The sequence below is a fragment of the Rhodanobacter sp. Soil_C_14 genome (assembly GCF_057657335.1).
The window spans coordinates 112,598-165,721 of sequence record NZ_JBDGIQ010000004.1 but is presented as its reverse complement, the minus strand read 5'-3'; the positions used below and the strand labels follow the sequence as shown (position 1 = coordinate 165,721).

Genomic DNA, 53,124 nt, shown 5'->3' with positions numbered 1-53,124 from the left:
GTGCAGTTCGCTGTCGCCGGCCGACAACGCCGGGTTGGCGATCGACTCGAAGCGCAGCTTGTCGCAGGCGTCGGAGGCGTTGGAGATCAGCTCGCGCAGGAAGATTTCCTTGTGCGAGTACAGCGAGTGCGTGACCAGGTGCAGGACCTGGGCGACTTCGGCTTCGAACTTGCGGGTTTCGGCGGGTGCGTTCATGCGTGGATGTTCCAGAGTTGCGTTGACGAAATGATTCCTCCCCCTGCTAGCAGGGGGAGGTTGGGGGGGGTTCGCTTTTGACCTTGGCTTCCAAAGACAAGCTCAAGAGCACCCCACCCCAGCCCTCCCCTGCAAGCAGGGGAGGGAGTAAAGCTGCAATCAGCCGGCCTTCTGCAGCGCGGCGATGCGCTCGTCCAGCGGCGGGTGGCTCATGAACAGTTTTCTGAAGCCTTCCGCCAGCGGGCCGGAGATGCCGAACGCGGCGATAGTGTTCGGCAGCGTGCTTTCGCCATGGTTGACCTTGAGCCGCTGCAAGGCGGAGATCATCGCGCCGCGGCCGGCGAACTGCGCACCGGCCTGGTCCGCGCGGAACTCGCGCCAGCGCGAGAACGCGGCCACGATCATCGAGGCGAACAGGCCGAACACCACCTGCAGCACCATCACCACCACGAAGTAGCCGATGCCACCGCCGCCACGATTCTCGTCGCGACCACCGCTCATCCAGCTGTCGACGGCGCGACCGACGATGCGGGCGGCCAGGATCACCAGCGTGTTCAGCACGCCCTGGATCAGGGTCAGCGTGACCATGTCACCGTTCGCGACGTGGCCGATCTCGTGGCCGAGCACGGCGCCGACCTGTTCGCGATCCATCTGCTGCAGCAGGCCGGAGCTCACCGCCACCAGCGAGCTGTTCTTCGTCATGCCGGTGGCGAACGCGTTCATTTCCGGCGCGTCGTAGATCGCCACCTCGGGCATGCCGATGCCGGCGTTCTGCGCGTGGCGACGCACGGTGTCGACCAGCCAGCGCTCGGTCTTGTTCTGCGGCTGCTCGATCACCCGGGCGCCGGTGGACCACTTGGCGATCATCTTCGACATCGCCAGCGAGATGAAGGCGCCGCCCATGCCGAACACGGCGGCGAAGGCCAGCAGGCCGCCCATGCCGCCGTAGCCGCGGGCGGCGGCCATCTGGTCGATGCCGAACAGGCGGCAGACGATGCTCAGCAGGAGCAGGACGGCAAGGTTGGTGGCGATGAATAGCGCGATGCGGCGCATGGCTGTCTCTCTTGTGGCAGTCATGAAGGGGAATGGTGGATGGTCGAAGATTCGGGGCGGCAAGGCGCGCTTTCAAGGGTCCGGAGCGGCATTTAAGATGCGCCGATGACTTATCGCGGCCGCTTTGCCCCCTCGCCCACCGGACAACTGCACTTCGGCTCGCTGGTCGCCGCGCTGGGCAGCTGGCTGTGCGCGCGGCATGCCGGCGGCGAATGGCTGGTCCGGGTGGAGGACATCGATCCGCCGCGCGAGGTTGCCGGTTCGGCGGCGGGCATCCTGGCGGCGCTGCCCGCGTTCGGCCTGGTCGCCGACGGGCCGGCGCTGTTCCAGTCGACGCGAACGGGAGCGTACGCGGCGGCGATCGGGCAACTGCGTGCCGCCAATGCGCTGTTTCCCTGCTGGTGCAGCCGCAGTGAACTGGCGCGCGGCGACGGCCTTCATCGCGATGCCTGCTGCGTTGCTTCACCGCAGGCCGATCATCCGCCGGCCTGGCGCTTGCGCGCGCCGGACCTCGACGTCGCGTTCGAGGATGCCTTGCAGGGCCCGCAGCGGCAGAACCTGCGCAACGAGGTGGGCGACTTCGTGCTGCGCCGGGCCGACGGCCTGTACAGCTATCAGCTGGCCTGCGTGGTGGACGACGCCTTCCAGGGCATCACCGAAGTGGTGCGCGGACTGGACCTGCTCGATTCCACGCCGCGCCAGATCTGGCTGCAGCGCTGCCTGGGCCTGCCGACACCGGCGTATCGCCACCTGCCGCTGGTGCTGGACAGGGACGGCACCAAGCTGTCGAAGTCCGCACAGGCGTTCCCGGTCGACCCGGCCGACCCCGTGCCGGCACTGCGACGCGCCCTCGTCTTCCTGCAGTTGCCGCTGCCGCACGCCGCGTGCGGGGTGGACGATTTGCTGCAGCATGCACTGGCGCATTTCGATCCGGCGCATTTGCCGCATTGCAGCGGTCACTCTGTCGGCTGAACGGCTATAACTACGCAACGCGTCGAGGCAACCAGGGGACGGCTGAAACATGCGCCTGCCATGCTTCGGCGCGATCGCATTCGCGCCTAACCGAACAGGAGATTCAGGGAAATGACTCAGCGTACGGCATTGGTCACAGGCGGCACCGGCGGCATCGGCAGCGCAATCGTCCGCTACCTGGCCAGGCAGGGGCATCGGGTGGCCAGCAATTATCGTGACCCGGACAAGGCCGAGGCCTGGCGCCAGGCGATGGCGGCCGAGGGCATCGATGTCTGCCTGGTCGCTGGCGATGTCACCGACCCGGACGCCTGCACGGCGATGGTGCGTGCGATCGAGGAGAAGTGCGGCCCGGTCGAGATCCTGGTCAACAACGCCGGCATCACCCGCGACACCACCTTCCACAAGATGAATTACCAGCAGTGGACGGACGTGATCAACACCAACCTCAACGCCTGCTTCAATGTCACCCGCGCGGTGATCGACGGCATGCGTGCGCGCAAGTGGGGCCGCATCGTGCAGATCAGCTCGATCAACGGCCAGAAGGGCCAGTACGGCCAGGCCAACTACGCCGCCGCCAAGGCCGGCATGCACGGCTTCACCATCTCGCTGGCGCAGGAGAACGCGAAGTTCGGCATCACCGTCAACACGGTATCGCCCGGCTACGTCGCCACCGACATGGTGATGGCCGTGCCGGAAGAAGTGCGCGCCAAGATCGAGGCACAGATCCCGCTGGGCCGCCTGGGCAAGCCCGAAGAAATCGCCCACGCCGTGGCCTTTCTCACCGGCGAGGAAACCTGCTGGATGACCGGCGCCAACCTGGCGATCAACGGCGGGCAGTACATGGGCTGGTGACGGAGCAGGAGTGAGTGGAGAGGAGTGAGAAAAGAGAGAAAGCAGGCTCTTCACTCACTTCTCGCCCATCTTCACTCACTTCTCGCTTTTCCCCAGCAGCTTCTCGATCACCTTGCCTACCGCCGCGAAGGCGAATGCGCCGGTGATGTGGGTGGCCGCGCCCAGGCCGCCGCCGCAGGCCAGGTTCAGCGAATCGCCGCCCGGCGGGCGGGTGCCGCACACGGTGCCGTCCGGCTGCGGGTATTGCACGTTCTGCAGCGAATAGACGGCTGAAACGCCGAAGTAGCGGCTGGCGTTGCGGGGGAAGTTGAAGTCGGCGCGGAGCTTCTTGCGGATCAGGCTGAACATCGCGTCGTGCTCGGTGCGCGACAGGTCGCGCACGCGGATCTGGGTGGGGTCGGTGCGCCCGCCGGCCGAGCCCACGCTGACGATCGGCAGCTTGCGCCTGCGACACCAGGCGATGGTTTCCAGCTTCACCCGGAACGCATCGCAGGCATCCAGCACCACGTCGTAGCCGCGATCGAGCAGTTCGTCCAGGGTCGAGGTGGTGAGGAAACGCTCGACCGCCTCCAGCCGGATGGTCGGGTTGATCGCATGGGCGCGGGCAGCCATCACGCCCACCTTGGTCTTGCCGTACTCGCCATCCAGCGCGTGCAGTTGGCGGTTGGTGTTGGATACGCACACCTCGTCGGCGTCGATCAGGGTGAGCCGGCCCACGCCGCTGCGCGCCAGCGCCTCGACCGCCCACGAACCGACGCCGCCGATGCCGATCACGCACACATGCGCCTGCGCCAGCGTGGCCACGCTGCCGTTGCCGTACAGGCGCTCGACGCCGGCAAAGCGTTCGGCCGGGAAGTTCGGCTCGCTCATCGCGGGTCGCCGTTGCGGCATCGGGTCATCGTTGGATGGATCACGGGCGGGCCTTGCTGTGGGGAGCGGACATTTTATCGTGGACGGTGGCTACGGGTGCGTCGGCGCAGGGTATCCTTCGCGTTCTCTTCATGATCGGAACCTCATCCATGCGCGCAGCCCTGATGATCCTGCTTGGCCTGGTGATCGGCGTGATCGGCACCGTCAACGTGATGAACGCGCTGAGCGCACGCAATCCCATGCCGAAGGCGGTCATGGATACCATGGGTTATCACGTGGGCGAACTGAAGAACGCGATCAAGGCGAAGCAGTGCGAGCCGGCCAGGGTGCAGCACCACCTGGAACGCCTCGCCTCCACCGCCAGCGACATCACGCCGGTGTTCGGCATCAGCGAGAAGACCTTCACCGACGACGCCAGCAAACTGCAGACCCAGCTGCAGCAGGCGGTGCAGGCCGCGCCAGCCAGTTGCGAGGCGCTGGTGGCCGCGATCAAGCCTGTGGGCGAAACCTGCAAGAGCTGCCATCAGCAGTACCGCTGAGGTGAAGAGCGACCCCACCCCGGACCTCCCTGCGACCGAAGGAAGTCCCTTTAGGGGCACGCAGGGAGAGGGCGAAAATCAAAACGGAATCTTGCCGCGCAGCATCTGGGCGTACATCACCCAGTCGCCGGCCAGGCTGTACAGCGGATGCCTGAAGGTCGCCGGGCGGTTCTTCTCGAACACGTAGTGGCCGATCCAGGCGAAGCCGTAGCCGCACAATGGTGCCAGCCACAACCAGCGCCACTGCCCGCTGGACACGGCAAGCACGACCACCGCGATCACCAGGCTGCTGCCGATGAAATGCATCCGGCGGCAGCGGCGGTTGCCGTGCTCGCCGAGGTAGAACGGATAGAACTCGGCAAAACTGCTGTAGCCGGACATGGTGAGGCTCCGCGGTGTGGACGGCCCGATTCTGCCGCATCCTTGCGGGATACGGGCCTTACGCCGGAAGGGGAATGAATTCGTCCTCGTCGCCGGGCACGGTGGGAAAGCGTCCTTCGCTCCAGTCCGCCTTGGCCTGCTCGATGCGCTCGCGGCTGCTGGCCACGAAGTTCCACCACAGGTGGCGCTCGCCATCCAGCGGCGCACCGCCGAACAGGATCAACCGGCTTGGTTCGCTGGCACGCAACGGAGGCGGCTGGTCGCCGGCCTGCACCGCCATCTGGTGTTTGGCGATCTTCAGTTCGCCCCAGCTCACGGAGCCTTCGATCACATGCACGCCGCGCTCGGCGTGCCCGGCCGGCAAGGCCAGCTCGGCGCCGGCCTGCAGGCTTGCTTCCAGCATGAACATCGGCGCGAACACCTTCACCGGTGAACGCTGACCGTAGGCATTTCCCGCGATCAGCACGCCTTCCACGCCCGGCTCGCTGATCCGCGGCAAGGCCTCGCGATCGTGGTGGTGGAACTCCGGCGACACCTCGGCATCGGCCTGCGGCAGGGCGACCCAGACCTGGATGCCGTGCAGCTTCTGGCCTGCGGCACGCTCATCTGGCGGCGTGCGCTCGGAGTGGGTGATGCCGCGGCCGGAGGTCATCCAGTTGACCTCGCCGGGGCGGATGTCGGCCAGGCTTCCCAGGCTGTCGCGATGGCGGATCGCCCCGTCGAACAGCCAGGTCACCGTGGCCAGGCCGATGTGCGGGTGCGGGCGCACGTCCATGCCCTTGCCCGCCGGGAAACTCACCGGCCCCATGTGATCGAAGAACACGAACGGACCGACGTGGCGCGCCTGCAGCACCGGCAGCATGCGACGCACGACGAAGCCGTCGCCGAGGTCGTGCTCACGGGCGTCGGCGATCAACTGGGGACGACTTTCCATCATGTGCTCCTTACCAGGCCCGCTGATATTGCGCCGGCGCGACGATTTTTGCGCCCAGTTGCTGTGCCGCCCGCCGCGGGAAGTAGGGGTCGCGCAGGCTTTCGCGGGCGATCAGCACCAGGTCCGCCTCGCCATCGGCGATGATCCGGTCGGCCTGTTCGGCTTCGGTGATCAGGCCCACGGCGCCGGTGGCGATGTCGGCCTCGCGGCGGATCTGCGCGGCGAACGGCACCTGGTAGCCCGGCCCCAGCGGGATCTTCACGTGCGGCAGCAGGCCGCCGCTGGAAACGTCGATCAGGTCGACGCCCAGGGGCTTCACCATGCGCGCCAGTTCCACGCTCTGCGCCGCGTCCCAGCCGCCTTCGTCGGCCCAGTCGGTCGCCGACACGCGCAGCCACAACGGCAACTCGTCCGGCCACACCTCGCGCACGGCGGCCACGACTTCACGGGTCAGCCGGGTGCGGTTTTCGAAGCTGCCGCCGTAACGGTCGTCGCGCCGGTTGCTCAGCGGCGACAGGAACTGGTGCAGCAGGTAACCGTGCGCCGCATGCACCTCGACCAGCTGGAAACCGGCCTCCAGCGCGCGTGCCGCCGCGGCGCGGAAATCGGCGATCACCGCCTGGATGCCGGCCTCGTCCAAGGCCAGCGGCACGTTCCAGCCGGTGTCGAACGGCAGCGCCGAGGGCGCCACGACGGGCCAGTCACCCTGCCCGGCCGGCACCGGACCATGCCCGTCCCAGGGACGCAAGGTGCTGGCCTTGCGCCCGGCGTGGGCCAGCTGGATGCCGGCGATCGCCCCGTGTGCACCGATGAAGCGGGTGATCGGTTGCCACGCCTGCAACTGGGCCTGGTTCCACAGGCCGGCGTCCTGCGGCGAGATGCGTCCCTGCGCCGAAACCGCCGATGCCTCGGCGATCACCACGGCGGCGCCGCCCACCGCGCGACTGCCCAGGTGCACCAGGTGCCAGTCGTTCGGCACGCCATCGGTGGCCGAGTATTCGCACATCGGCGAAACCACCAGCCGGTTGCGCAAGGTCAGGCTGCGTTGCTGGAACGGATCGAACAGGTTCATCGGGGCATCCATCGGATCGAAAGGGGCGACATCCGGGCGACGGCGCCGGGAATCAAGCCGTCGACTGGGCGTGTTCGGCGAACAGCGCATCTTCCACGGCGAACCATTCGGCCATGCGCGCCGCGATCGGCGCCGGCGTTTTCATCCAGCCGAAGTGGTCGGCCGGCTTGCCACCCAGATCGTCACGGCTGATCACCTCGATCTGCCGGATGCCCGCACCCAGCTTGCCCAGCAGCCATTCCAGCGAAGCCTGCGGACCGAGCCAGTCCTCCTTCAGGCGCAGCGCCAGCACCGGCAGTTGCAGGGCGGCAAGTTGCGCCTCGAAGTCCTGCGACATGCCCGTGGCGGCATAGCGACCGCTGCGGCCGCTGCGCGCCCAGTCGTCGATCACGCCACGTGCCTCGTTGCCGCCGAAGCCGATGCGCCGACCCGGCAGATGGCCCATCAGTCGTGCCAGCCACGGCGCCAACGCATAGGCCGCGGCGATCAGCCAGCCATGCCGGAAGCGCCGCCAGTACGGCGAGCCGCTGGCCACCAGCAACAGCCCGGCGAACGTCGACGGATGCAGGCTCGCGTAAAGCAGCGCCAGCTGACCACCCAGGCTGTGGCCGCCCAGCCACGTGCGCGTGTGCGGCCAGCGCGCCTCCAGCAGCGCCATGCCGGCAGGCAGGTCATCCTGCAGTAGCTGGCGATAGGCCCAGTCGCAGCGGCGACCGGCGCGGCGATCGCTGGAACCGATGCCGCGCCATTCGTGCAACACCACGGCGACACCGTGTTCGGCCAGCGCCTGGGCCAGCGGCAGATAGTGGCGGGCCGGAATACCCATCGCCGGCAGCCAGTACAGCAGCCGCTGCCAGGGACCGGACGGCAACACCGCCAGCAATTCGAAGTGCGCGCCGTCGGCGGCAGTGACCGGGATCACCAGCGGGGTGGCGGCGGAAGCGTCGTCAAAAGAAGGATTGGACATTCCCACAGGCTAACCAATCGCCGCGTCGACCACAAAAAAGGGCCGGCTTGCGCCGGCCCTTCATACAGGTTCCGCTACCGCGATCAAACGGGGGTAACGTCTTCGGCCTGCAAGCCCTTCTGCCCGTCCACGACATTGAAGCTCACTTTCTGACCTTCCTGCAGGCTCTTGAAACCCGAGCCGGTGATGGCGCGAAAATGCACGAACACGTCAGGGCCATTATCGCGGCTGATAAAGCCGAAACCCTTGGCGTCATTGAACCACTTCACAGTACCTACTTCACGATCCGCCATGACTCACTCCGATCCTAATCCGAACGCTGAGACAAACCGGCCCCAACGGGCCGACGGTTTTACTGAGCATGCAGGGTCCGGTGCAACAGTCGGATTCAGGAAATCCCTACCGGGCACTCTTGTAGCCAAGCAGACGCAGCGCGCCAAGCATAACGGATTTTTTGCCGGCAAGTGATTTGTCAAGCGGCGCCGCAGGAGGATATTTCCTGAAGGGAAAACCGGACATCCCTGCGCGGTTTTCCTGTCATGGCCAGCATTAGTACCGACAGGTTCCCCGGCCCGACGATTCGTTTCGCCGGGTCGGATCGACAAATCAATCTGCCCGCCCTGTTGCACGTCGTGGAAACCCCTGTCCGGCATGGAGCAGGAAAGTGCCAACTCCCCGTCACGAACCAACCGGACCGCAAGCCGCCGGATTGCCCATCCGATGGCGCCATGCATGGCACCATCGGGTGCGCTAATCACGTCCGCATGCATGGGTGCCGATGCGATGGCAGCTGGAAATTCAGGTTTTCTTGACTGGCCACGCGGTCTAGTAGCCGGAGCCGGCCGGAGCCCTGCATGCATGGATCCGCCCACGACCCAGACACCCGAGGAGACCGACATGCCCAATCTGCCCCGCCCGATCCTGGTTGGCGCGCTTGCCGGCCTGTTGCTGGCCGGCTGCGCCGAACACCCGACCACCCGGGCCACCGGCACCACCGGCACGAGCGCCGTCACGCCCGCGCCGGCCAGCCGCGCCCGGCACCAGAACACGTCCGGAACCTCCAGCGCGGGCAGCGATCAGGCAGAGTCGACGGGCGAGACCGGGATTCCCGCCTGCGACGATTACCTGTCGAGTTATCTTGCCTGCCATCGCGCCGCGGACATCTATGCGCCGGACCAGTTGCAGTCGCGTTACGAAGCGATGCGCAGCAGCCTGCTGCGCGATTCGAGGAACCCGTCCATCCGGCCGCAACTCGCGGCGCGCTGCAATTCGCTATCCACTCAACTGCGCCAGGCACTGGACGGGAAGTCCTGCGCGGAAAATCCCGCACCTGCGGCCAGCACACCGTAAGAACCGCTCAGCCCGGATCGGCAAGCTTCACCTGGGCGGCTCGCCACTGCGCACGCAGCAGCCGGGCCAGCGACGCGGGTTGGGTGGTTCCCAGCCTGATCCTTTCCGTGCCATGCCATGCCGCGGTGGCCGCGATGGCCCTGGCCACGGCACTCACCAGCGTCGGTTCGGCCTTTGCGTCCGGCTCGAGGAACAAGGCCTTGACCTCGAACACGCCGGTGGCGCGATGCGCCTTGGCGTCCAGCCGGCCGACCAGGCGTCCCCGATGCAGGATCGGCAGCACGAAGTAGCCATAGCGACGCTTCGCGGCCGGCGTGTAGCACTCGATCGTGTATTCGAAGCCGAACATCGCCAGCGCGCGGCTGCGATCCCAGACCAGTGGATCGAACGGCGACAACAGCGTGGTAAGGGTGGCGCGCAGCTTCCCGGCCAGCGCCTTGTCCAGCCATTGGGCATGTTCGCGGTGCACATAACCGGGCGTGCTCCAGCCTTCGACCGGCACCGCCAGCAATTCGCCGCTTTCCACCAGCGGAGCCAGTTCACGATCGCTGACCCGGGGCTTGAGCCGAAAGTAATCGGCAATCCACCCCGCCGGCGTCACGCCCAGCGCCCGCACGGTTTCGAGGATGAAATGCCGGCGCTGTTGCGCCGCCGAGAAGGCGAGCGCGGCGTCGAACGGCGGGTCGAGCCCGGCCAGCACCCTTTCGGCGAGATCGTAGACGCGCTGGAACCTGTCGCGCCGGGCCACCATCAGTTCGCCCAGGGCAAACCATGCCTCCAGCCAGCGCTTCTCCGGCTTCCACTCCCACCACCCCGACGGGGCGGCGCCGCCGCGGCGCTCGAAATCCGCGGCGCGAACCGGGCCGGAGGCGCGGATGCCCGAGAGCAATGCATCCATGTCCTTGCGGTGCTCGCGATGAACGCGCTGCGCATTGCGATGCGCCCAATGATGGCTGCGATGATCCTGCCCGCCCCGATGCCAGGCGATGTCGGCGGCGCTGACGAAACACGCCTCATGCGCCCAGCACTCGGCCAGTTGTCCCTGTGCCAGCGCCTCGTCCAGCCACGCCATCGGGTAATCGCCCAGACGCGAATGCAGGACGAAGTACGGGCTGCGCGCCACCACGTGGATGGTATCGATCTGCAGCATCCGCATGCGCTCGATGGCAGCCACCAGGTCTGCCCGTCGCGGCCGCCGCTTCGGCGGCTGCAACAGGCCCTGGGCGGCCAGCTGCATGGCTCTGGCCTGGGCCAGCTTCAACATGTGGCGGCTTGCTGAAGCTCCGCCCAACGGCCCCGATTCTTCACGCCTTCGTGACCGAAACCTTGAGACGGCATTTACAAATCCCCTGCTAGCGTGGACTTCGTTCGATCGCTGCGGGCGCTTTCCGGCACCCGCCAACTTCACCCGATCATTTTGGCATGGAGTTCCGATGATGAAATATCGCAAACCACTGTTGACCGCCCTTGCCGCCTCGGCCCTGATGCTGGCGGGCCAGGTGATCGCCCAGGACACGACGCCCCAGAGCACGCCGACTCAAGACACGATGCCCCAGAGCACGACGCCCCAGAACACGACACCTCAGAGCACGACTCCCCAGGACACGACAACCCAGGGCACGATGCCCCAGAACACCGCGCCCATGCCCGCCGACCAGACCACCGCCACCATGAATACGCCGAGCGGCGAGCTGACCGTGCATTCGAGCATGCCGACGCCCCCACCGGCCGGTCCGGCGCCCTCGTTCGAGCAGTTGTCCGGCGGCGCGCGCTACATCACCGAGGATCAGGCGTCAGCCTATCCCCTGCTGGCCAACGACTTCATCTACGCCGACCACAACCGCAACGGCCGCATCAGCAAGGACGAGTACCAGCGCTGGACGGCGCAGAAGTAATTTGCAGTAAAGCGCCGGCCATCCGGGCCGGCGCCGGTTCGTGGCCGCTCCACCCTCATCCACAGTCGACACCAGCTCCGCTAGACTGCTGCGCCCCATCCAGGAATCCGCTCCACATGAAGCCATTGATGGCGGCCGCGGCCGTAACCCTGGGCAGCCTCTGCGCCGCCGCTTCCGTGCATGCGCAGAATCCGGACCCCACCGACATCCGTGGCTGCACGGCGATCGAGAGCGATGCGCAACGCCTCGCCTGTTACGACCACGCCACCGGACGCGTCAACCTGCCGATGGCCCGCAAGCGCGTGGATGCAAGCACCCGGACGCCGGAGATATTCGGCCGCGACGACAAGCGGGCATCCGCCGACGAGCCGGGCAACAGCGAGGTGGCGCAGCCGTTGTCATTGCTGGACAGCCGCTGGGAGCTGTCGCCGGAGAGCAAGCTGGGCACCTTCAACATCCGCGGCTACAACCCGGTCTACGTGATGCCTGCGTTCATGACCAGCCACCAGAACAACCAGCCGCACAGCCCGAGCCCCGACAACACGGTCAGTGGCACCAGCGAGCAATTGCAGAACGTCGAGGCGAAATTCCAGCTCAGCCTGAAGGCGAAGGTATGGCAAGGCGTGTTCGGTGACGCCGGCGACCTGTGGGTGGGTTATACCCAGTCGTCGCGCTGGCAGGTCTACAACTCGACCTTGTCGCGCCCGTTCCGCGAGACCGATTACGAACCCGAGGCGATGCTGGTGTTCGACACCCATTACCAGGTATTCGGCTGGACGGGCCGCCTGCTGGGCATTGGCGTGGACCACCAGTCGAACGGCCGCGGCGACCCGCTGTCGCGCAGCTGGAACCGGGTGATTGCCGATGTCGGTTTCGAACGCGACGGCTGGACGGTGATGCTGCGTCCGTGGTGGCGCATCCCGGAATCGCGCAGCGACGACGACAACCCCGACATCAGCGATTACATGGGGCGCGGCGAAGTGCAGATCGTGCATGAATGGCGCGGCCAGGAATTCGGCATGATGCTGCGCCACTCGATGCGTGGCGGCAGCCGCAGCCATGGCGCGGCGCGTTTCAGCTGGAGCTTCCCGATGGCCGGCAACCTGCGCGGCTACATGGAAGTGTTCAAGGGCTATGGCGAAAGCCTGATCGACTACAACCACAACGCCACCTACCTCGGCGTGGGCATTTCGCTGCTCGACTGGTACTGAATACGACAAAGGCCCGGCAAGCTGCCGGGCCTTCGTTCATCGGTGCCGCGTCGCGCCTGGCGCAAACTCAGTGGTGATGGCCACCGGCGCCGTGCACGTGACCATGCTGCAGCTCTTCGGCGGTGGCGTCGCGCACGTCGGTCACCTCGATCGCGAAGTGCAGGGTCTTGCCCGCCAGCGGATGGTTCGCATCGATGAACACCACGCCGTTCTCGACCTTGCTCACGGTGACGTTGATCTGGCCTTCCGGACCGTTGCCCTGGAACTGCATGCCGGGCTGGATGTCCTCGACGCCCTGGAACGCCTCGCGCGGAACCTGCTGCATCAGCTCGGCATGATGCACGCCGTAGCCTTCCTCGGGCGCCACGTGGGCGTCGAACTTGTCGCCCACCGAACGGCCTTCCATCTGCTTTTCCAGGCCCGGCACGATATGGCCCTGGCCATGCAGGTAGGTCAGCGGCTCGCGACCGGCGGAGCTGTCGATGACCTGGCCTTCGTCGTCGGTCAGCGTGTAATGGAAGGCGGCTACGGAGTTCTGGGCAATCTGCATGGTCATCTCGCGATCGGGTTCGGGTTCGCCGGCCACATCGCCGACATGAACCACGCAGTTTAGCAGAGGCTGCCAAGGCGCCTGCGGCAGACCGGAAGGCGGGTCACGCGGGACCCGCGAATCCCGCCTTCCGTGGCCGCGGGCGGCCACTTCCGCCCATCAGCCGCCGAGTCGCGCCAGGGTGTCCTTGCCGATCTTCTCCGGCGTGTCGGTGGAGGCGTAGCGCCTGACCACCTGGCCTTCCGCATCGACCAGGAACTTGGTGAAGTTCCACTTGATCGATTCGCTGCCCAGGATGCCCTTGCCTTCGCTCTTCAGCCACTTGTACAGCGGATCGGCGTGCTCGCCGTTCACCTCGATCTTGGCGAACATCGGAAAGGTCACGTCGTACTGGGTGCTGCAGAAGTTGCGGATCTCGGCCTCGTCACCGGGTTCCTGGTGACCGAACTGGTCGCACGGAAAGCCCAGCACCACCAGTCCCCGGTCGCGCTGGTCCTGCCACAGCGTCTCCAGTCCCTTGTACTGCGGAGTGAAGCCGCACTTGGAGGCCACGTTGACGATCAGCAGCGCCTTGCCGCGCCACTCGGCCAGTGAGCGCGGCTGGCCCTCGATATCGCGAACGGTGAAATCGTAGACGCTGGACATGGCCGGACTCCGTGTTGATGGGTCAATCCGTCAGCATACGCCATCGGTGGCCGGGCCCGTGGCATAGAATGCCGCATCCACCCGCTGGCCAGGCCCACGCCGTGATCCGTTTCGTCGATGTCCACAAGTCCTACCGCGTCGACGGCAGGGACATCCCTGCATTGCAGCCGTTCGATCTCGACATTGCCGATGGCGAGGTGTTCGGCATCATCGGCCTTTCCGGCGCCGGTAAATCGACGCTTATACGGCTGATCAACCTGCTCGAACGACCCAGCGGCGGGCACATCTTCGTGAACGACACCGAGATGACCGCGCTGGCCGAACCGGCACTGCGTGCGCAGCGACGCCGGATCGGCATGATCTTCCAGCACTTCAACCTGCTCGCCTCGCAGACGGTGGCCGACAACGTGGCGTTCCCGCTGCAACTGGCCGGAGAACGCGACGCGGCCGCATTGCAGGCCCGCGTGGACGAGCTGCTGGCGCGGGTGGGCCTGAGCGACCACGCGGACAAATACCCGTCGCAGCTTTCCGGTGGCCAGAAGCAGCGCGTGGGCATCGCCCGCGCACTGGCCAACCGACCGTCCATCCTGCTCTGTGACGAGGCCACCAGCGCGCTCGATCCGCAGACCACCGCCTCGGTGCTGGAGTTGCTGGCCGAGATCAACCGCGAGCTGAAACTCACCATCGTGCTGATCACCCACGAGATGGACGTGGTGCGCCGCGTGTGCGATCGCGTGGCGGTGCTCGACGCCGGCGTGATCGTCGAGCACGGCCCGGTGGCCGACGTGTTCCTGCACCCGCAGCACCCGACGACCCGGCGCTTCGTCAACGAGGCCCTGCCCGAGGAAGCGGCCAGCGAACACACGCCATTCGCCCAGGTGCCCGGCCGCATCGTGCGCCTGAGCTTCCGCGGCGACGCCACGCTGACCCCGTCGCTGAGCCGTGTGGCGCGGGAAACCAGCGTGGAATTCAACATCCTGGCCGGGCGCATCGACCGCATCAAGGATCTGCCCTACGGTCAGCTCACCCTGGCGATGCGGGGCGAACAGGTGGACATCGCACTGGCCGCGCTGCGGGATGCCGGCATCGAGATCGAGGAGCTGCCACGATGAATCCGCTGCAGAAACTTTTCCCCAACATCGACGACTGGGGCGAGATCGGCCGCGCCTGCATCGACACCTTGCTGATGCTGGGCGGCTCGCTGGCGCTCACCGTGCTGATCGGCCTGCCGCTGGGCGTGCTGCTGTACCTCACCGGCAAGGGCCAGCTGCGGCCGATGCCCAAGCTCTACGCGGTGACCTCGCTGCTGGTGAACGTCCTGCGCTCGGTGCCGTTCATCATCCTGATGATCGTGCTGATGCCGGTCACCTACGCCCTGGTCGGCACCAAACTGGGCATCCGCGGCGCGATCCCGCCACTGGTGATCGGCGCCGCGCCGTTCTTCGCGCGGCTGGTGGAAACCGCGCTGCGCGAAGTGCAGCAAGGCGTGATCGAGGCCAGCCAGGCGATGGGCGCCAGCCTGTGGCAGATCGTGCGCCACGTGCTATTGCCCGAGGCCCGCGGCGGCCTGTTCGCCGGCATCACGGTCACCGCGATCGCCCTGGTCGGCTACACCGCCATGGGTGGCGCGATCGGCTCCGGCGGCCTCGGCGACCTGGCCTACCGCTACGGCTACCTCAGCTACAAGTCCGACTACATGCTGGTCACCGTGGTGCTGCTGATCGTGCTGGTGCAGGTGCTGCAGATGATCGGCGACCGCATCGTGCAGCGTTATAAGCAACGCTGACTTGATCATTTGTGCCTGGCGCCATGGGCGGCCTACCTTCGTGGGCCGCTCATGGGAATCGCCGCCTTGGAATTGCTGCTCGCCGCCCTCGCCGCCACCCTGGCCCTGCTCCTGCTGGCCGGCTACTGCTCCCGACCCAAGGTCTGACGCGTCATCGTCGGCGCCCTCGCACGATTTGTGTTTGGCGGTATAGACGTCTATTATTGTGCATTGCACAAGTGAACCTCCGCCATGAAACTGTTCCACGTCTTCCTCGCCACGACCCTGATCCTGCTCTCGCTGACGGCCTGCTCCGCGCCGGAACAGGACGATCACGTCCTCACCGTGGCCGCTACCGCGGTTCCCCATGCCGAGATCCTCAAGCAGGTGAAACCGCTGCTGGCGAAACAGGGCGTGGACCTGCAGATCAGGGTATTCGCCGACTACGTGCAGCCGAACACCCAGGTGGCCGAGAAAAACATCGACCTGAACTACTTCCAGACCAGGCCGTACCTGGATGCGTTCAACCGCGAACGCGGCACCGACCTGGTGATCGTCGCCGGCGTGCACATCGAGCCGTTCGGCGCCTATTCGCGCAAGTACACGAGCATCGACCAGCTGCCCGACGGCGCCAGCGTCACCCTGCCCAACGACCCCAGCAACAACAGCCGCGCGCTGCTGTTGCTGGCCAGGCACGGCCTGATCACGTTGAAGGATCCCAATGACGAGATGGCCACGCTGAAGGACATCACGGCGAATCCGAAGCAGCTGAAGTTCCGCGAGCTGGAAGCGGCGATGCTGCCCCGAACGCTGGACGAGGTGGATCTCTCCCTGATCAACACCAACTACGCGCTGGCCGCCGGGCTGAACCCCACCAGGGACGCGCTGCTGATCGAGGACAAGGACTCGCCCTACGTGAATTACCTGGTCGGCCGCCCCGACAACCGGAACGACCCGCGCGTGCAGAAACTGGCCAAGGCACTGACCAGTCCCGAGATCAAGGCGTTCATCGAACAGAAGTACCACGGCGCCGTGCTGCCCGCGTTCTGACCTTGGCACTCCCTCCCCTGCTTGCAGGGGAGGGTTGGGGTGGGGTGCTCCTGACCTTCCTCGCCCGCCCGAGCGCTCCCTCCCGGCCCACCCCTGCAAGCAGGGGAGGAGCAATTCGCCTCACCCCTGCGATGCGGGGATGTCGAAGACCTGCCGCAGGTACGCCACGTACTTCTCGTCGTCGCACATGTTCTTGCCGGGCGAGTCGCTGAGCTTGGCCACCGGCTGGCCGTTGCAGCGGATCATCTTGATCACGATGTTGAGCGGCACCGGGCCCACGTCGTTGGTGAGGTTGGTGCCCACGCCGAACGCCAGCAGGCAGCGGCCGCGGAAGTGCTCGTACAGCTGCATCACCTTGGGTATGTCCAGCCCGTCGCTGAACACCAGCACCTTGCCGCGGGGATCGACCCGGTTCGCGCAGTAGTGCGCCAGCACCTTGTCGCCCCAGGCGAACGGATCGCCGGAATCGTGGCGGGTGCCGTCGAACAGCTTGCAGAAGTACATGTCGAAGTCGCGCAGGAAGGCGTCCAGCCCGTACACGTCCGACAGCGCAATGCCGAGGTCGCCCCGGTATTCCTTCGCCCACGCCTCCAACGCCGCCACCTGCGAATCGCGCAGGCGCGGGCCCAGCGCCTGGTGCGCCTGCAGGTATTCGTGCGCCAGCGTGCCCAGCGGCGTCAGGTCGAGCTTGCGCGCCAGCCACACGTTGCTGGTGCCAGCCAGCTGGGCGCCGAGTCCGTCGCGCAGCGCCGTCACCACTTCTTCCTGCCACACCCGCGAGTGGCGACGGCGCGTGCCGTAGTCGGCGATCTTGCAACCGCTGTAATCCGGCGTGTCGCGCAGCAGGGCGATCTTCGCCTGCAGGCGCCGACGCCCTTCGCCGAGGTCGAGGCCGGCGCTGGTGTTGCGAAAGTACACCTCGTTGACGATCGCCAACAGCGGCACCTCGAACAGGATGGTGTGCAGCCACGGCCCGCGGATGCGGATCTCGATCTCGCCGTTGCCTGCGGCGGCCGGCGCGATGTCCACGTACTTCTCGTTGAGCTGGAACAGCCCCAGGAAATCGACGAAGTCGCTCTTGATGAAACGCCAGGTGCGCAGGTAGTCGAGCTCGTCCGGCGTGAAGCGAAGCTGGCACAACGCCTTCAGTTCGCCGCGGATCTCGTCGATGTACGGCACCAAGTCGACGTTCGGCGTGCGGCACTTGAAGCGGTACTCGACCTGAGCCGCGGGATACTGGTGCAAGACCACCTGCATCATGGAAAACTTGTACAGGTCGGTATCGAGCAGCGATTCGATGATCATCAGTGGCCCAGCGGCGAACGGGAATGGTCCATTATCCACGCCGAGCCTGCGCGCACGCGACAAGGCCAGGCCGCACGCAAAAAAAACCCCATCAGCCAGGGGAGGACTGATGGGGTTTGTCAGGTGGCATCCAGGGGAGGAAATGCCGACCCCTCAGTGATGCGATGAACTGCCTCACTTTTTGTCGCCCTCACGGCGATACACAGGCTTAGTGTGGGTGAGCCGATGTGAGTTCAATGTGCATGACGGGATTCGTTCAGCTGGGCGACAGGCTGTCCGAAACGCGCTCTGTCGCCATCGGGCATCCCTTGTGTTCTACGATCGCCGCTTCCCGTCGGAGTCCACCATGAAACTGCTGATCGCCGGCCTGTTCGCCCTGAGCCTGTTGCTGCCGGCCACTGCCGCCGAACTGAAGATCGATCTCGGCCACGGCCCGACCACCTGGCAAACCGGAGCGCTGCTGAAACGCGGCGACGTGCGCACGATCAACGTGCCTGACGACGTGGCCTTCGGCCGGCCGATGCGCTATCGCGCGGTGCCGCTGAACGATCTGCTGCAAGGGCTCGACACCGGCGACCACCTGCAGTTCGTGGCCAGCGACGGCTTTGCCGCCGAAATCCCCGCCGCCCTGCTGCTGAACGGGAAAGGCAGCACGGCCTGGCTGGCGATCGAGGACCCGGCGCAACCGTGGCCCCGACTGCCCCGCGACAAGGGCAGCGCGGGACCGTTCTACGTGGTCTGGACCCGGCCGCAGGCCGCTCATGTGGGCCCGGAGCAATGGCCGTACCAGCTGGCCGCCATCCGCAAGCTGGCCGGGGTTGCCGCGCGCTTCCCGGCCCTGCAGCCCGACCCGTCGCTGCCCCCCGACAGCCAGGTGCGACAGGGCTTCGTGGTGTTCCAGCACACCTGCCTGGCCTGCCACACCCTTAACGGCCAGGGCGACGCAAAACTCGGCCCGGACCTGAACCTGCCGCACAATCCCACCGAATACCTGCGCGCCGACCTGCTGCGCGCCTTCATTCGCGATCCGCAGTCGCTGCGGCGGTGGCCGCAGGCGAAGATGCCCGGCTTCGACCGCAGCGCGCTCTCCGACACGGACCTGGACGCCGTGCTGGCCTATCTGCGGCACATGGCCGGACGCAAGTCCACGCCGTGACCGCCGCACGGCTCAGCTGCGGTCGACGATCCGGCTGATCCGCCCACCAGCGAACTCGAATTCCGACTCGCCCTGCAGCGTCAGCTCGGCACCTGCGCGCGGGCCGTCGGGCACGTCCGCGGCGAACACCCCGCGCCAGGCAATCGTCACCAGCACGGAAGCCGGCCGAAACTCCCAGGCGGTGATCGTCTGCCGACGCTCGGCGAACAGCGCCGCACCCTGCTCGGCCAGTTGGCGGAACTCGGTGGTGCCATGCGTGGCGACGTTGAGCTGGCCGTCCGCCATGTTCTCGAACAGGATGTCCGGCGTCAGCGTGGCCAGCATGCCGTCCACGTCGAAACGGTTGTAGGCCTCGACGTAGCGCTGGATCAGCTCCCGCTTTTCGGCATTGACCATGGCGACACTCCGGCGATGGGGGCTTCAGTCTGCCCCGGAACAGGCACCGTTGCACAGCTGGCGCAGCGCGGCGTCGCGTTCGGCCTTCGGCTTGCGGGCCAACTGCCGAACATCAGCGTAGAAAGCAGGCCAGCTGCGCTCCGATCGCGCGAACAGCGCGGCGAACGCGGGCGTCCATTGCTCGTACAGGCCGAACGGAAGCAGGCGGGCGTTGTTGATCGGCGCGGCAACCCAGGCGTCATACCGGTGCTCACCCGGCCATTGGCTGTCGCGCCACTGCGCATAGCGGACACGGAACGCCGCCAGCTCGCGCTGCTTGCCCGCCTCCATCGTCGCCTGATCGCCACCGTCCGCGTAGACGATTCTCAGCCGGTTGCGCAGGTCGAGCACCAGCCGGGTGAAGCCGTCTTCCATCGCCTGGCGGCGGCCATCCGCGGGTGGCAGTCCGCGCGAGCGGCGCCACTGGCGAAGGCCTTCCTGCTGCACGAAACTGGCAAACGATTCATTGAACGTTGTGTCGCCCTTCACGTAGACCAGCTGGTGGGCCAGCTCATGGAAGATCGTGCCGTCCAGTTCGTCGTCGTCCCAGCGCAGCATGCTCGACAGGATCGGATCGTCGAACCAGCCCAGGGTCGAATAGGCCGGCACGCCCCCGACCCACACGTCGTCGCCGCGGGCACGCAGCCGCGCCGCATCCTGCTGCGCGGCGACCTCGCTGAACCAGCCCCGGTAGGCGACGCAGCCGGCGATCGGAAAGCACTGCGGCACCGCCTGCACCGAGTAGCGCGGCGTGGCGAACACGTTCCACACCACGTACGGGCGGTCCAGCGAAACATAGGTCGCATAGCTGCGATTGTCGGGCAGCGCGAGATGCCTGCTGGCGAACGCCCGCGCCTGCTGCGCCAGGCGCAGCCGCGTGGCCAGGGGCGCTGGCGTGGCGGGATCAGCGATCACCTTGTCCAGCGCACGCCGATGGAAAACCAGGCTGCCCTGTCCGTGCGCGGCCTGCGCGTAGTAGCGAAGACTGTTGCAGCCACACGACAAGAGGCTCACCGCAATGACTGCGATGAGCCTCGGCAACAGCCCGCATGCAGAACCGGCAGCGCGCATTCCCTGTCGCTAGTGCCGGGCGTCAGTGGCGATCATTGCCACGGTCACGATGGCCGTGGCTGCCGCCATGCCCGCCTCCGCCACTGCCATGCGAACGCTGTCCGGAGCCGTGCGAGTCGGAACCCTGGGAACCCCGGCGATCACCGCCGTGGTATTCCCTGCCGCCGTTGCCCCGATGGCCGCCATCGGAGCGCCCCTGCCAATGCCCGGCATGACGATCGTAGTCGCGGCGTCCACGGTAGTCGTCGTGCCGGTAGCGCGAACCGCCGTACCAGACGCTGCCCACGCCAACGCTCACACCGGGTGCATAGCAGCAGCCGTAGTAGCCGCCGCCGTAGCCGTAATAACCGTTGCCGTAGTAGCCACCGTAGTAGGACGGCGCCACATAGGTGGCGCCGCCGTCGCCGTAGTAGGCATCGCCGGCGTCACCCGAACCACGCACGTAGCTGTAGCCCGGATCGTAGTAGCAGCCCGACAGTGTCGCCGCGGCGACCACCATGAGCAGACCGGATAGAACGCGTTTCATGACCTGTCCCCGCTGAGGATGTGCATCGCCAGACTGCGGCCAACCGCTTGAACGGGCGCTAAAAGCCACCTGCGCGAGAAACCGGCGTTCAACCGCCGGCCATGTCCACCACCGCGCGCCGGCCATGAACCCTCCGGCCCGGCAGGTGCGACTCAGCTGTTGCTGCGCTTGGCCTGCTCGCCACGTTGCGGTGCCAGCACGCGGCCATCGGAACCCTCGATCTCGCCGGTCGCCGAAGGATGCAGCTCGGCATGACCGCCTCCCGGCTGGGCCGGATTCGCATCCGGCCAGGTCGGTCCCTGGCGCACCCGCTCGTTCTTCGCCTCCAGCAAGGCCTGGATCTTCGCCACGGCGTCTTCCTGGCTGATGTGCTCGATCGGCGCTTCCATCGGCGGCTTGCGGGTGGCGGCCGGCTTCCGCGGCGTGGCCGTCCGAACGGAAGACACGGCCGCGGGTTTCTTCGCGATCGGTTTCTTCGCGGCAGGTTTCCTGGCCATCGGCGCGGGGGCAGCGGCTCGCTTCGCGACCGGCTTCCGGGCCACGGATTTCGCGCCCGCCGGCTTGCGGGCGGCCGGCTTCTTCGCGACGGGCCTTTTTGAAGCCGCCTTCTTCACCGCGGCTTTCCTGACCGGGGCCTTCTTTACCGCGGATTTCTTGGCCGGCGCCTTTTTCGCCACGGGCTTCTTGGCCGCCACCTTCCTGGCTACGGGTTTCTTCACCGCCGCCTTCTTCGCGGCCGGAACCTTCTTCGTCACCGCCGACTTCCCGGCAACCGTCTTCTTCGCGACGGCCTTTTTTGTCACGCCGGTCTTCTTGCCGGGAGTTTTCTTCGCTGCGACCTTGCTGGCTGCCGCCTTGCGCGGAGCCGCCTTGGTGGAGGCGGCAGGTTTGCGGGAAACCGACTTCTTTGCCGCGGACTTCTTGGCAACCAACTTTCTGGACGTGGCCATGCGTTAGTTCTCCTGCGGTGATCGATGACGTAGTGCGTCCCAGTATGCACGCCTCGGCCGCGTCGGGCATTTCGCAATGCAGAAACCGTTCATCATCGGAAGGTCGGTTGCATCAGCGCGTTGAGGAAATGTCCCAGCACGCGTGGCTCGACCAGCAGGGTGAACAACACGCCATAAGCCGCACCCCACAGGTGCGCGCTGTGATTGACGTTGCCCTGTCCGCGCCGGTCCATGTAGATCGAATAACCGGTGTAAAGCACCGCATAGACGATCGCGGGCATCGGGATCACCAGCACGATGATGCGCGACCACGGCGCCAGCAGGACGAAGGAGAACAGCACGGCCGACACTGCCCCGGAAGCGCCCAGGCTGCGATAGTTCGGATTGGCCCGGTTCTTCAGATAGGTCGGCAGGATCGAGACCACCAGGCCACCGATGTAGAACAGCGCAAAACCCAGCGTGCCCAGGCGCGCGGCGAAGAAACTCTCCATCGCCCGGCCGAAAAAGAACAGCGTGACCATGTTGAACAGCAGATGCATGGCATCCGCATGCACCACGCCGTAGGTCACCAGGCGGTGGTATTCGCGCTGGCGGGTGATCGCCGGCGGCCACAGGATCAGGTCGTTCATCAGGCGGCTGTTGTTGAACGCCATGAACGAGACGATGCAGGTGATGGCGATGATGAGCAGGGTGATCAGCATGGACGGTTCCGCGTCGGGCAGCAAAAACACGCATCTTGGGGCCAGCGCCATGGCTTGTCGACTCGATGCGCGGCTTGCCACCGAGCGACGGAAAGCTTGCACCCCGCCGTGGCGCTTATGTGCCGCGCTTACACCGACATGACGAATCGTCACTGCCGCCGGGCGCGCGCGCCCGCTATCATTCGGCGCTTTACGCGGCGCCTGGCGCCCGGTGAACCGAGCTGATGGATGCCATGACCCCGCTCCGCTATCTGCACCTGGACGTCTTCGCGGCCACCCCTGGAGGTGGCAATCATCTGGGCGTGGTCATCGGGGCGGATACGTGGAGCAGCGTGGCGATGCAGCGCTTCGCCCGCTGGACCGCCCTGGTCGAGACGACCTTCCTGCTGCCGCCGACCGATCCGAAGGCCAGCTATCGCGTGCGCATTTTCACGCCGCACAAGGAGATTCCGTTCGCCGGCCATCCCAGCATCGGCAGCGCCCATGCCGCACTGGCCTGCAGCCTGGCCGCGCCACGCGACGGGATGCTGTGGCAGGAATGCGGCGCCGGCGTGTTGCCGATCCGCATCGTGGGCCACGGCGAAACACGCGAGCTGTTGCTGCAGTCGCCCGGCGAGCGCGTGCTGTCCACTGGACTGGATGCCCATCCCCTGCTGCCCGCGGCGCTGGCCGGCATCCGGACCGGCCTCCTGCCGCCCGCGCTGGTCGACGGTGGCCGGCGCTGGTGGCTGGCCGAAGTCGCCGATGAGGCCAGCCTGCGTGGATGGCAGCCGGAACACGCGGCAATCCTGGCGCTGGCCCAGGCGAGCGACAGCATGGGCTTGTGCGCGTTCGCTCGCGCCGACAGCGGGCGGCAACTGGTGGTGCGCGCCTTCCCGGCCGGTGTGGGCATCGTCGAGGATCCCGCGTCCGGTGCGGCCAACGGCCTGATCGCCGCCTACCTCGCCCACGCCGAACCGCACGGACTGCTCGCTCGCGGCTACGAAGTCAGCCAGGGCCGCGAGATCGGCCACGATGCGCGCCTGGTCGTGCACATCGACACCGATGCAATCTGGGTCGGCGGCTGCAGCCGCACCGTGGTCGACGGCAACCTGCACTGGGAAACTTCGCTCTCCTAGAAGCGCAGCGTTCTCAACGCGAAGCGCAGCGTTCTCAGCGCTCGTCCAGATGGGCGCGGCGAGCCGCGACCAGCGCCAGTGCCGACCAGTCGAGTTCCTCATCGCCGGCAGCCAGTGCCTCCAGCAGGCTGTCGCGCAACACGCCGGCAAACGGCAGCGGCACCCGCGCCGCATCACCCGCAGCGAGAGCCAGCCCGACGTCCTTGTAGCCCAGTGGCAGGGCGAATCCGGCCGGCTTGAAGCGCTGTTCGGCGATCAGCTTGCCGTAGCCCTGATACGCGGGCGCGGCGAACAGCGTATTCGTCATCACCTCGAGGAAATCCGCCGCACCCACGCCGTAGGCACGGGTCAGCGCAGTGGCTTCGGCCATGCTTTCGATGGCGCTGGCGAGCATGAAGTTGCCCGCGATCTTCGCCACGTTCGCACGCTCCGGCGCATCTCCCATCGGCCACACCCTGCTGCCCATCGCCTGCAGCAGCGGCTGCACCTTCTCGATCGCCGCGGGAACACCCGCCGCGAGAATGTTGAGCTTCGCCGCCGCTGCCATGTCCGGCCGGCCGAACACCGGCGCGGCCACGTAGGCCAGCCCGCGCTCTTCGTGGGCCTGCGCCAGTTCCTGCGCCAGCACCACCGAGATGGTGGCGTGGTTCACGTGCACCATGCCCCGATCCATCGCATCGAGCAGGGCATGTTCCAGGAACACCTCGCGCACGGCCTGGTCGTTGGCCAGCATGCTGCAGAGCACGTCGCCCTGGGCGGCACGATCGGGCGTGCTGGCCACCTTGGCACCCAGTGATGCCAGCGGCGCGCAAGCCGCCTCGGAGCGATTCCACACCGTGACGTTGTGTCCCGCGGCAATCAGGTTGCTGGCCATCGCGCTGCCCATGGCACCGAGACCGATGAATCCGACTTTCATGAAACCTTCCTCGACATGAACCAGCGCGCAGTCAAGCACGCGTCGCGTTCAGGTATCGCGAAACGCCGCCGCGGGTCGTCGCGCGCGGCGGGCTACTGCAGGCCGGGCAGCGCGTCCAGGCAGCGTTGCCGGCACAGGTAGCGCCTGTTGAGGCCGTGGCTGTCGGACAGGTAGGCCGCGCCGCCGGCGAAGATCTGCCACTGCCGCAACTGCCCCGACATTTTGATCGAACCGCTGTAGCTGCACGGCAGGATCATCGCCTCGTCGTGGAAGGTCTCGCCATCGACTTCGTCGGCCAGCCGGAAATAGGTCGCCACGTCGGCGCGGGTCAGGGTCAGCGAACTGCACATGTCGTGGTCGGGCCGCGACGTGTCGATCTGCCGCGCCAGCGAAACCACCTCGACCGCATCGTCGTGGCGCACCGGCGCGCAGGCGATCAGGGCGATGCCCAGCAGCGACGCGACCACCACCGTCTGCAACACGCTCATGGCTTGGCTCCAGTCAGCAGCGACTGCAGCAGTTGGGCACCCTCGGAGACTTCCTTGCGGGCGATCGCGCCGTGGGCGTAGACGTCGCTGAGCAGGTTGAGCTTGAACTGGGCGACCAGGATGTCCACCAGGTATTTCACCGACTTCAGCTGCTCCGGCGTCGGCAGCTCGAACGCCTTGTCAGCGGCCACGAATTTCCCCACCACCTCGATGCCCAGGGAGTCGCTGTTGGCCGGATACCGCTGCGGATAGGTCTTGGCCACTTCATGGCGCGAAAGGTTCTTCGCCCGCGTGCTGAACGACAGGCCTTTTTCGTGGAGCAGCGCGGTAATCGTCTTCAGCTCCTGCGGATCGCAGTTGCTTTCCGCCTGGCAGCGCGCCACCAGGATGCCCACGTGCCAGCACACCTGGTCGACGCGGGCGGTCTGGTAGATCTTGCCCAGCTTGTCGATCAGGAAATGCGCACCGGTGGTCTTGCCGCCTTCGTAGGCGCTCAGGGTGCCGGTGGCCGACGAGGAATCGGTACGGTGCAGCACGATCGAGGCGACCGATGTCAGGGCACCATGCTCGATCGACGTGTAGAGCTTCACTTCGACTTCCGGGTCGATCAGCTTGCCGTTTTCCACCGTGGCCATGGCCTGCTTCCCTTGGATGAAGAGCCTGCGTTCCCGGGCATCCAGCGAACCGCGCCGGGAGATCCTGTCCGGCGATGCTGCGGCCGCGGACCGGGGGCGTCAAGTGACTTGTGCCGAGCGGATCAGGACCCTAGGCCACGGCGCCGGCCGCCTGGCCCGAGGCCCACGCCCACTGGAAGTTGTAGCCACCCAGCCAGCCGGTGACATCCACCACTTCGCCGATGAAGTACAGACCGGGTACCCGTTTCGACTGCATCGTGCTGGAAGAAATGCCGTCGGTATCGACGCCACCCAGGGTGACTTCGGCCGTGCGATAGCCCTCGGTACCGCTGGCGGTGATCGGCCAGGCGTTGAGTTGCGCGCCAACCTGCACCAGCTCGGCGTCGCGGTACTGGCGCATCGGCCGATTCTCGAACCACTGCTCGCACAGCCGTTGCGCCAGCCGTTTCGGCAGCAGCTCGCCCAGCACCGTCTTCAACTCGGCCAGCGGTCGCGCCGCGCGCTGTTCGACCAGGTGCGCGCCGACGTCGCTGTCCGGCAACAGGTCGATGCGCAGGTCGTCGCCGGGTTGCCAGTAGGAAGAAATCTGCAGGATCGCCGGCCCGCTGATGCCGCGATGGGTGAACAGCAGGCCGGTGCGAAAACTCTGCCTGCCCACGCGGCTTTCCACCACCGGCAAGGCCACGCCGGCCAGGTCCTGGTAATGCTCCTGATGCTTGCCGCTCAAGGTCAGCGGCACCAGGCCGGCGCGCACCGGCAAGACCTGATGGCCGAACTGTCGCGCCAGTTCGTAGCCGAAACCGCTGGCGCCCATGCTGGGAATCGACAGGCCGCCGGAGGCCACCACCAGCGATTCGGCATGCACCTCGCCGCGCGCGGTGTGCACGCTGAAACCCTCCGGCGTCTTGCGCACGCGCTGCACGCCGCAGCTCGCCTCCACCGTGACGCCAGCGGCAGCGCATTCGTCCAGCAGCATGCGCACGATCTGTTTCGACGAATCGTCGCAGAACAGCTGGCCCAGTTCCTTCTCGTGGTACGCGATGCGATGCTTCTCGACCAGGGCGATGAAATCCCACGGCGTGTAACGCGCCAGCGCCGACTTGGCGAAGTGCGGATTGGCCGACAGGTAGTTCGCCGGCGTGGTACCCATGTTGGTGAAATTGCAGCGCCCGCCGCCGGACATCAGGATCTTCTTGCCGACCTTGTTGGCATGGTCGACCACCAGCACGCGCCGGCCGCGCTGCCCCGCGGCGATCGCGCACATCAGGCCGGCGGCGCCGGCGCCGATGATCAACACGTCCACTTTCACGAATAAGGGTTCCCGCCCGCTGCTGGTCGCGCATTATCGCCCAGTCGCATCGCTTACACTTCCAGGCCTGTTTCCCAGCGAGCCACCGCCATGCCTTCCTTTGACGTGATTTCCGAAGTCGACAAGCACGAACTGACCAATGCGATCGACCAGGCCAACCGCGAGCTGGGCACCCGCTTCGACTTCAAGGGCGTGGACGCGAAGTACGTGCTGGACGATTCGGTGATCACTCAGAGCGCGCCCAGCGACTTCCAGCTGCAGCAGATGCTGGACATCCTGCGCGGTCGCCTGGCCGCCCGGAAGATCGACATCCGCGCGCTGGACATGGGCGAGCCCGAAGTGAACCTGGGCGGCGCGCGGCAGAAGATCACCGTCAAGCAGGGCATCGAGCAGCCGGTGGCGAAGAAGCTGGTGGCCACGTTGAAGGCGGCCAAGCTCAAGGTCGAGGCGCAGATCAACGGCGACAAGCTGCGCGTCAGCGGCAAGAAGCGCGACGACCTGCAGGAAGCGATGGCCGTGCTGCGCAAGGCGGACGTGGAACTGCCGCTGCAGTTCGACAATTTCCGCGATTGATCGGAATCCCTACGCCTTCGACAACAGGCGTCCGCCCATCGCCGCATTGACGGCCACCACGAAGGCCACCGCCGCCGCGTGGGTCAGCAGGTCGGTGGCGGCCGAATCGTAGGCGTGGCAGATCTCCAGCAGGCTGGCCGAGGCGGCCGCGCTGGCCAGGCCGATCAGCACCGCGGTGCGCACCGGTCGCAGCGGGCAGGCGCGGCGCAACAGGACCACCAGCAGCGCCGACAGTGGCACCGAGAAGCTGATGATGAACAGCAGGCAGTCGGCCGACTGATGCAGGCCAGCCACCTCGGTGCCCGGCGCGATCCACGTGCGCAGGCAACCCAGGCCGCTGGCGCCGATCCACAACGCCGCCGCGGGCAGCGGCAGCCATGCCCAGGCACGGCTGCGCCCCGGCACGCCCAGCGCGAACGCCGCCCACGCGCCACTGATCGCCGTCGCCACCGCGCCAAGGCCGGCCCAGGCCAGGTCGGGAGTTGCCGCCCAGCGCAGGCGCATCGGCTGGATGCCGTAATGCATCACCAGCAGCACCGCGATCGCCACCACCGCCAGCAACCATCCCGCCGTGCGCAGCCACGGCGGCAACAGGCGCCGCACCGGCACCAGCTCGGTGCCGAGCCGGTCGATCAGTGCCTCATGCGGTCGCAACTCGGACATGGCCTCAGGGTTCTCCGTGGAAACGTTCGCGCAACGCCTTCAGGGCGCGATGCAGGTTCACTTTCAGTGCGCCGGTGTTGCGCCCGGTCAGCTCGGCCGCCTCGCTGAGCGAGCGCTCGCGCAGGCCCAGTTGCTCGATGGCCTCGCGCTGGCCCGGCGGCAACTCGGCGATCGCATCGCGCAGGCGCTGCGCGCGCTCGTCGCTCTCGGTGGCGGAGCTGGCATCGCCTTCGTCGGCATGGCTGTCGAAGGCGTGTTCGTCGTGCACCTCGCGACTGTCGCGCCGACCGCGGCTGCGCAGGGCGTCGATCGCGCGGCGACTGGCGATCGCGGTCAGCCAGGCGTCGTACGAGCGCGCCGGGTCGTAGGTATGGCGCACCCGATGCACGGTGATCAGGGTTTCCTGCACCACGTCATCCAGATGGTCCGGCGCCACGCCCTGGCGTCGCGCGGCGGCACGGATCAGCGCCACCGAGTCGGCCAGCAGCTTCTCGTAGGCGCGTCGGTCGCCGGCCTGGGCAGCAGCCATCCAGGCCGCCCGACGCTGGTCGGGCGACTCGCTGTCGCGGGCTTCGGTAAAGTCGACTGGCACGATCCGGCGGGGACCCGTCCGCAAACAAAGTCCGCTATCTAGGCCCAACAGGCCGTTGGCAGTCAAGGCTTGCGACATGCGTGCTCCATCGTGTGACCCTCACCCTCTTTCGCCGCATCCGCCGGCCGGGTTACCTCGTAAACCTCGGGTAACCGGCGACAGTCCCCCGGCGAAAGACCAGACAACCACCCACGGATGACATCCCATGCTCGTGTTGATCCTCGCCTATCTCGGCGGCGTCCTGACCATCCTCAGCCCCTGCATCCTGCCGGTGCTGCCGTTCGTGTTCGCCCGATCGGACAAGCCGTTCATGCGCAACGGCTTCCCGATGCTGCTGGGCATGGCGATCACCTTCGCCGGCGTGGCCACGCTGGCGGCGCTGGGCGGCGGCTGGGCGGTGCACGCGAACCAGTACGGCCGGATCATCGCGCTGGTGGTGCTGGCCTTCCTGGGCCTGACCCTGCTGTCCACCCACCTGGCCGAATGGATCACCCGCCCGTTCGTGGCGCTGGGCAATCGCCTGTCGCAACGTTCCGCCACCGACGGCGATTCCATCTGGGGCTCTGCCGGCCTGGGCGTGGCCACCGGCCTGCTGTGGGCGCCGTGCGCGGGGCCGATCCTCGGCCTGCTGCTGACCGGCGCGGCGCTGAATGGCGCCAGCGTGCAGACCACCCTGCTGCTGCTCACCTACGCCGCTGGCGCGGCGACCTCGCTGGGCCTGGCGCTGCTGATCGGCGGCAAGGTGTTCGCCCTGATGAAGCGCTCGCTGGGCGCCGGCGAATGGGTGCGCCGGGCGCTGGGCGCGCTGGTGCTGTGCGGCGTGGCCGCCATCGCGCTGGGCCTGGACACCGGCCTGCTCACCCGCGTGTCGCTGGCCAGCACCGGCGGCATCGAACAGAAACTGATCAACGCCGTGCGCCCCGCACCTGCTCCTCAGCCGGTGCTGAAGGCCGGTGAACCGCTGCCGGTGGAAGGCACGATGCCGTCGCTGGCCGGCGCCACGCTGTGGCTCAACAGCGCGCCGCTGAGCACCGAATCGCTGCGCGGCAAGGTGGTGCTGGTCGATTTCTGGACCTACTCCTGCATCAACTGCATCCGCTCGCTGCCTTACGTGCGCGGCTGGGCCGACAAGTACAAGGACCACGGCCTGGTGGTGATCGGCGTGCACGCGCCGGAGTTCGCCTTCGAGAAGGACCCGGCCAACGTGGCCAAGGCGGTGAAGGACCTGGGCGTCGACTACCCGGTCGCGCTGGACAACGACTACGCGATCTGGAAAGGCTTCAACAACGAGTACTGGCCCGCGCATTACTTCATCGACACGCAGGGGCAGATCCGCCATCACCACTTCGGCGAAGGCGAGTACCGGCAAAGCGAGGACGTGATCCGCCAGCTGCTCACCGAAGCGGGCCAGAAGAACCTGCCCGGCGGCTACGTCAGCGACGATCATCGCGGCGTCGAGGCGGCCGCGTCGGACGATCCCACCCGTTCGCCGGAAACCTATGTCGGCTACGCCCGCGCCCGCAATTTCGTCGGCGGCCGGGTCGTGCACGACGACGCGCATGACTATCACGCGCCAGGCGCGCTGGCGGCCAACCAGTGGTCGCTCGACGGCCGCTGGACGGTACGCGACGAGAATGCCCGGCTGGAGCAGGCCGGCGGCGCCATCGTCTACCGCTTCCGCGGTCGCGACCTGCACCTGGTGCTGGGCCCGGCGGCGGACGGCAAGCCGATCCGCTTCCGCGTCACCATCGACGGCAAGCCGCCCGGCGCCGACCACGGCATGGATACCGATGCCGACGGCAACGGCACGATCGACAGCCAGCGTCTCTACCAGCTGGTGCGCCAGGCAAACGGCAGTGGCGAGCGGCTGTTCGAAATCACCTTCCTCGACCCGGGCGTGCAGGCCTTCGCCTTCACCTTCGGCTGATTCCCCACCCACCGTTTCGGAGGTTGCCATGTCACGACTTGAACAAACCCTCGCGATGGATCGCCGCCGCTTCCTGCGCGCCGCGCTCGGCGGTGGCGCCGTGCTGCTGGCCGGCGGCGGCCTGCTCGCTTCGCGCGTGCGCGCCGCGGCCAGCACGCCGGTCGGCCAGCCCGGCAAGGTGCTGGTGGAAATCTTCGATGACCACGGCCGCGATCTGGGCCCCCGCGAAATACCGCGACTGGTGCTGACCGACGCCCAGTGGCAGCAGCGCCTGCCGCCGGCGTCCTACGACATCATGCGGCGCGACGGCACCGAACGCGCGTTCAGCGGCGAGCACGAGCGCCCCGCCGTGGCCGGCCTGTTCCGCTGCAGGGCGTGCGACACCGCGTTGTACGACGCCGCCACCGAATTCGATTCGGGCACCGGCTGGCCCAGCTTCTGGCAGCCGATCGCCGCGCGCAACGTGGTCGAGCAGAGCGACCACCTGTTCGGCATGACCCGCACCGCGATCAGCTGCAAGGGCTGCGACAGCCACCTCGGCCATGTCTTCGACGATGGCCCCGCACCGACCGGCCTGCGCTACTGCATGAACTCGGTGGCGTTGCGTTTCGTTGCGCGCACGGCGGCCTGATCACGATGGTTTAGCGGCCTGTCCGCAACCACGGCCACCAGCCATGGCCGTAGAGGGCGTAACGATCCGCCGCACGCTCCAGCGGATTGCGCGCGCTGATACCGCCACACAGCAGATACACCGGCAGGAACAGCGGTCCCAGCAGCATGTATTGGCAGACATGGGCACGCTCGTGGTCGACCAGCCAGATCGTGGGCTCCACACATCCGCCTGCGCGATGGGCATAGGTAAAACACGCCACGTCCAGCTGCGGCCCGGTATGCACGATGACGTTGCCCAGGGTCAGCGCGCCGCCCGCGCCCCACGGCCAGTTCCGTACCAGCACCGCCCGCTCCCGCCGCTGCCAGCGCATCCGCGCACCGAATGGCAGCGCGATGCAGCCGAGCAGCAGTCCCGCGGCGCTGTTGGGCAAAGTCCACAGCATGCCCAGCGCAAGTAGGCCGATGCGCAGCGGCGACGTTCCGGACTTGTGGACTCGACTTGGTTTCACGCTGGCCAGCCGCCATCTGATCGGCATGGGCGCGCGGCGCCTGCCGGAGATCGGAGTTTGCCATGAGTACACTGCTTGCCATTCCCTGCCCGCACTGCAGCGCCCTCAACCGCGTGCCGGCCGACCGCGTGGCCGAGCACCCGAACTGCGGCCGCTGCAAGCAGGCGCTGTTCGAGGGACATCCGGCGGAACTGACTTTGGCGAACTTCGACGCGATCGCCGGCCGCGGCGACCTGCCGGTGCTGGTGGATTTCTGGGCGCCATGGTGCGGGCCGTGCGTCGGCTTCGCGCCGGTATTCGTGCAGGCCGCCGGCAAGTTCGAACCGCGCCTGCGGCTGGCCAAGCTGGATACGGAAGCGCAACCGCAGATCGCCTCGCGCTTCAACATCCGCAGCATTCCCACCCTGATCATGTTCAGGCAGGGCCGCGAGGTCGCGCGGCAATCCGGCGCACTGAACGCGGCGCAGCTGCAGCAGTTCGTCGAGGGTGCGCTGGCGCGCGGCTGATCAGCGCGCCGCGGTGCCCGCGGCCTGCCAGCGCAACCAGTCGATCACGGCAACCACCGCCGCGCGTGGTTTCTCCGGCGGTCGCACGATCCAGTACGAAGTTCCCAACGGCACGCCGAGTTCGCCGAACGGACGCAGCAGGCTGCCATTCGTGACGTCGTCCGCGGCCAGCCGATGGCGCGCCAGCGCCACGCCCTGCCCCTGCATCGCCGCGCGCAGCACCAGGTCGGACGAGGTGTAGCGGGCGCCGCCCTGCAGCGCGAGCTTCGCCGGTCCGTGCACGCTGCGCCACGCTTCCCACGACGCCTGCGGATCGCGGTCGTGCAGCAGGCGCAGGCCAGCCAGTTGCGCCGGCTTCGATGGACGTCCGGACGTCTGCCACAGCGCCGGGCTCATCACCGGATACAGCGCATCGTCCATCAGCGCTTCGGCATGCAATCCCGGCCACGGCCCGGTGCCCATGCGGATCGCCAGGTCGATGCGGCCATCGTCCAGCGCGTCCAGCCGCTGCTCGACCTGCACCGACAACTCGATCTTCGGGTGCACCTTTTCCAGCGCGGGCAGGCGCGGCAGCAGCCAGCGGATCGCGAACGACGGCGAGGTGGACAGCGTCACCGCGTGTGCCAGCCGGGTCTCGCGCAACGCGGCCACCGCCTGCTCGATGCCGCGCAGGCCGGCCAGCGTGGCGCGCCCCAGCGCCTCGCCCTGCGGGGTGAACACCAGTGCGCCGCGACCGGCCGAGGCGCGCAGCAAGGGCACGCCCAGCCAGCGATCCAGTTCGGTCAGGTGCCGGCTCACCGAGGAGTGCGCCATGCCCAGCTCGCGCGCAGCGGCGCGCACGCCGCCATGGGCGTAGACCATGGCGAAGGCGCGCAGGGCATTCAGCGGAAGCTCGTTCATGGTCGCAATTCTAGACCATAGCTGGCGGCTCATCGACCACCTGCATGGCCGATGATGGGTAACATTCGACCATTGCGGAGAACGACCCATGGAGCAACTGCTCGCCGCCGCCGGCCTGCTGTGCGTGGCCGCGATCACGCCCGGTCCGAACAACCTGGTGATCCTGCGCGCGGCCGGCACTGCCGGCATGCGCCGCACGATGCCGATGATCGCCGGCATCGTGCTCGGCGGCCTGTTGTTGCTGGCGGTGACGGCGCTGGGCGCTGCGGCGGTCTTTGCGGCACTCCCCTCGCTGCGACGCTGGATCGCCCTGGCCGGGGCGCTGTATCTGGCCTGGCTCGGTGCTTCGCTGTGCATCGCCGGGATGTCGCCACCAGGCGACACGACGACTTCGTCGCCATTGCCTGCCGGCGCGCTGGGACTGGTCGGCTTCCAATTCCTCAACCCGAAAAGCTGGCTGCTGGTGCTGACCGTGCTGGCCGCGATGCCGGCCACCGATGCGCACGATTACCTGTTGCTGGTGGCGATGTTCGTGCTGATCCCCACGCTCTGCCTGTGGCTGTGGGCCGCGCTCGGCGCCTCGCTGGCGCGCTGGCTGGCCCGGCCGATCGCGCGACGCGGCGTGGACATCGTCAGCGGTGCCTTGCTGGTCGCCTGCGCCGCGCTGTTGCTGATCAAACCCTGACCTGACCGGAGACTTGCGATGACCACCTTTCACCCCACTCCCGCCCGCCGCGTGCTTTGCCTCGCCGGCAGCCTGCGCCGCCAGTCCTGGAACCGTCGCCTGTTGCACGCCGCCGCACTGCAGGCGCCAGCGAGCCTGCAACTGGACGTCCATGACGCGCTGGCTGCCGTGCCCCTGTTCGACGAGGACCTGGAGTCGCACGATCCGGCCGGTCCGGCCGGCGTGCAGGCGTTGCGTGCCGCGGTGGCCGCCGCGGACGGCCTGGTCATTGCCACGCCCGAATACAACCAGGCGATCCCTGGCGTGCTGAAGAACGCGCTGGACTGGCTGTCGCGCGAGAGTCCCCTCGGCGAGGTGCTCGCCGGCAAGCCGGTCGCCGTGCTAGGCGCCAGCAGCGGCCCGTGGGGCACCCGGCTGGCGCAGGCCTCGGTGCGCCAGGTGCTGCACACCTGCGGCGCGCTGGTGATGCCGGCGCCGAGCCTGTTCGTGGCCCGCGCCGCCGAGCGCTTCGATGCCCAGGGCTGGCTCACCGACACCGCCACGCTGCAATCGCTGCAGTCCTTCCTGCTGGGCTTCGACTCATGGATGGAACGCGTGGCGCCGCCGGCTACGCTGGAGCAGCCGCGAGCCATGCCGGGCTGAGCCATGCCGGGCTGAGCCATGCCTGCGCCCACCCATGCCTTTCAGCACACTCGGCGCAACTGCCGCGCGTTTAGGCTTCGGTCTTTACGCCCGAGGAGAGGCCTGTGCGCAAGTCCCTGCCGTTCGCCCTGATGGTCGCCCTGCTGTTGCCTGGATTCACCACCCCGGCCGCCGCGGCCGACAGCGACAAGCCGGCGGCGAGCGCCCAGGCGGCGGGCAAGGATGGCTTCCAGCTGCCGCCGTTCCCCGCCGACGCGCACGTGACGCAAACCGCCACGGTCGACGGCCGCACGCTCAAGTACACGGTCACCGTCGGCTCGCTGCCGGTACGCGACGAGAAGGGCAAGACCACCGGCGAGGTGGTGTTCACCGCCTACACCATGGCCGGCAACGACCGGCCGGTGACGTTTGCACTGAACGGCGGCCCGGGCGCCTCGTCGGTCTACCTCAACCTGGGCGCGATCGGCCCGAAGAAGGTGGACTTCGGCGTCGAGGGCGATTCGCCGTCCGAGCGCCCCACCCTGCACGACAACCCCGGCACCTGGCTGGGCTTCACCGACCTGGTCTTCATCGACCCGATCGGCACCGGCTACAGCCGCGCGCTGGTCGATGACAAGGAGGCGACGAAGCAGTTCTACAGCACCGACGTCGACATCAAGTACCTGTCGCGGATCATGTACGACTGGCTGGTGAAGAATGGCCGCATGGATGCGCGCAAGTACTACGTGGGCGAAAGCTACGGCGGTTTCCGCGGCCCGCGCATCACCGAATACATGCAGACCCAGTTGGGCGTGGCGATGAGCGGCGTGACGCTGATCTCGCCGTATCTCGACCCCGGCGCATGGAGCGACGACACCGTCTCGCCGCTGCCGTGGATGACCACCCTGCCGTCAATCGCGGCGGCTCACCTGGAGCGCGAAGGCAAGCTCAGCGCCGAGACGATGGCGCCGATCATCGCCTATACGCGCGGCGAGTACGCCACCACCCTGATGAAGGGACGTTCCGACCCGGCCGCCACCGAAGCGATGATCCGCAAGGTCACCGACCTGACCGGGCTGGACCCGCTGTTCGTCAAGCGCTCCGGCGGCCGCCTCGAAACCCAGGCCTACCTGCGCGAGGTGTATCGCGCCGAGGGCAAGCTGGGCAGCCGCTACGATTCCAACGTCACCGCGTGGGACCCGTTCCCGTACGCGCCGCGCCAGCAGACCGGCGACCCGATCCTCAACGGGATCATCGCGCCGACCACCACGGCGATGGTCCACTTCGTCACGCAGACCGTGGGCTGGAAGGTCGACGGCCGCTACAACGCGCTCAGCTACGAAGTGAACCGCCTGTGGCACGAGGACGACGACGCACAGGAAGGCTCGGTGAAGGAACTGCGCCAGGCCGTGGCCAACGACCCCGGCCTGCGCGTGCTGATCGCCCACGGCTGGGACGACCTGTCCTGCCCGTTCATGGTCTCGGTGCTGGCCGTCGACCAGATGCCGGCGATGGGCGACCCGTCGCGCGTGCAGGTCAAGGAATACCCGGGCGGCCACATGTTCTACGCCCGGCCCGACAGCCAGGCTGCGCTGACCGCCGACGTGAAGCAGCTCTACGGCGCGAAGTGATCCCTGGCGACGGGCCGGCTTCGCGCCGGCCCGTCGCCTCTCAACGCGCCACGGCGCTGGCGCGCACCAGGTATTGCACGCTGAACATCCGCTGCGGGTCCAGCCAGGTGCGCATCACCGCCAGCCCGGCCTTTTCGGCCAGGGCGGCGAAGTCTTCCAGCGAATACTTGCAGCTGTATTCGACCTGGATCACTTCTTCGGCACGGAAACCCACCTTGCTGCTGCCGATCTTCACCTGCTGCTCGCGGCTGCTGACGATATGCGTCTCGATGCGGCCGGCCATCGGGTTGTAGCGCGCGTGGTGACGAAAGGCGGAAAGATCGAAATCGCTGCCGATCTCGCGGTTCAGCCGCGCCAGCATGTTCAGCGTGAACTCGGCGGTGACGCCGGCGCGATCGTTGTAGGCCGCTTCCATCTGCGCAACGTCCTTCTTCAGGTCCACGCCGATCAGGATGCCGCCCGCGTCGCCCATCTCGTTGCGCATCTTGCGCAACAGGTCCACCGCGTCGCGCGCCTCGAAATTGCCGATGGTGGAACCGGGGAAATACAGCACCGTCCGGCGCGGTGCGCGCGGCGGGATCGGCAGGCGCAAGGGCTTGCTGAAATCCGCGCACAACGGCTGCAGCGGCAGTTGCGGGAACTCCACGGCGAGCTTGCGCACGCTCTCGTTCAACGGCGCCGGCGAGATCTCGACGGGCACGTACGACACCGGGTCGTGCATCTCGCGCAACAGCATGCGGGTCTTCAAGCCGCTGCCGCTGCCGTATTCGACCAGCCGCACCTCGCTGCCCAGGCTGTCGGCGATGCTGGCGGCGTGCTCGTCCATCAGGGCGACTTCGCAGCGGGTCAGGTAATACTCGGGCTGCTCGCAGATCTGCTCGAACAGGGCCGAGCCACGCTCGTCGTAGAACAGCCACGAAGGCAGGCGCTTGAGTTTCAGGCCCAGGCCGTGCCGGGCGATCGCCAGCAGGTCGTTCAGTGGCGGGCGGCGATCGTCGTCGCCGGTACTGCAGGGTTGTACGCTGCTCATCGATCCTGTCCCAGTCGCAGCCCGGCAAACTGCCAGCGGGCGTGTGGCGGAAAAAAATTGCGGTAGGTGGCGCGCAGATGGTCGCGCGGCGTGGCGCACGAACCGCCCCGCAGCACCCACTGCCCGCACATGAACTTGCCGTTGTATTCGCCCAGTGAACCGGGCAGCGGGCGAAAGCCCGGGTAACTGATGTAGGGCGAGGCGGTCCACTCCCACACGTCGCCAAACATCTGCAGCAGCCCCTCGCCAGCCACGGCTGGCTGCGGCTGGCAGCGCCCCTGGTCCTGCAGGTTGCCGTGCACCGTCAGGCCCTGCGCGGCCGACTCCCATTCCGCTTCCGTGGGCAGTCGTGCGCCGGCCCAGCGCGCGAACGCCTCGGCCTCGAAATAGCTCAGGTGACAGACCGGCTCCTGCGGATCGATCGCGCGCACGCCGGCCAGGGTGAACTCGCTGGCCAGGTCGTCCTGCCAGTAGATCGGATGCTGCCAGCCCTCGCGCTGCACCGTGGCCCAGCCTTCGGACAGCCACAGGCCGGGCTCGCGATAACCGCCTTCGCGGACGAACGCCAGGTACTCGGCATTGGTCACCAGCCGGTTGGCCAGCGCATGCGGCTGCAGCAGGGTCCGGTGGCGCGGGGTTTCGTTGTCGAAGGCGAAACCCTCGCCGCGATGGCCGATCTCGACGATGCCCTCGCCGCCATCGATGTAGCGCAGCGGCACGGCCTTCGCGCCAGCCTCGGCGAGGATCGGCGCGCGATATGCGGGCTGCAGCGGATTGCACCAGAACGCGTGCTTGATGTCGGTCAGCAGGAGTTCCTGGTGCTGCTGCTCGTGATGCAGGCCCAGCTCGACCAGCGAGGACAGTTCGGCGCCGTCCTCGCGGGCCAACCGGTCGGCCACCATGTCGTCGATGCGCTTGCGGTAGTCGCGCACCTCGTCCAGCGAGGGGCGCGACAGCAGCCCGCGTTGCGGTCGCGCATGCATCGGCCCGACCGACTGGTAGTAGGAATTGAACAGGTAATGCCACGCCGGATCACGGGGCCGATAAGCCGGGTCGCGCCCCAGTACGAACTGTTCGAAAAACCAGGTCGTGTGGGCCAGGTGCCATTTGCCGGGGCTGGCATCGGGCATCGATTGCAGCTGCAGGTCTTCGGCGCTGAGGTTGGCGCAAAGTTCCAGGCTGCGCCCGCGCACCTTGCCGAAGCGGCTGCCGATGTCGTCCGCCGCCAGCGTTCGCGAGGCCATCAGCCGGCCCTCCGGGACGACGTCCCGGTGCCAGCGTGGAAACGGGAGTCGGTGATGTAGTCTCGGGTCACATGCATATTCCCCAGCATGGCGGATCAACCGTTCACTTCTTGTGACAAGAGTATCGCGGATACTCCGTCTGCTCTCCCCATGCCGGCACATCGCGGCATGCAGCTGCCGTGGCTGGATCACGGTTCGCACCATCCCGAGAAAGCGAGGCACGTCCGATGAAACTGATCCTTCCCCTGATGATGCTTGCCCTCGCCGCCTGCGCGGGTACCGCGCAGGCGGCCGACAAGGCGGCCCACCCGCCCCTGCCCGCCGGCGAGTGCATCGACACGACCCAGATCAACGAATGGCACATCGTGGATGCACGCACCGCAATCGTGCGCACGGGCCCGAAGCGCTACCTGGTCGAATTGCGCCATGACTGCCCACGACTGGGCATGGTGCCACCGGGACTAATGTTCCGCCCCAACCGCTCCAATGCCATCAACAATCGGGGGCGCATCTGCGGCGAGACGGGCGAGACCGTGCGCTCGCGCCAGCAGCCGCCGTGCGCGATCGATTCGGTCAGCCGGATCGACAAGCAGCGCTTCGACGAGCTCAGCGCCAAGGCGAAGCGTCACGGCAGTGGCGCGGAACAGCCCACGACCCTGCCCGCCCACTGACTGAAGCATCCCGCAAAACGACAGGGGCCCGGATGACCGGGCCCCTGTTCAAGCGCTTTCAGCGATGAGTGCGATCAATCGTCACCGTAGCCATCGTCGCGGATGTAGCGCGTCTGGTACGGGTCGTCGTAGACCACGGTGCGCGTCTCCACCACGCGACGGGTGACCACCGGCTCCTCACGGTAGATCACGGTGCGCGGCTCGCGATAGACCGGCGCGTCGTAATACACCGGCGCCGGGCGCAAGGCGTTGTCGACCAGGCCGATCACGGCGCCGGTGACGATCGCGCCGGCGATCCAGCGACCACCGCTCCAGTGACCACCGCCGTGACGGTAATAACCACCGTGATAGCCGCCATGGTAGCCACCGTGATAACCGCCGCCATGGTAGCCATGTCCGCGCGCCGACGCGCTCAGCGGCATCGCCACCGCCGCTGCAACCGCCAGACCGATGGCCGCCAGCTTGCCTGCACCACTGAAACGTCGAGTCATGAGTGTTCTCCGTTGTACGGGCAGATGCTCGTCGGATCAGGCTTAATGTGCACTGAAGGGTTCACTTTTTGATGCGGGCGCTGTCCCAGGGATTGACGCCCGGATCGGCCTTGCGTCGCCGCAACAGCCAGCAGCCGTGGATGTCGGCGCGGCGGGCGAAGTCGAACGGGATGCTGGGCGCGCTCCAGTCCTCGATCTCGAAGTGCGTTTCCAGCGCCTCCCGGTCCAGCTTGAAGCGGCGGAAATTGTTGGAGAACACGATCACGCCGTCGCGGGTCAACCGCTCGTTGCAGGCCTCCAGCAGCTTCACGTGATCGCGCTGCACGTCGAAATCCTCGGCGCGCTTGGAGTTCGAGAACGTGGGCGGGTCGACGAAGATCAACCCGTAATGGCCGCGGTCGCGCTGCAGGAATTCCAGCGCGTCGAATTGCATCAGCCGGTGGTCGACACCGGTGAAACCGTTCAGCGCCAGGTTGCGCGAAGCCCACTCCAGGTAAGTCGCCGACAGGTCGACGCTGGTGGTTTCCAGCGCGCCGCCCGCCGCCGCATGGACGCTGGCGGTGGCGGTATAGGCGAACAGGTTGAGGAAGCATTTCCCGTGGGCCAGCTCGCGCACCTTGCCGCGCACCAGGCGGTGGTCGAGGAACAACCCCGTATCGAGATAGTCGGTGAGGTTGACCAGCAGCTTCAGGCCGTCCTCCTCCACTTCGATGAACTCGTTGCGCTGGTCCATCTGGCCGTATTTCGAACCACCCTTGCCGCGCTCGCGGGTCTTCAGCGCGATGCGTTCGCGCGGCACGCCGAGCACTTCGCCGGCGACCCGTGCGATCTCGCGCATGCGCTGGCGGGCGACGTCGGCGGGGACATCGGCCGGCGCGCGGTACTCCTGGATGTGCAGGTGGTCGTCGCCATGCGTGTCGCCGTAGACGTCGATGGCGGCGGCGTACTCGGGCAGGTCCTGGTCGTAGGCGCGCCAGCAGTGGATGCCTTCGCGGGCCAGCCGCTTGCGCAGGTGTCTGACGTTCTTTTCCAAACGGTTCTTCAGCATCTGCGCGCCGGGAGACAACGGCTTCGCTTCACGTGGCTGCTCGTCGCGCGGCTTCAGGTCGAACGTCAGCAGCACGGTTTCCAGCGCGCCGTTGTACAGCGCGTAGCGCTTGTCGGCATGCAGTTGCATCGCGCGGCCCAGTTCGACGTCGCCGGCCAGCACGGCGGCGCGCCAGCCACTGAAACGCTGGCGCAAGGTGTCGCCCAGCGCGCGGTACAGCTTCGGCATCTCGGCGCGATCGCCGAGGCGCTCGCCGTAAGGCGGATTGGTGATCACCAGGCCGTGTTCGACGCCGGGCGGTGGCGCGGCGCGCGTCATGTCCTGCTTGTCCAGGGTGAAGAAACCCGCCACGCCCGCTTCCTGCGCATTGCGTTTGGCCGTCTGCACCATGCGCGGGTCGGCGTCGCTGCCGAAGAACACGCTGCGCAGTGTGCGCAGGCCGTTCTCGGCGCGCTGCTTCGCCTCGTCCAGCAGGCCGCGCCACAGCGCGATGTCGTGCTGCTGCCAGCCGAGGAAACCGAAGTATTCGCGGCGCAGGCCCGGCGCCACGTCGGCGGCCATCAGCGCGCCTTCGATCAGCAAGGTGCCCGAACCGCACATCGGATCGAGCAGCGCGCCGCCGGCCACGTAGACTTCCGGCCAGCGTCCGCGCAGCAGCATCGCCGCGGCGAGGTTTTCCTTCAGCGGCGCCTCGCCCTGCTCCTCGCGCCAGCCGCGGCGGTGCAGCGGCGAACCGGCGAGATCGAGCGACACGGTGGCGCGATCGCGGCGCAGGCGCAGGTTGATGCGGATGTCTGGCTCGTCAGTGTCGATGTCCGGACGCGAACCGTCGCGCTGGCGGAACTGGTCGACCACGGCGTCCTTGGTACGCAGGCCGATGAACTGGCTGTGGTTGAGCTTGCTCATCGCGGTGCCGGCATCCACCGCGAAGGTGGCATGCGCGGCCAGGTGTTCACTCCAGTCGATGCCCTGCACGCCGCGGTACAGCGCGTCGTCGTCGGCCGCGTCGAACTCGGCCAGCGGCAGCAGGATGCGGCTGGCCAGGCGCGACCACAGGCAGGCCTTGTAGGCGGTTTCGAGCGTGCCGGAAAAATGCGCGCCGGCCAGCGCCTCGCGCACGTCGCTGGCGCCGATGGCGACCAGTTCGTCGCGCAGCAGGTATTCCATGCCCTTGGGGCAGGTGGCGAAGAACGCGCGCGTTGCCGAGGTGTTCATGCGGCGGCCTGCTGGTCGAGCAACAGCCGGAACTGGGCGCTGATCGTGTCCATGCTGGCAGCCAGTCGGTGATCGTCGTCCAGCACCAGCAGCGGCAGGCGCCGCCGCGCGGCGAACGCGTGCACGCCGGCCAGCGGGCAGACCTCGTCGCGCCAGCCGTGGATCAGCATGGCGGGCACGTCGGCGCGCAGGTCGAAGCGGCGCGCATAGCCGGGAATCTCGCTGGGGGTGGCCAGCAGCAACAGCCCGGCCACCGGCACGTCCAGCGAGACCATTCCGGAAACGAAGGCGCCCATGCTGGAACCGACCAGCAGCGGCGGCGCGTCGAGCGCCTCGATGGTGGCGCGCAGGCGGGCGATCCGCGGCGCCACCGAGCCGGCATGGCCGCGGCTGTCGTCGGCGCGGTAGTCCGGCCGCTGCGTGCGCCAGCCCAGCGACTCGGCCAGTGCGGCCAGCGCGCTGACCTTGGTCGCCTCGGGGCTCGAATCCGAACCGTGCGAAAGAATGATCTGGCCGCGCATGGCGGTCTCCATGAAAGTGCTCGAAGCAAGGCACGCATGGTAACAGGCGGCGTTTCCGCCGCGGCTGCGGCACGTGCGAAACTGCCGCGCATGAGCCTGACCATCCACGACCAGCCCCTGCCCTACGTCGACCTGCTGCCCGAGCGCTCCGCCGCGGCGGTGGAGCTGGTGGTGATCCACTGCACCGAGCTGCCGGACCTGGCCACCGCCCGCGAATACGGCGAGCGCGTGCTGCACCCCAGCGGCGCCGGCAACAGCGGCCACTATTACATCGACCGCGATGGCGCGGTGTACCGCTACGTGCCGGGCACCCGCGTGGCCAACCACGTGCGCGGGCACAACCCGAACTCGATCGGCATCGAGCTGGTGAACCTGGGCCGCTATCCGCACTGGTGGGATTCGCGCCAGCAGCAGATGACCGAGCCTTACACCGATGCCCAGATCACCGCGTTGCGCGCCCTGCTGGCCGAGCTGCGCCGGGATTTCCCGAACCTGCGCCAGATCGCCGGCCATGAACAGCTGGACACGGACCTGATGCCGGCCAGCGACGATCCCGCCATCCAGATCCACCGCAAGCTCGACCCTGGCCCGCTGTTTCCGTGGGCTGACGTGCTCGAAGCTTGCGGGCTGAGCCGGCTGGCCGGGCCGTAAGCGCAGCCGACGCCCGCTATAATCGGCGGCTTCCGTCCCCGCGAGTCCGATTCCATGTCACCCAACCACGTCACCGAACTGGTCGAGCTGCTGCAGCTCGAGCGACTGGAAGACAACCTGTTCCGGGGCCAGAGCCGCGACATCGGCACCCGCTTCGTGTTCGGCGGCCAGGTGCTGGGACAGGCCTTGTCGGCTGCCCAGCAGACGGTCGATCCGGCCCGCGAGGCGCATTCGCTGCACGCGTATTTCCTGCGCGCCGGCGACATCCGCGCGCCGATCGTCTACAGCGTCGAACGCACCCGCGATGGCGGCACGTTCTCCTCGCGGCGGGTGGTGGCGATCCAGCATGGCCAGCCGATCCTGAACGGTTCGATCTCGTTCCAGGTGCCGGAAACAGGCGTCGAACACCAGACCTCGATGCCCGAGGTGCCGGCGCCCGAAGACATCGAGCCGATGCATCCGCTGCCGCCGGATGAACTGGCCCGCCTGCCGGTGAAACTGCAGCGCTGGCTCGGCATCGACGGCCCGTTCGAGTTCCGCCAGGTGTGGCCCCGCGACGAGCTGCATCCGGTGAAGCGTCCGCCGATCCAGCACATCTGGTTCCGGCTGACCTCGCCGATCGACGACTCGGCGATCCTGCACCGCGCGCTGCTGGCGTATGCCTCGGACTTCCACCTGATCGGCACCGCCACGCTGCCGCACGGCATCTCGTACATGACCCACAACGTGCAGATGGCCAGCCTCGACCACGCGCTGTGGTTCCACCGTCCGTTCCGCGTCGACGAATGGCTGCTGTACACCTTCGACAGCCCCACCGCCCAGGGCGGCCGCGGGCTGGCGCGCGGACAGATATTCAGCCGCGACGGGCACCTGGTCGCTTCCACCGCGCAGGAAGGCCTGATCCGCGTGCGCAACGACTGATCGCGTAGACTCCCGCCCATGCGCCAGATCTATACCTCTCCCCGCGAGCAGAACATCGATACCGTGGTCGCCCTGATGGCCGAGCACGGTATCGAGGCCACGGTGTCGAACCGCTCCAACTACAACCGCTCCAGCTGGCAGCGTTTCAGTTACTCGCAGCGCCAGGAAGATCGCAGCCGCTGGCCCCAGGTGTGGATCACCAGCGCCGACGACTACACCCGCGCCCGCGCCCTGCTGCGCGAGATCGGCATCGAGCCGGTGGTCCGTTATGGCGAGGAGCTGGCTGCTGCACGCAACCCCACCCCGATGGACCGGCGCAGGCTTACCGTCGCCCGGGTGCGCCGCATCGTGCTGCTGGTGGTGCTCGGCGTGGCGGCGGTGGCGATGCTGCGCAATCTGCACGTGTTCTGAATCGACCACGTGCGGCGCCGCCTGCCGCGGCATAGAATCGGTCCATGCGCCGATCCGACCAAGTCCGGCTGTTCCAGACGCTGCCCCATGCGTGCGGCTATTACGCCGACCGCACAGCGCAGAACCTGGTGCTCGATCCGGCCGCCCCCAACCTGGACCAACTTTACGGCCCCGCGCTGGAACGCGGCTTTCGCCGCGCCGGCGGCCACCTGTATTTCCCCCATTGCGCCAGCTGCCGCGCCTGCACGCCGTGCCGCATCGACGTGGCGAACTTCCGGCCGGACCGCAGCCAGCGCCGCTGCCTGCAGCGCAACACCGACGTGGTCGTCACCGAATGCATCCCCGGTTACAACCGCGAACGCCATGCGCTCTACGAGCGCTACCTGCACAGCCGGCATGCCGGCGGCGGCATGGACGACGCCGAGGCCAGCGACTTCCGCCGCTTCCTCACCGCGCCGTGGAGCCCCACCGTGTTCATGGAGTTGCGCGCGGGGCCACGCCTGCTGGCCGTGGCGGTGACCGACATCTGCCTCAACGGCATTTCCGCCGTCTACACCTTCTACGAGCCGGAGGAAGCCGGGCGCAGCCTCGGCACCTTCGCGATCCTGCAACAGGTGGAACTCGCCCGGCGCCGCGGCATCCCGTGGCTGTACCTGGGCTTCTGGATCGACGGCCACCCGAAGATGGATTACAAGCGGCGCTTCAAGCCGCTGCAGATCCGTACGGCCCAGGGCTGGACTCCTTTCGAAGACTGAACTCGGCGTCAGTCCCAAAACAAAAAGGCAGGCCGACTCGACGTCGACCTGCCTTCAATGGGTACGAAACAATGGCCTAACGCGAGGCGACCTGCTCGTCCTGGGTAACCTTGAAGTCGGTGATCCGATTATGGATATCGCACATGACATGTGCGGTCAGCGCCGCCTTCGGATAGGCCAGGCCCAACGCCACCACTGAATAACCGCCAGACGGCGAATCAATCAGCGTTCCCTTGGCATTCGTCTTCGACGGCTGGCCGTAGGTAGCTTCGAGCGAACTCGACATTTGCGCCAGACGATCCGGCGTCACGAATTTTCTTACGGAAGGCGCGAAGGCCTTCTGTGCGCCGCGGTAATCTTCTTTCGTCAACTTTTCAAGCAAGCGCCTGGTCTGAACCACGCACTGATTCCCCCGCGCCACTCCGGGCAAATGACTCTGCAACACGGAATTGCGGCTGAAGGCCGTATATGTACCCTCGGTGGTGGCGGGGTAGCTTCTGGCGGTGGCCCAGTCGTAACCCGAATTGGTGGTCGGGCCGGTTCTATCCTTGTTGCTCTGCGCCATCGCACTACCGGAAGCAAGCCCGATCACGAGGGCCGCAGCAATCACTAGCGTTTTCATGTCCCTACTCCTTGTGTGTGCCACAGACACGCTGCACCTCAAATCGGGAATTGTCAACCCACCAGACGGAAACCGGAAATCCCGTCGTGTTGGCGCTTTGGGGAAACGACGTCAACCAGCGCGCGCGCGCTCGACCGGGTACGGAAACAGCTTCTCCAGCGGAATCGACAAACCGTCGTCGCCGACCACGCGGCAGTGCCCGCGATTGAGCTGGCGCGGTTCGCTGACGCCGCAGCTGTGGGCGATGATGCCCACTTCGTGCATCACGTTCTTCGCGTAATGGAATACCCGCTCGGCCTTGTCGGTGACCACCAGGCCACGCTGCAGTTTCGGGTTCTGCGTGGTGATGCCGGTGGGACACGTGTTGCGGTTGCACTGCAGCGACTGGATGCAGCCCAGCGCCAGCATGAAGCCGCGCGCCGAATTGACGAAGTCCGCACCGATCGACAACGCCCACGCCACGTCGTAGGCGGTGATGCACTTGCCCGAGCAGACCACCTTGATGCGTTCGCGCAGGCCCTTGACGATCAGCATGTCGATCAGCGCCGGCAGCGCCTCGTGCAACGGCAGGCCCACGCCTTCCATGAGGGTCTGCGGCGCGGCGCCGGTGCCGCCCTCGGAGCCGTCGACGATGATGAAGTCGGGTGCGCTCCCGATGCCACGCCGATGCACTTCATCGCACAGTTCGCCGATCCATTCGGCGCCGCCCAGCACCGCCTTGAAGCCCACCGGCTTGCCGGTGAGCTCGCGGATGTGGGCGATGCTGTCCATCAGCTGCGCGACGTTGCCGATGTCCAGATGGCGGTTCGGGCTTTGCGAATCCTCGCCGACGGGAATGCCGCGGATCGCCGCGATCTCGGCGGTGACCTTGGCGCCGGGCAGCAGGCCGCCCATGCCGGGCTTGGCGCCCTGGCCCAGCTTGATGCTGACCATCTTCACCTGCGGGTGCGCGCAGATCGCCAGCAGCTTCTCGTCGTCGAGCTTGCCGTCCGGCGTGCGCACGCCGTACTTGGCCGTGCCGATCTCGAAGATGATGTCGCAACCGCCTTCCAGGTGATACGGCGCCAGGCCGCCTTCGCCGGTGTCCATCCAGATGCCGGCCTTGGCCGCGCCCCGCGACAGCGCCCGCACCGCCGGCGCCGACAGTGCGCCGAAGCTCATCGCGGAAATATTGAAGAACGCGGCGTGGCTGTACGGCTCGCGCGCGTACGGGCCGATCGTCACCGGCACCGGCTCGACATGATCTGTGCCCAGGTCAGGGAACGGCGCGTTGACGAAGAACGGCACGCCTTCGGCCCGCAAGTCACGGCTGGAACCGAAGGCGTTGGTGTTGTCCACATTCTTCGCCGCGCGATACACCCAGGTACGCTGGGCGCGATTGAACGGCATTTCCTCGCGGTCGCTGGAATACAGGTATTGGCGGAAGAACTCGCCCAGGTGCAGGAACCAGTAGCGGAAGTGGCCGATCACCGGGAAGTTCCGCAGCACCGCGTTGCCGGTCTGGTTGCGGTCGACCACCCAGGTCGCCAGCAGCACCACCACCGCCAGCGCCAGCAACAGCAGCGCGAACGCCGCCGCCAGCTCGACCACCACCACCAGCCAGTGCGCAAATCCGCCTGATTCCATCCTTGCCTCTCCCCGATCTAAGGGCTCGCCGTCAGCGCGAGCGGTTACGACTCGACAACCGTCGTCGATAACGCAGAGCCTATCGCATCGGATCGCGGCATTCTTCCGATCACAACTCGATGCGCAGTTTTCCAGCGGCGCGCACGGCCTTGCCCACTGCTTCGTTCAGCGTGCCGGCCCGCGCCAGCGCCACCGCCATGCGCCGGCGTCCCTTCACCTCGGGCTTGCCGAAGATGCGCAGTTGCGTGTCCGGCTCGGCCAGCGCCTCGGCCACGCCGTGGTAGCGCGGTCCCGCGCCCTCGCCTTCGACCAGCACCGCACACGAGGCCGACGGACCGTACTGGTGGATCACCGGGATCGGCAGTCCCAGGATCGCCCGCGCATGCAGCGCGAACTCGGAAAATTCCTGCGAGATCAGGGTGACCAGGCCAGTGTCGTGGGGGCGCGGACTGACCTCGGAGAAGATCACCGCATCACCCTTGACGAAGAACTCCACGCCGAACACGCCCCAGCCGCCCAGCGCGCCGGTGACCGCGGCAGCCTGGCGCTGCGCCTCGGCCAGCGCCGCGTCGCTCATCGGCTGCGGCTGCCACGACTCGCGGTAGTCGCCGTCTTCCTGACGATGGCCGATCGGCGCGCAGAAGCTGACGCCATCGGTATGCCGCACGGTGAGCATGGTGATCTCGTAATCGAAATCGACGAAACCCTCGACGATCACCCGGCCCTTGCCCGCGCGTCCGCCAGACTGGGCGTAATCCCACGCATGCTGCAGTTCGTCGTCGCCGCGCACCACGCTCTGGCCCTTGCCGGAGGAACTCATCACCGGCTTGACCACGAACGGATAACCGATCGCGGCGGCTGCGGCGCGGTACTGCGCCTCATCGTCGCAGAAGCGGTACGGCGAAGTCGGCAGCTGCAGCTCCTCGGCGGCGAGTTTGCGGATGCCTTCGCGGTCCATCGTCAGCCACGCGGCGCGGGCGGTCGGGATCACCCGCTGCCCTTCCTTCTCCAGTTCGATCAGGGTCGGCGTGTGGATCGCCTCGATCTCCGGCACCACCAGGTCGGGCTTTTCCAGCTCGATCACCGCACGCAGCGCCTTGCCATCCAGCATGTCGATCACGTGGCTGCGATGAGCCACCTGCATGGCCGGCGCATTGGCGTAGCGATCCACCGCGATCACCTCGACCGCGTAGCGCTGCAGTTCGATCGCCACTTCCTTGCCCAGCTCGCCGGAGCCCAGCAGCAGAACGCGCAGCGCGTGGTCGGAATGGGGCGTGCCGAAGGGATTCATTTCATTGTCCATGACGTAAAGCCCGGCATTGTACGACTGTGCCATGACGCCCATTGACTCGGAGCCTACCAAAGGTTTCACTGACCGAAACATCCCTTCCCCAGGATGCACGTCATGCGAAGCTTCAGCGCCATTTTCCTGTTGTCGCTGCTCTGTCTTGGCTGTGCGACAAGCCGTGCCGGTGAAATCACCGAGGGCAGTCAGACGAGATGGATGAGCGTGCTCCTTGGCGGGCGGAAAATCGGCCACGTCGAGATAGTCCGCAAGGTTGAGGGTGACAAGGTCACCACGACGCAAACCTTGCTGGTGGAATTCAGTCGGGCCGGGCACCCGCTGCAGCTGGCCAACATGAGTCAAAGCATCGAGAGCATCGGGGGCGCGCCACTGGGCTTTGCGGCCATGACCCGGATGTCGGCACAGGACAGTACGGTCAACGGCCAACGCGAGCCGGACGGCCGCTACAGGATCGTCACCAGCGTGGGTGGCCTGACCCGACAGAGCGTGATGCAGTGGCCGCAGGAGGCGCTGCTCGCCGAAGGCCAACGGCTCGCCTTGCTCGCTGCCGGGCGCGCACCGGATACCACCTATCAGGTGCACGCTTTCGATCCATCGAGTCAGCAGGTCCTGATGATCCAGATGCGTGTCCTGGGCGACGAGGTCGTGAAGCTGCCCGAAAGCACGGAGTTGCTGAGTCATCAACGACAGGAGTTCGGTCTGCTGCATGGCAGCCAGGGCTATGACCTATGGCTGGACCCGCAAGGTTTCGCTCGCAAGGGGTCGATGAACCTGGTTGGGCAAAGGCTGGAAATGCTGGCTTGCAGCAAGGCCTGTGCACTGGCACCCAACCAGGACGTCGACATGTTCCGCTCGGCGATGATCCAGTCACCCAGGCCGCTCACTCCCAATCTGCGCAAGGAAACCCTGCACTATCGCCTGTACCTCGATGAGGACAGGGATGGCTCGCCGTTCATCAACACGGACGAGCAACGAGTCACGCTCCTGAGCAGGGGCCACTGGCAAATCGATGTCACCCTGGCCACTCCGGGTGGGCAGCCGCCGCCGCAGCCCAACGACAGTGCACCCAACAGCTGGCTCCAGTCGGATGCTCCGGAAATACGCGCACTGGCGGTGAAGGTTGCGGGCTCGACATCAGACAACCGACAGAAGATGCGGCGACTGCGCAGCTTTGTCACCGACTACATCACCCAGCACGGCCTGGATGTGGGCTATGCATCCGCGCTGGAAGTGTTGCACCAGCGGCAGGGCGACTGTACCGAATACTCGGTCCTGCTGGCGGCCCTGGCCCGTTCTCAAGGCATCCCGACGCGGGTCGTAAGCGGGATGGTCTATGCCGATCGTTACGCCGGCGCCTCGCACGTCTTCCTGCCGCACCAGTGGGTGCAGGCATGGATCGATGGTCGCTGGGAAAGCTACGACGCAGCCATGCGGCGCTTCGACATGACCCATATCGCCTTGGCCAGCGGCAACGGCGACCCTCTGGGTTTCTACGAAGCCAATCGCCTGTTCGGCCATATCCACATGACCGAAGCGATACCGGACACGGAGCTGTTCCGGGTTTCGGCCCCGGAGATCGCTCCCGCAGCCCCTGCAGGAGCCGGCAAGGGCGGTTGAGACGAGGGGCTTGCGTAATGATATCTTTTTGATATCTAATCTCCCTACCTCAGGGAGACTCCTCATGAACGAACACAATGGCTTTTCCGTCGCCGGCATCCCTTTCGTGGGGTTGTGCCTGGTACTGGCCGGGATCGGCGTGGCGCTGGTGGTGTCCGCCATCCACGGTCATCCGGATGCCCCTCCGCTGTTCCAGGTGTTCACCGGCGTGATCCTGCTGGCGATCGACAGCTTCATGCTCAAGGGTTTCTTCCAGGTCGCCCCGAATGAAGGCCAGGTCCTGCAGTTGTTCGGCAAGTACGCCGGCACCGTGCGCCACGAGGGCCTGCGCTGGACCAATCCGTTCTACAGCCGCCAGCGCATCTCGCTGCGCGTGCGCAACTTCGAGAGCGGCAAGCTGAAGGTCAACGACAACGACGGCAACCCGATCGAGATCGGCGCCGTGGTGGTATGGCAGGTGCTGGACACGGCCGAGGCGGTGTTCTGCGTCGACGACTACGAAAACTACGTGCACATCCAGAGCGAATCCGCGCTGCGGCAGATGGCGCAGAGCTACCCCTACGACGCCCACGAGGACGGCAAGCCCTCGCTGCGCAGCCACGGCGACGAGATCAACACGCACCTGCGCGACGAGATCCAGACCCGCCTGGGCAAGGCCGGCGTGCAGGTGGTGGAAGCCCGCATCAGCCACCTTGCCTACGCGCAGGAAATCGCCCAGGCGATGCTGCAGCGGCAACAGGCCGGTGCGATCATCGCCGCCCGCACGAAAATCGTCGAAGGCGCGGTGAGCATGGTCGAGATGGCGCTGGACCAGCTCAGCAGGCGTGGCGTGGTCGAGCTTGACGAAGAACGCAAGGCGGCGATGGTCAGCAACCTGCTGGTGGTGTTGTGCGGCGAGCGCGGCACCCAGCCGGTGCTGAACACCGGCACGCTGTACTGAGGGGATGGTCATGGGCAGCCTCATCACCATCCTGCTGATCGTGTTCATTGCGAGCCACGCCGCAAGGCGTGGACGCATGCGGCACTGAGCCCGCATGGCCGCCGAAAAAAAAGCCTATCCGCTGCGCATCAACGCCGTCGTGCTGGACGCGATGCAGCGCTGGTCCGATGACGAACTGCGCAGCCTCAACGCACAGATCGAATACGTGCTGCGCGAGGCGCTGCGCAAGGCTGGCCGCCTGAAAGGCAATCCCGGCACGACCGCGGTCGACCACGACCCGGATTGACCCTCCACTGCAAGAGCCTCACTCCATGCCAGCCACCGCGCCTCCCGCCCTGCCCGTCAAGGGTCCCCATCTGAAACTCGCCATGCTGTTCGGCCTTGCCGGCCTGCTGTCCACCCTGGCGCTGTGGCCGTATCTGCTGGTGCTGATGCCGCAGAAGCTGGCCGCGCTGCCCTTGCCCCTGCCGGTCGTGGTGGCGGCGCAGACGATCCAGGCTGGCGTGATGTGCTGGCTGCTCGCCTGGCTCGGCCTGTACCTGGGCGCGACGCACGGACTGGATGCGCCGTGGCTGCGCAGTTGGGTCTATCGGCGTCCGCTCGAACCGGGTCGGCCCGCGCGCTGGGGCCTGGCCATGTCGCTCGGCGCCGGCGCTGCCGTGCTGGTGCTCGGCCTGTCGTTGCTTGGGCCCACGCTTCCGGCCGAGCATGCCACCAGCGCCGCAGGCTGGGCCTGGCGTGGCGCGCTGGCGTCGTTCTATGGCGGCATCGTGGAGGAAGTCGGCTGCCGGCTGCTGCTGGTCAGCCTGTTCGTCTGGCTGCTGGCGCGAAGCCACCGCAACGTGGCGCTGCCGTGGATGTTCGTGGTGGCCATCGTGCTGGCCGCGCTGCTGTTCGGCGCCGGCCATCTGCCGGCAGTCTTCGCGATCACGGCGACACCGGCATCGTTGCTGATCGGCAAGATCGTCCTGCTCAACGCCGTCGTCGGAACGGTGACTGGCGTGCTGTTCTGGAAGTACGGCCTGGAGCACGCGATGCTGGCGCACTTCTGCGCCGATCTGGTGCTGCATGTGATCGCGCCCCTGGCCGGCGGCGCCTGATTCGCTCAGCGCGGATCGAAGGCCACCTGCTGCAGCTGGGGCAGCTTCAACAGGCGCAGCTTTGAGCGCTGCCGATCCGTGACGAGCAGCAACGAGCCAAGCTGCGCAATCGAATGAACGTCCGGCAGCCCGTCGTCTGCACCCAGGCGCTCCAGGGGACGGCCGTCGTTGGCGTCGTAGACCACCAGTTCGCGGGTCTCCGGGTCCACCACCAGCAGCCAGTCGTGAGCCGCATCCCGCCAGTGCACCAGCTGGCCGACCGGGTCGGCCTCAGCTGCTCCGGCCGGAGCCGGCAACCATGACCACGACAGCCCCAGCGACAACGCCGCAAGCAGGATCAGGCCGGGTCCGCGCAGCCTGCGCGGAAGATGGCCGGGCGACCATGTCGCACGTGAGCGCTGCCAGGGGACGATCTGCGTGTTCATGCAAACACGATTGCAGCCGGGCATGACGGCGGCGTGACACCCGCAAGAACTATTCGTTGCGCGTACGCAGCGTCCAGCCAAGCGCAAGCCAGCCGACCACCAGGGCCAGTCCGCCGAACGGCGTGATGATGCCCACCCCGCGTGGCGCACCCAACGCCAGCGCATACAGGCTGCCGCTGAACAACACGATGCCGGCGCCGAACGCGAGCAGCGCCACCCGGCCGCTGCGGCCACGCCCCAGCGCAGCCGTCATGACCAGCGCCAGCGCATGCCACACGTGGTAGTTCACCGCCGTATGCCACAACTCCGTGCCACGCCCGTCGAGCACGCCGCGCAGCGCATGTGCGCCGAACGCGCCCAGCAGCACCGCGCTGGCTCCGGCAACGCCGACCAGCACGGC

The 53,124-nt window shown here is 67.1% G+C and carries 62 protein-coding genes and 1 pseudogene (2 of these 63 only partly in view); 27 read left to right on the top strand and 36 right to left on the bottom strand.

Translation table 11 applies throughout. The annotated features are described in order from the left end of the window. Positions 1 to 195 carry the 5' portion of a molecular chaperone HtpG gene (gene htpG, locus AC3A56_RS11445; RefSeq protein WP_487770409.1) on the bottom strand. 1,674 nt of this gene lie to the left of the window's left edge, so the window shows 195 of its 1,869 coding nt (coding positions 1–195); it begins with the start codon at positions 193 to 195; the stop codon falls past the left edge of the window. 159 nt (positions 196 to 354) lie between these two features. After that, the gene (htpX, locus tag AC3A56_RS11440) at positions 355 to 1,248 is read right to left on the bottom strand and encodes a protease HtpX (protein WP_487770408.1); all 894 of its coding nucleotides are present in this window, start codon (positions 1,246 to 1,248) and stop codon (positions 355 to 357) included. Between the two features lie 105 nt (positions 1,249 to 1,353). On the opposite strand from htpX, the gene gluQRS reads away from it, so the two are divergent. Further along, complete coding sequence (gene gluQRS / locus AC3A56_RS11435) at positions 1,354 to 2,220, top strand: tRNA glutamyl-Q(34) synthetase GluQRS (RefSeq protein ID WP_487770407.1); 867 nt, start codon at positions 1,354 to 1,356, stop codon at positions 2,218 to 2,220. A gap of 111 nt (positions 2,221 to 2,331) precedes the next feature. Continuing rightward, a complete protein-coding gene (phbB, locus tag AC3A56_RS11430; protein ID WP_056717699.1) occupies positions 2,332 to 3,072 on the top strand; it encodes a beta-ketoacyl-ACP reductase in 741 nt (246 codons plus the stop codon). A gap of 75 nt (positions 3,073 to 3,147) precedes the next feature. Here phbB and AC3A56_RS11425 read toward each other — a convergent pair whose 3' ends face one another. After that, positions 3,148 to 3,963, bottom strand: a complete 816-nt coding sequence (locus AC3A56_RS11425; protein WP_487770406.1) for a tRNA threonylcarbamoyladenosine dehydratase — start codon at positions 3,961 to 3,963, stop codon at positions 3,148 to 3,150. A 128-nt stretch (positions 3,964 to 4,091) separates the two neighbouring features. Here AC3A56_RS11425 and AC3A56_RS11420 point away from each other — a divergent pair, with 128 nt between their 5' ends. Further along, positions 4,092 to 4,481, top strand: coding sequence for a cytochrome c (locus AC3A56_RS11420; RefSeq protein WP_487770405.1), 390 nt, complete (start codon positions 4,092 to 4,094; stop codon positions 4,479 to 4,481). A gap of 78 nt (positions 4,482 to 4,559) precedes the next feature. On the opposite strand, the gene AC3A56_RS11415 is transcribed toward AC3A56_RS11420, so the two are convergent. From AC3A56_RS11415 to AC3A56_RS11395, 5 genes are all read right to left on the bottom strand, one after another. Next, positions 4,560 to 4,862, bottom strand: a complete 303-nt coding sequence (locus AC3A56_RS11415) for an Mpo1-like protein (RefSeq protein ID WP_056717702.1) — start codon at positions 4,860 to 4,862, stop codon at positions 4,560 to 4,562. Positions 4,863 to 4,920: 58 nt separating this feature from the next. After that, the gene (locus AC3A56_RS11410) at positions 4,921 to 5,796 is read right to left on the bottom strand and encodes a pirin family protein (protein WP_056717790.1); all 876 of its coding nucleotides are present in this window, start codon (positions 5,794 to 5,796) and stop codon (positions 4,921 to 4,923) included. Between the two features lie 10 nt (positions 5,797 to 5,806). After that, positions 5,807 to 6,868 carry an NADH:flavin oxidoreductase/NADH oxidase gene (locus tag AC3A56_RS11405; protein WP_056717703.1) on the bottom strand — a complete coding sequence of 354 codons (1,062 nt, stop codon included), beginning with the start codon at positions 6,866 to 6,868 and terminating at the stop codon, positions 5,807 to 5,809. 52 nt (positions 6,869 to 6,920) lie between these two features. Next, on the bottom strand, positions 6,921 to 7,835 hold the full coding sequence (locus AC3A56_RS11400) for an alpha/beta hydrolase family protein (RefSeq protein WP_487770404.1): 915 nt from the start codon (positions 7,833 to 7,835) through the stop codon (positions 6,921 to 6,923). An 83-nt stretch (positions 7,836 to 7,918) separates the two neighbouring features. Then, positions 7,919 to 8,128 (bottom strand): cold-shock protein, encoded by a 210-nt coding sequence (locus AC3A56_RS11395; protein WP_007806273.1) that lies wholly within the window; start codon positions 8,126 to 8,128, stop codon positions 7,919 to 7,921. 604 nt (positions 8,129 to 8,732) lie between these two features. Here AC3A56_RS11395 and AC3A56_RS11390 point away from each other — a divergent pair. After that, the gene (locus AC3A56_RS11390; protein WP_056717705.1) at positions 8,733 to 9,185 is read left to right on the top strand and encodes a hypothetical protein; all 453 of its coding nucleotides are present in this window, start codon (positions 8,733 to 8,735) and stop codon (positions 9,183 to 9,185) included. 7 nt (positions 9,186 to 9,192) lie between these two features. On the opposite strand, the gene AC3A56_RS11385 is transcribed toward AC3A56_RS11390, so the two are convergent. Next, entirely contained in the window at positions 9,193 to 10,449 is a 1,257-nt protein-coding gene (locus tag AC3A56_RS11385; RefSeq protein ID WP_487770403.1) for a winged helix-turn-helix domain-containing protein, read from the bottom strand. Between the two features lie 172 nt (positions 10,450 to 10,621). On the opposite strand from AC3A56_RS11385, the gene AC3A56_RS11380 reads away from it, so the two are divergent. Together AC3A56_RS11380 and AC3A56_RS11375 are read left to right on the top strand one after the other, a co-directional pair. After that, the gene (locus AC3A56_RS11380) at positions 10,622 to 11,080 is read left to right on the top strand and encodes a hypothetical protein (RefSeq protein WP_056717791.1); all 459 of its coding nucleotides are present in this window, start codon (positions 10,622 to 10,624) and stop codon (positions 11,078 to 11,080) included. Positions 11,081 to 11,196: 116 nt separating this feature from the next. Continuing rightward, a complete protein-coding gene (locus AC3A56_RS11375) occupies positions 11,197 to 12,291 on the top strand; it encodes a phospholipase A (RefSeq protein ID WP_487770402.1) in 1,095 nt (364 codons plus the stop codon). Positions 12,292 to 12,358: 67 nt separating this feature from the next. Here the strand turns inward: AC3A56_RS11375 and AC3A56_RS11370 are convergent, their stop codons facing one another. After that, positions 12,359 to 12,841: an FKBP-type peptidyl-prolyl cis-trans isomerase gene (locus AC3A56_RS11370; protein ID WP_040672940.1), complete on the bottom strand. Its 483-nt coding sequence runs from the start codon at positions 12,839 to 12,841 to the stop codon at positions 12,359 to 12,361. 159 nt (positions 12,842 to 13,000) lie between these two features. After that, positions 13,001 to 13,486 carry a glutathione peroxidase gene (locus tag AC3A56_RS11365; protein ID WP_487770401.1) on the bottom strand — a complete coding sequence of 162 codons (486 nt, stop codon included), beginning with the start codon at positions 13,484 to 13,486 and terminating at the stop codon, positions 13,001 to 13,003. 101 nt (positions 13,487 to 13,587) lie between these two features. Here AC3A56_RS11365 and AC3A56_RS11360 point away from each other — a divergent pair, with 101 nt between their 5' ends. The 3 genes from AC3A56_RS11360 to AC3A56_RS11350 all read left to right on the top strand — a co-directional run bounded on the left by AC3A56_RS11360 (position 13,588) and on the right by AC3A56_RS11350 (position 16,301). Then, on the top strand, positions 13,588 to 14,598 hold the full coding sequence (locus AC3A56_RS11360) for a methionine ABC transporter ATP-binding protein (protein WP_487770553.1): 1,011 nt from the start codon (positions 13,588 to 13,590) through the stop codon (positions 14,596 to 14,598). Beyond that, the gene (locus AC3A56_RS11355; protein WP_056767530.1) at positions 14,595 to 15,272 is read left to right on the top strand and encodes a methionine ABC transporter permease; all 678 of its coding nucleotides are present in this window, start codon (positions 14,595 to 14,597) and stop codon (positions 15,270 to 15,272) included. The genes AC3A56_RS11360 and AC3A56_RS11355 overlap by 4 nt, the downstream gene beginning before the upstream one ends. A gap of 231 nt (positions 15,273 to 15,503) precedes the next feature. Further along, complete coding sequence (locus tag AC3A56_RS11350; protein WP_056767532.1) at positions 15,504 to 16,301, top strand: MetQ/NlpA family ABC transporter substrate-binding protein; 798 nt, start codon at positions 15,504 to 15,506, stop codon at positions 16,299 to 16,301. A 120-nt stretch (positions 16,302 to 16,421) separates the two neighbouring features. Here the strand turns inward: AC3A56_RS11350 and pncB are convergent, their stop codons facing one another. Continuing rightward, positions 16,422 to 17,606 (bottom strand): nicotinate phosphoribosyltransferase, encoded by a 1,185-nt coding sequence (pncB, locus tag AC3A56_RS11345; protein WP_056717711.1) that lies wholly within the window; start codon positions 17,604 to 17,606, stop codon positions 16,422 to 16,424. 346 nt (positions 17,607 to 17,952) lie between these two features. Here pncB and AC3A56_RS11340 point away from each other — a divergent pair, with 346 nt between their 5' ends. Further along, positions 17,953 to 18,762, top strand: coding sequence for a c-type cytochrome (locus AC3A56_RS11340; RefSeq protein ID WP_487770400.1), 810 nt, complete (start codon positions 17,953 to 17,955; stop codon positions 18,760 to 18,762). Positions 18,763 to 18,774: 12 nt separating this feature from the next. On the opposite strand, the gene AC3A56_RS11335 is transcribed toward AC3A56_RS11340, so the two are convergent. The 6 genes and pseudogenes from AC3A56_RS11335 to AC3A56_RS11310 all read right to left on the bottom strand — a co-directional run bounded on the left by AC3A56_RS11335 (position 18,775) and on the right by AC3A56_RS11310 (position 22,445). Continuing rightward, positions 18,775 to 19,158 carry a nuclear transport factor 2 family protein gene (locus AC3A56_RS11335; protein WP_487770399.1) on the bottom strand — a complete coding sequence of 128 codons (384 nt, stop codon included), beginning with the start codon at positions 19,156 to 19,158 and terminating at the stop codon, positions 18,775 to 18,777. A 24-nt stretch (positions 19,159 to 19,182) separates the two neighbouring features. Continuing rightward, entirely contained in the window at positions 19,183 to 20,211 is a 1,029-nt protein-coding gene (locus tag AC3A56_RS11330) for an aminopeptidase (RefSeq protein ID WP_487770398.1), read from the bottom strand. A gap of 79 nt (positions 20,212 to 20,290) precedes the next feature. Next, positions 20,291 to 20,794 (bottom strand): LptM family lipoprotein, encoded by a 504-nt coding sequence (locus tag AC3A56_RS11325; RefSeq protein ID WP_487770397.1) that lies wholly within the window; start codon positions 20,792 to 20,794, stop codon positions 20,291 to 20,293. A gap of 152 nt (positions 20,795 to 20,946) precedes the next feature. Further along, on the bottom strand, positions 20,947 to 21,183 hold the full coding sequence (locus AC3A56_RS11320) for a hypothetical protein (RefSeq protein ID WP_056717714.1): 237 nt from the start codon (positions 21,181 to 21,183) through the stop codon (positions 20,947 to 20,949). Between the two features lie 60 nt (positions 21,184 to 21,243). Then, a pseudogene (locus AC3A56_RS11315) lies at positions 21,244 to 21,744 on the bottom strand (histone H1-like repetitive region-containing protein); the annotation flags it as partial. Between the two features lie 92 nt (positions 21,745 to 21,836). Further along, positions 21,837 to 22,445: a rhomboid family intramembrane serine protease gene (locus AC3A56_RS11310; RefSeq protein ID WP_056767845.1), complete on the bottom strand. Its 609-nt coding sequence runs from the start codon at positions 22,443 to 22,445 to the stop codon at positions 21,837 to 21,839. A 233-nt stretch (positions 22,446 to 22,678) separates the two neighbouring features. Here AC3A56_RS11310 and AC3A56_RS11305 point away from each other — a divergent pair, with 233 nt between their 5' ends. Beyond that, positions 22,679 to 23,563 carry a PhzF family phenazine biosynthesis protein gene (locus tag AC3A56_RS11305; protein ID WP_487770396.1) on the top strand — a complete coding sequence of 295 codons (885 nt, stop codon included), beginning with the start codon at positions 22,679 to 22,681 and terminating at the stop codon, positions 23,561 to 23,563. A gap of 34 nt (positions 23,564 to 23,597) precedes the next feature. Here the strand turns inward: AC3A56_RS11305 and AC3A56_RS11300 are convergent, their stop codons facing one another. The 4 genes from AC3A56_RS11300 to AC3A56_RS11285 form a co-directional block, all read right to left on the bottom strand. Further along, positions 23,598 to 24,479, bottom strand: coding sequence for an NAD(P)-dependent oxidoreductase (locus tag AC3A56_RS11300; protein WP_487770395.1), 882 nt, complete (start codon positions 24,477 to 24,479; stop codon positions 23,598 to 23,600). A gap of 92 nt (positions 24,480 to 24,571) precedes the next feature. After that, positions 24,572 to 24,967: a hypothetical protein gene (locus AC3A56_RS11295; RefSeq protein WP_487770394.1), complete on the bottom strand. Its 396-nt coding sequence runs from the start codon at positions 24,965 to 24,967 to the stop codon at positions 24,572 to 24,574. Further along, a complete protein-coding gene (locus AC3A56_RS11290) occupies positions 24,964 to 25,602 on the bottom strand; it encodes a peptidoglycan recognition protein family protein (protein ID WP_204109107.1) in 639 nt (212 codons plus the stop codon). Before AC3A56_RS11290 ends, AC3A56_RS11295 begins: the two co-directional genes overlap by 4 nt. 130 nt (positions 25,603 to 25,732) lie before the next feature. After that, positions 25,733 to 26,911 (bottom strand): BaiN/RdsA family NAD(P)/FAD-dependent oxidoreductase, encoded by a 1,179-nt coding sequence (locus AC3A56_RS11285; RefSeq protein WP_487770393.1) that lies wholly within the window; start codon positions 26,909 to 26,911, stop codon positions 25,733 to 25,735. Positions 26,912 to 27,001: 90 nt separating this feature from the next. On the opposite strand from AC3A56_RS11285, the gene AC3A56_RS11280 reads away from it, so the two are divergent. Next, positions 27,002 to 27,484 (top strand): YajQ family cyclic di-GMP-binding protein, encoded by a 483-nt coding sequence (locus AC3A56_RS11280; protein WP_056767544.1) that lies wholly within the window; start codon positions 27,002 to 27,004, stop codon positions 27,482 to 27,484. 9 nt (positions 27,485 to 27,493) lie between these two features. Here the strand turns inward: AC3A56_RS11280 and AC3A56_RS11275 are convergent, their stop codons facing one another. Then, positions 27,494 to 28,147: an NrsF family protein gene (locus tag AC3A56_RS11275; protein WP_056717719.1), complete on the bottom strand. Its 654-nt coding sequence runs from the start codon at positions 28,145 to 28,147 to the stop codon at positions 27,494 to 27,496. Positions 28,148 to 28,151: 4 nt separating this feature from the next. Beyond that, on the bottom strand, positions 28,152 to 28,739 hold the full coding sequence (locus AC3A56_RS11270; protein WP_235577844.1) for an RNA polymerase sigma factor: 588 nt from the start codon (positions 28,737 to 28,739) through the stop codon (positions 28,152 to 28,154). 205 nt (positions 28,740 to 28,944) lie between these two features. Between AC3A56_RS11270 and AC3A56_RS11265 the strand changes: the two genes are divergently transcribed. Next, positions 28,945 to 30,666: a cytochrome c biogenesis protein DipZ gene (locus tag AC3A56_RS11265; RefSeq protein ID WP_487770392.1), complete on the top strand. Its 1,722-nt coding sequence runs from the start codon at positions 28,945 to 28,947 to the stop codon at positions 30,664 to 30,666. Between the two features lie 28 nt (positions 30,667 to 30,694). Further along, on the top strand, positions 30,695 to 31,297 hold the full coding sequence (msrB, locus tag AC3A56_RS11260) for a peptide-methionine (R)-S-oxide reductase MsrB (RefSeq protein ID WP_487770391.1): 603 nt from the start codon (positions 30,695 to 30,697) through the stop codon (positions 31,295 to 31,297). Positions 31,298 to 31,307: 10 nt separating this feature from the next. Here msrB and AC3A56_RS11255 read toward each other — a convergent pair whose 3' ends face one another. After that, positions 31,308 to 31,721, bottom strand: a complete 414-nt coding sequence (locus tag AC3A56_RS11255) for a hypothetical protein (protein ID WP_487770552.1) — start codon at positions 31,719 to 31,721, stop codon at positions 31,308 to 31,310. 128 nt (positions 31,722 to 31,849) lie between these two features. On the opposite strand from AC3A56_RS11255, the gene trxC reads away from it, so the two are divergent. Then, complete coding sequence (gene trxC / locus AC3A56_RS11250; RefSeq protein ID WP_487770390.1) at positions 31,850 to 32,293, top strand: thioredoxin TrxC; 444 nt, start codon at positions 31,850 to 31,852, stop codon at positions 32,291 to 32,293. On the opposite strand, the gene AC3A56_RS11245 is transcribed toward trxC, so the two are convergent. Continuing rightward, positions 32,294 to 33,193, bottom strand: coding sequence for a LysR substrate-binding domain-containing protein (locus tag AC3A56_RS11245; protein WP_487770389.1), 900 nt, complete (start codon positions 33,191 to 33,193; stop codon positions 32,294 to 32,296). An 88-nt stretch (positions 33,194 to 33,281) separates the two neighbouring features. Between AC3A56_RS11245 and AC3A56_RS11240 the strand changes: the two genes are divergently transcribed. The 3 genes from AC3A56_RS11240 (at position 33,282) to AC3A56_RS11230 (ending at position 36,130) form a co-directional block, all read left to right on the top strand. Then, on the top strand, positions 33,282 to 33,878 hold the full coding sequence (locus AC3A56_RS11240; protein WP_487770388.1) for a LysE family translocator: 597 nt from the start codon (positions 33,282 to 33,284) through the stop codon (positions 33,876 to 33,878). Positions 33,879 to 33,896: 18 nt separating this feature from the next. Then, complete coding sequence (locus AC3A56_RS11235) at positions 33,897 to 34,520, top strand: NADPH-dependent FMN reductase (protein ID WP_487770387.1); 624 nt, start codon at positions 33,897 to 33,899, stop codon at positions 34,518 to 34,520. A gap of 104 nt (positions 34,521 to 34,624) precedes the next feature. Continuing rightward, positions 34,625 to 36,130, top strand: coding sequence for a S10 family peptidase (locus AC3A56_RS11230; RefSeq protein ID WP_487770386.1), 1,506 nt, complete (start codon positions 34,625 to 34,627; stop codon positions 36,128 to 36,130). 40 nt (positions 36,131 to 36,170) lie between these two features. On the opposite strand, the gene egtD is transcribed toward AC3A56_RS11230, so the two are convergent. Continuing rightward, positions 36,171 to 37,160 carry an L-histidine N(alpha)-methyltransferase gene (gene egtD / locus AC3A56_RS11225; protein WP_487770385.1) on the bottom strand — a complete coding sequence of 330 codons (990 nt, stop codon included), beginning with the start codon at positions 37,158 to 37,160 and terminating at the stop codon, positions 36,171 to 36,173. After that, the gene (gene egtB / locus AC3A56_RS11220; RefSeq protein ID WP_487770384.1) at positions 37,157 to 38,404 is read right to left on the bottom strand and encodes an ergothioneine biosynthesis protein EgtB; all 1,248 of its coding nucleotides are present in this window, start codon (positions 38,402 to 38,404) and stop codon (positions 37,157 to 37,159) included. Before egtB ends, egtD begins: the two co-directional genes overlap by 4 nt. A gap of 227 nt (positions 38,405 to 38,631) precedes the next feature. Between egtB and AC3A56_RS11215 the strand changes: the two genes are divergently transcribed. Next, complete coding sequence (locus AC3A56_RS11215) at positions 38,632 to 39,075, top strand: DUF6491 family protein (protein WP_487770383.1); 444 nt, start codon at positions 38,632 to 38,634, stop codon at positions 39,073 to 39,075. A 74-nt stretch (positions 39,076 to 39,149) separates the two neighbouring features. Here AC3A56_RS11215 and AC3A56_RS11210 read toward each other — a convergent pair whose 3' ends face one another. The 3 genes from AC3A56_RS11210 to AC3A56_RS11200 all read right to left on the bottom strand — a co-directional run bounded on the left by AC3A56_RS11210 (position 39,150) and on the right by AC3A56_RS11200 (position 42,350). Beyond that, positions 39,150 to 39,566, bottom strand: coding sequence for a hypothetical protein (locus AC3A56_RS11210; protein WP_204109120.1), 417 nt, complete (start codon positions 39,564 to 39,566; stop codon positions 39,150 to 39,152). Positions 39,567 to 39,627: 61 nt separating this feature from the next. Further along, positions 39,628 to 41,829, bottom strand: a complete 2,202-nt coding sequence (gene rlmKL, locus AC3A56_RS11205; protein WP_487770382.1) for a bifunctional 23S rRNA (guanine(2069)-N(7))-methyltransferase RlmK/23S rRNA (guanine(2445)-N(2))-methyltransferase RlmL — start codon at positions 41,827 to 41,829, stop codon at positions 39,628 to 39,630. Next, positions 41,826 to 42,350: an alpha/beta fold hydrolase gene (locus AC3A56_RS11200; RefSeq protein WP_487770381.1), complete on the bottom strand. Its 525-nt coding sequence runs from the start codon at positions 42,348 to 42,350 to the stop codon at positions 41,826 to 41,828. Before AC3A56_RS11200 ends, rlmKL begins: the two co-directional genes overlap by 4 nt. 90 nt (positions 42,351 to 42,440) lie before the next feature. On the opposite strand from AC3A56_RS11200, the gene AC3A56_RS11195 reads away from it, so the two are divergent. The 4 genes from AC3A56_RS11195 to AC3A56_RS11180 are packed head-to-tail and all read left to right on the top strand — an operon-like array spanning position 42,441 to position 45,088. Then, the gene (locus AC3A56_RS11195) at positions 42,441 to 43,001 is read left to right on the top strand and encodes an N-acetylmuramoyl-L-alanine amidase (protein WP_487770380.1); all 561 of its coding nucleotides are present in this window, start codon (positions 42,441 to 42,443) and stop codon (positions 42,999 to 43,001) included. A 54-nt stretch (positions 43,002 to 43,055) separates the two neighbouring features. After that, complete coding sequence (locus tag AC3A56_RS11190; RefSeq protein ID WP_056717734.1) at positions 43,056 to 43,922, top strand: acyl-CoA thioesterase; 867 nt, start codon at positions 43,056 to 43,058, stop codon at positions 43,920 to 43,922. Positions 43,923 to 43,940: 18 nt separating this feature from the next. Continuing rightward, on the top strand, positions 43,941 to 44,333 hold the full coding sequence (locus tag AC3A56_RS11185) for a DUF2007 domain-containing protein (protein WP_056717735.1): 393 nt from the start codon (positions 43,941 to 43,943) through the stop codon (positions 44,331 to 44,333). A 44-nt stretch (positions 44,334 to 44,377) separates the two neighbouring features. After that, positions 44,378 to 45,088 (top strand): arginyltransferase, encoded by a 711-nt coding sequence (locus AC3A56_RS11180; protein ID WP_487770379.1) that lies wholly within the window; start codon positions 44,378 to 44,380, stop codon positions 45,086 to 45,088. Between the two features lie 76 nt (positions 45,089 to 45,164). Here AC3A56_RS11180 and AC3A56_RS11175 read toward each other — a convergent pair whose 3' ends face one another. The 3 genes from AC3A56_RS11175 to purT all read right to left on the bottom strand — a co-directional run bounded on the left by AC3A56_RS11175 (position 45,165) and on the right by purT (position 48,627). Next, positions 45,165 to 45,710, bottom strand: coding sequence for a hypothetical protein (locus AC3A56_RS11175; protein WP_487770378.1), 546 nt, complete (start codon positions 45,708 to 45,710; stop codon positions 45,165 to 45,167). Between the two features lie 111 nt (positions 45,711 to 45,821). Continuing rightward, a complete protein-coding gene (locus AC3A56_RS11170) occupies positions 45,822 to 47,336 on the bottom strand; it encodes an FMN-binding glutamate synthase family protein (protein WP_487770377.1) in 1,515 nt (504 codons plus the stop codon). Positions 47,337 to 47,445: 109 nt separating this feature from the next. Then, positions 47,446 to 48,627: a formate-dependent phosphoribosylglycinamide formyltransferase gene (purT, locus tag AC3A56_RS11165; protein ID WP_487770376.1), complete on the bottom strand. Its 1,182-nt coding sequence runs from the start codon at positions 48,625 to 48,627 to the stop codon at positions 47,446 to 47,448. Between the two features lie 114 nt (positions 48,628 to 48,741). Between purT and AC3A56_RS11160 the strand changes: the two genes are divergently transcribed. The 4 genes from AC3A56_RS11160 (at position 48,742) to AC3A56_RS11145 (ending at position 52,299) form a co-directional block, all read left to right on the top strand. Next, on the top strand, positions 48,742 to 50,259 hold the full coding sequence (locus tag AC3A56_RS11160; RefSeq protein WP_487770375.1) for a transglutaminase-like domain-containing protein: 1,518 nt from the start codon (positions 48,742 to 48,744) through the stop codon (positions 50,257 to 50,259). 64 nt (positions 50,260 to 50,323) lie between these two features. Further along, complete coding sequence (locus tag AC3A56_RS11155; protein ID WP_056767578.1) at positions 50,324 to 51,199, top strand: SPFH domain-containing protein; 876 nt, start codon at positions 50,324 to 50,326, stop codon at positions 51,197 to 51,199. A gap of 94 nt (positions 51,200 to 51,293) precedes the next feature. Next, a complete protein-coding gene (locus AC3A56_RS11150) occupies positions 51,294 to 51,485 on the top strand; it encodes a type II toxin-antitoxin system antitoxin (protein ID WP_487770374.1) in 192 nt (63 codons plus the stop codon). Positions 51,486 to 51,510: 25 nt separating this feature from the next. Further along, positions 51,511 to 52,299, top strand: a complete 789-nt coding sequence (locus AC3A56_RS11145; protein ID WP_487770373.1) for a CPBP family glutamic-type intramembrane protease — start codon at positions 51,511 to 51,513, stop codon at positions 52,297 to 52,299. A 5-nt stretch (positions 52,300 to 52,304) separates the two neighbouring features. Here the strand turns inward: AC3A56_RS11145 and AC3A56_RS11140 are convergent, their stop codons facing one another. Then, a complete protein-coding gene (locus AC3A56_RS11140) occupies positions 52,305 to 52,724 on the bottom strand; it encodes a hypothetical protein (RefSeq protein WP_487770372.1) in 420 nt (139 codons plus the stop codon). A 49-nt stretch (positions 52,725 to 52,773) separates the two neighbouring features. Next, positions 52,774 to 53,124 carry the 3' portion of a DUF423 domain-containing protein gene (locus AC3A56_RS11135; RefSeq protein WP_487770371.1) on the bottom strand. It continues 27 nt past the right edge of the window, so 351 of the gene's 378 nt are visible here — the last part of the coding sequence; the start codon falls outside the window, past its right edge; its stop codon occupies positions 52,774 to 52,776.

Bases quoted from the DNA above. Each gene is read 5' to 3' on its own strand.
- htpX (WP_487770408.1), bottom strand. From the start codon at position 1,248: ATGCGCCGCATCGCGCTATTCATCGCCACCAACCTTGCCGTCCTGCTC.
- gluQRS (WP_487770407.1), top strand. From the start codon at position 1,354: ATGACTTATCGCGGCCGCTTTGCCCCCTCGCCCACCGGACAACTGCAC.
- phbB (WP_056717699.1), top strand. From the start codon at position 2,332: ATGACTCAGCGTACGGCATTGGTCACAGGCGGCACCGGCGGCATCGGC.
- AC3A56_RS11425 (WP_487770406.1), bottom strand. From the start codon at position 3,963: ATGCCGCAACGGCGACCCGCGATGAGCGAGCCGAACTTCCCGGCCGAA.
- AC3A56_RS11420 (WP_487770405.1), top strand. From the start codon at position 4,092: ATGCGCGCAGCCCTGATGATCCTGCTTGGCCTGGTGATCGGCGTGATC.
- AC3A56_RS11415 (WP_056717702.1), bottom strand. From the start codon at position 4,862: ATGTCCGGCTACAGCAGTTTTGCCGAGTTCTATCCGTTCTACCTCGGC.
- AC3A56_RS11410 (WP_056717790.1), bottom strand. From the start codon at position 5,796: ATGGAAAGTCGTCCCCAGTTGATCGCCGACGCCCGTGAGCACGACCTC.
- AC3A56_RS11405 (WP_056717703.1), bottom strand. From the start codon at position 6,868: ATGAACCTGTTCGATCCGTTCCAGCAACGCAGCCTGACCTTGCGCAAC.
- AC3A56_RS11400 (WP_487770404.1), bottom strand. From the start codon at position 7,835: ATGTCCAATCCTTCTTTTGACGACGCTTCCGCCGCCACCCCGCTGGTG.
- AC3A56_RS11395 (WP_007806273.1), bottom strand. From the start codon at position 8,128: ATGGCGGATCGTGAAGTAGGTACTGTGAAGTGGTTCAATGACGCCAAG.
- AC3A56_RS11390 (WP_056717705.1), top strand. From the start codon at position 8,733: ATGCCCAATCTGCCCCGCCCGATCCTGGTTGGCGCGCTTGCCGGCCTG.
- AC3A56_RS11385 (WP_487770403.1), bottom strand. From the start codon at position 10,449: ATGTTGAAGCTGGCCCAGGCCAGAGCCATGCAGCTGGCCGCCCAGGGC.
- AC3A56_RS11380 (WP_056717791.1), top strand. From the start codon at position 10,622: ATGAAATATCGCAAACCACTGTTGACCGCCCTTGCCGCCTCGGCCCTG.
- AC3A56_RS11375 (WP_487770402.1), top strand. From the start codon at position 11,197: ATGAAGCCATTGATGGCGGCCGCGGCCGTAACCCTGGGCAGCCTCTGC.
- AC3A56_RS11370 (WP_040672940.1), bottom strand. From the start codon at position 12,841: ATGCAGATTGCCCAGAACTCCGTAGCCGCCTTCCATTACACGCTGACC.
- AC3A56_RS11365 (WP_487770401.1), bottom strand. From the start codon at position 13,486: ATGTCCAGCGTCTACGATTTCACCGTTCGCGATATCGAGGGCCAGCCG.
- AC3A56_RS11355 (WP_056767530.1), top strand. From the start codon at position 14,595: ATGAATCCGCTGCAGAAACTTTTCCCCAACATCGACGACTGGGGCGAG.
- AC3A56_RS11350 (WP_056767532.1), top strand. From the start codon at position 15,504: ATGAAACTGTTCCACGTCTTCCTCGCCACGACCCTGATCCTGCTCTCG.
- pncB (WP_056717711.1), bottom strand. From the start codon at position 17,606: ATGATCATCGAATCGCTGCTCGATACCGACCTGTACAAGTTTTCCATG.
- AC3A56_RS11340 (WP_487770400.1), top strand. From the start codon at position 17,953: ATGAAACTGCTGATCGCCGGCCTGTTCGCCCTGAGCCTGTTGCTGCCG.
- AC3A56_RS11335 (WP_487770399.1), bottom strand. From the start codon at position 19,158: ATGGTCAATGCCGAAAAGCGGGAGCTGATCCAGCGCTACGTCGAGGCC.
- AC3A56_RS11325 (WP_487770397.1), bottom strand. From the start codon at position 20,794: ATGAAACGCGTTCTATCCGGTCTGCTCATGGTGGTCGCCGCGGCGACA.
- AC3A56_RS11320 (WP_056717714.1), bottom strand. From the start codon at position 21,183: ATGGAAGCGCCGATCGAGCACATCAGCCAGGAAGACGCCGTGGCGAAG.
- AC3A56_RS11310 (WP_056767845.1), bottom strand. From the start codon at position 22,445: ATGCTGATCACCCTGCTCATCATCGCCATCACCTGCATCGTCTCGTTC.
- AC3A56_RS11305 (WP_487770396.1), top strand. From the start codon at position 22,679: ATGACCCCGCTCCGCTATCTGCACCTGGACGTCTTCGCGGCCACCCCT.
- AC3A56_RS11300 (WP_487770395.1), bottom strand. From the start codon at position 24,479: ATGAAAGTCGGATTCATCGGTCTCGGTGCCATGGGCAGCGCGATGGCC.
- AC3A56_RS11295 (WP_487770394.1), bottom strand. From the start codon at position 24,967: ATGAGCGTGTTGCAGACGGTGGTGGTCGCGTCGCTGCTGGGCATCGCC.
- AC3A56_RS11290 (WP_204109107.1), bottom strand. From the start codon at position 25,602: ATGGCCACGGTGGAAAACGGCAAGCTGATCGACCCGGAAGTCGAAGTG.
- AC3A56_RS11280 (WP_056767544.1), top strand. From the start codon at position 27,002: ATGCCTTCCTTTGACGTGATTTCCGAAGTCGACAAGCACGAACTGACC.
- AC3A56_RS11275 (WP_056717719.1), bottom strand. From the start codon at position 28,147: ATGTCCGAGTTGCGACCGCATGAGGCACTGATCGACCGGCTCGGCACC.
- AC3A56_RS11265 (WP_487770392.1), top strand. From the start codon at position 28,945: ATGCTCGTGTTGATCCTCGCCTATCTCGGCGGCGTCCTGACCATCCTC.
- msrB (WP_487770391.1), top strand. From the start codon at position 30,695: ATGTCACGACTTGAACAAACCCTCGCGATGGATCGCCGCCGCTTCCTG.
- AC3A56_RS11255 (WP_487770552.1), bottom strand. From the start codon at position 31,721: ATGCTGTGGACTTTGCCCAACAGCGCCGCGGGACTGCTGCTCGGCTGC.
- trxC (WP_487770390.1), top strand. From the start codon at position 31,850: ATGAGTACACTGCTTGCCATTCCCTGCCCGCACTGCAGCGCCCTCAAC.
- AC3A56_RS11245 (WP_487770389.1), bottom strand. From the start codon at position 33,193: ATGAACGAGCTTCCGCTGAATGCCCTGCGCGCCTTCGCCATGGTCTAC.
- AC3A56_RS11240 (WP_487770388.1), top strand. From the start codon at position 33,282: ATGGAGCAACTGCTCGCCGCCGCCGGCCTGCTGTGCGTGGCCGCGATC.
- AC3A56_RS11235 (WP_487770387.1), top strand. From the start codon at position 33,897: ATGACCACCTTTCACCCCACTCCCGCCCGCCGCGTGCTTTGCCTCGCC.
- egtD (WP_487770385.1), bottom strand. From the start codon at position 37,160: ATGAGCAGCGTACAACCCTGCAGTACCGGCGACGACGATCGCCGCCCG.
- egtB (WP_487770384.1), bottom strand. From the start codon at position 38,404: ATGGCCTCGCGAACGCTGGCGGCGGACGACATCGGCAGCCGCTTCGGC.
- AC3A56_RS11215 (WP_487770383.1), top strand. From the start codon at position 38,632: ATGAAACTGATCCTTCCCCTGATGATGCTTGCCCTCGCCGCCTGCGCG.
- AC3A56_RS11210 (WP_204109120.1), bottom strand. From the start codon at position 39,566: ATGACTCGACGTTTCAGTGGTGCAGGCAAGCTGGCGGCCATCGGTCTG.
- rlmKL (WP_487770382.1), bottom strand. From the start codon at position 41,829: ATGAACACCTCGGCAACGCGCGCGTTCTTCGCCACCTGCCCCAAGGGC.
- AC3A56_RS11200 (WP_487770381.1), bottom strand. From the start codon at position 42,350: ATGCGCGGCCAGATCATTCTTTCGCACGGTTCGGATTCGAGCCCCGAG.
- AC3A56_RS11195 (WP_487770380.1), top strand. From the start codon at position 42,441: ATGAGCCTGACCATCCACGACCAGCCCCTGCCCTACGTCGACCTGCTG.
- AC3A56_RS11190 (WP_056717734.1), top strand. From the start codon at position 43,056: ATGTCACCCAACCACGTCACCGAACTGGTCGAGCTGCTGCAGCTCGAG.
- AC3A56_RS11185 (WP_056717735.1), top strand. From the start codon at position 43,941: ATGCGCCAGATCTATACCTCTCCCCGCGAGCAGAACATCGATACCGTG.
- AC3A56_RS11180 (WP_487770379.1), top strand. From the start codon at position 44,378: ATGCGCCGATCCGACCAAGTCCGGCTGTTCCAGACGCTGCCCCATGCG.
- AC3A56_RS11175 (WP_487770378.1), bottom strand. From the start codon at position 45,710: ATGAAAACGCTAGTGATTGCTGCGGCCCTCGTGATCGGGCTTGCTTCC.
- AC3A56_RS11170 (WP_487770377.1), bottom strand. From the start codon at position 47,336: ATGGAATCAGGCGGATTTGCGCACTGGCTGGTGGTGGTGGTCGAGCTG.
- purT (WP_487770376.1), bottom strand. From the start codon at position 48,627: ATGAATCCCTTCGGCACGCCCCATTCCGACCACGCGCTGCGCGTTCTG.
- AC3A56_RS11160 (WP_487770375.1), top strand. From the start codon at position 48,742: ATGCGAAGCTTCAGCGCCATTTTCCTGTTGTCGCTGCTCTGTCTTGGC.
- AC3A56_RS11155 (WP_056767578.1), top strand. From the start codon at position 50,324: ATGAACGAACACAATGGCTTTTCCGTCGCCGGCATCCCTTTCGTGGGG.
- AC3A56_RS11150 (WP_487770374.1), top strand. From the start codon at position 51,294: ATGGCCGCCGAAAAAAAAGCCTATCCGCTGCGCATCAACGCCGTCGTG.
- AC3A56_RS11145 (WP_487770373.1), top strand. From the start codon at position 51,511: ATGCCAGCCACCGCGCCTCCCGCCCTGCCCGTCAAGGGTCCCCATCTG.
- AC3A56_RS11140 (WP_487770372.1), bottom strand. From the start codon at position 52,724: ATGAACACGCAGATCGTCCCCTGGCAGCGCTCACGTGCGACATGGTCG.